31 protein-coding genes (1 of these 31 running past the window's edge) are annotated in these 57,671 nt (G+C 72.0%); 14 read left to right on the top strand and 17 right to left on the bottom strand.

Annotated elements, in window-relative coordinates:
• Together NMK44_RS36525 and NMK44_RS36520 are read left to right on the top strand one after the other, a co-directional pair.
• On the top strand, positions 1-16,389 hold the 3' portion of the coding sequence (locus NMK44_RS36525) for a scabin-related ADP-ribosyltransferase (RefSeq protein ID WP_254751416.1). 14,598 nt of this gene lie to the left of the window's left edge; 16,389 of the gene's 30,987 nt are visible here — the last part of the coding sequence; the start codon falls outside the window, past its left edge; it ends in the stop codon at positions 16,387-16,389.
• Entirely contained in the window at positions 16,386-17,099 is a 714-nt protein-coding gene (locus NMK44_RS36520) for a type VII secretion system-associated protein (protein ID WP_254751414.1), read from the top strand. Before NMK44_RS36525 ends, NMK44_RS36520 begins: the two co-directional genes overlap by 4 nt.
• A gap of 54 nt (positions 17,100-17,153) precedes the next feature.
• Here NMK44_RS36520 and NMK44_RS36515 read toward each other — a convergent pair whose 3' ends face one another.
• From NMK44_RS36515 to NMK44_RS36505, 3 genes are all read right to left on the bottom strand, one after another.
• Positions 17,154-18,614 (bottom strand): RICIN domain-containing protein, encoded by a 1,461-nt coding sequence (locus tag NMK44_RS36515; protein ID WP_254751412.1) that lies wholly within the window; start codon positions 18,612-18,614, stop codon positions 17,154-17,156.
• A gap of 71 nt (positions 18,615-18,685) precedes the next feature.
• Positions 18,686-20,662, bottom strand: coding sequence for an ATP-binding protein (locus NMK44_RS36510; protein WP_254751410.1), 1,977 nt, complete (start codon positions 20,660-20,662; stop codon positions 18,686-18,688).
• A 328-nt stretch (positions 20,663-20,990) separates the two neighbouring features.
• The gene (locus NMK44_RS36505; RefSeq protein ID WP_254751408.1) at positions 20,991-21,434 is read right to left on the bottom strand and encodes a MarR family winged helix-turn-helix transcriptional regulator; all 444 of its coding nucleotides are present in this window, start codon (positions 21,432-21,434) and stop codon (positions 20,991-20,993) included.
• A gap of 95 nt (positions 21,435-21,529) precedes the next feature.
• Between NMK44_RS36505 and NMK44_RS36500 the strand changes: the two genes are divergently transcribed.
• Positions 21,530-21,922: a nuclear transport factor 2 family protein gene (locus NMK44_RS36500; protein ID WP_254751405.1), complete on the top strand. Its 393-nt coding sequence runs from the start codon at positions 21,530-21,532 to the stop codon at positions 21,920-21,922.
• Position 21,923: 1 nt separating this feature from the next.
• On the opposite strand, the gene NMK44_RS36495 is transcribed toward NMK44_RS36500, so the two are convergent.
• Positions 21,924-22,661 (bottom strand): SDR family oxidoreductase, encoded by a 738-nt coding sequence (locus NMK44_RS36495; protein WP_254751399.1) that lies wholly within the window; start codon positions 22,659-22,661, stop codon positions 21,924-21,926.
• A gap of 236 nt (positions 22,662-22,897) precedes the next feature.
• Between NMK44_RS36495 and NMK44_RS36490 the strand changes: the two genes are divergently transcribed.
• Entirely contained in the window at positions 22,898-23,344 is a 447-nt protein-coding gene (locus tag NMK44_RS36490; RefSeq protein WP_254751394.1) for a cupin domain-containing protein, read from the top strand.
• A 173-nt stretch (positions 23,345-23,517) separates the two neighbouring features.
• Positions 23,518-25,041 carry a catalase gene (locus NMK44_RS36485; RefSeq protein WP_254751391.1) on the top strand — a complete coding sequence of 508 codons (1,524 nt, stop codon included), beginning with the start codon at positions 23,518-23,520 and terminating at the stop codon, positions 25,039-25,041.
• A gap of 23 nt (positions 25,042-25,064) precedes the next feature.
• On the opposite strand, the gene NMK44_RS36480 is transcribed toward NMK44_RS36485, so the two are convergent.
• Positions 25,065-25,994 (bottom strand): DMT family transporter, encoded by a 930-nt coding sequence (locus NMK44_RS36480; RefSeq protein ID WP_254751389.1) that lies wholly within the window; start codon positions 25,992-25,994, stop codon positions 25,065-25,067.
• Positions 25,995-26,034: 40 nt separating this feature from the next.
• Here NMK44_RS36480 and NMK44_RS36475 point away from each other — a divergent pair, with 40 nt between their 5' ends.
• The gene (locus NMK44_RS36475) at positions 26,035-26,559 is read left to right on the top strand and encodes a MarR family winged helix-turn-helix transcriptional regulator (protein ID WP_254751387.1); all 525 of its coding nucleotides are present in this window, start codon (positions 26,035-26,037) and stop codon (positions 26,557-26,559) included.
• Positions 26,560-26,577: 18 nt separating this feature from the next.
• Here NMK44_RS36475 and NMK44_RS36470 read toward each other — a convergent pair whose 3' ends face one another.
• The 4 genes from NMK44_RS36470 to NMK44_RS36455 all read right to left on the bottom strand — a co-directional run bounded on the left by NMK44_RS36470 (position 26,578) and on the right by NMK44_RS36455 (position 29,897).
• Positions 26,578-27,576: a S41 family peptidase gene (locus NMK44_RS36470; RefSeq protein WP_254751385.1), complete on the bottom strand. Its 999-nt coding sequence runs from the start codon at positions 27,574-27,576 to the stop codon at positions 26,578-26,580.
• A 185-nt stretch (positions 27,577-27,761) separates the two neighbouring features.
• Positions 27,762-28,298, bottom strand: coding sequence for a hypothetical protein (locus tag NMK44_RS36465; protein WP_254751383.1), 537 nt, complete (start codon positions 28,296-28,298; stop codon positions 27,762-27,764).
• Positions 28,299-28,382: 84 nt separating this feature from the next.
• Positions 28,383-28,628: an SCO4225 family membrane protein gene (locus tag NMK44_RS36460; RefSeq protein WP_254751381.1), complete on the bottom strand. Its 246-nt coding sequence runs from the start codon at positions 28,626-28,628 to the stop codon at positions 28,383-28,385.
• A 177-nt stretch (positions 28,629-28,805) separates the two neighbouring features.
• On the bottom strand, positions 28,806-29,897 hold the full coding sequence (locus NMK44_RS36455) for a carotenoid 1,2-hydratase family protein (RefSeq protein WP_254751379.1): 1,092 nt from the start codon (positions 29,895-29,897) through the stop codon (positions 28,806-28,808).
• 94 nt (positions 29,898-29,991) lie between these two features.
• Here NMK44_RS36455 and NMK44_RS36450 point away from each other — a divergent pair, with 94 nt between their 5' ends.
• The 3 genes from NMK44_RS36450 to NMK44_RS36440 all read left to right on the top strand — a co-directional run bounded on the left by NMK44_RS36450 (position 29,992) and on the right by NMK44_RS36440 (position 32,671).
• A complete protein-coding gene (locus tag NMK44_RS36450; RefSeq protein ID WP_254751376.1) occupies positions 29,992-30,954 on the top strand; it encodes a GlxA family transcriptional regulator in 963 nt (320 codons plus the stop codon).
• 120 nt (positions 30,955-31,074) lie between these two features.
• Positions 31,075-31,530: a MarR family winged helix-turn-helix transcriptional regulator gene (locus tag NMK44_RS36445; protein WP_254751372.1), complete on the top strand. Its 456-nt coding sequence runs from the start codon at positions 31,075-31,077 to the stop codon at positions 31,528-31,530.
• Between the two features lie 10 nt (positions 31,531-31,540).
• Positions 31,541-32,671 carry a methyltransferase domain-containing protein gene (locus NMK44_RS36440; RefSeq protein ID WP_254751370.1) on the top strand — a complete coding sequence of 377 codons (1,131 nt, stop codon included), beginning with the start codon at positions 31,541-31,543 and terminating at the stop codon, positions 32,669-32,671.
• 79 nt (positions 32,672-32,750) lie between these two features.
• Here NMK44_RS36440 and NMK44_RS36435 read toward each other — a convergent pair whose 3' ends face one another.
• Genes NMK44_RS36435 through NMK44_RS36410 form a run of 6 tightly spaced genes read right to left on the bottom strand, consistent with a single transcriptional unit; the run spans position 32,751 to position 48,147 of the window.
• Positions 32,751-33,854, bottom strand: coding sequence for a class I SAM-dependent methyltransferase (locus NMK44_RS36435; RefSeq protein ID WP_254751368.1), 1,104 nt, complete (start codon positions 33,852-33,854; stop codon positions 32,751-32,753).
• A complete protein-coding gene (locus tag NMK44_RS36430; RefSeq protein ID WP_254751365.1) occupies positions 33,851-35,065 on the bottom strand; it encodes a glycosyltransferase in 1,215 nt (404 codons plus the stop codon). The genes NMK44_RS36435 and NMK44_RS36430 overlap by 4 nt, the downstream gene beginning before the upstream one ends.
• The gene (locus NMK44_RS36425) at positions 35,062-35,937 is read right to left on the bottom strand and encodes an alpha/beta fold hydrolase (RefSeq protein ID WP_254751362.1); all 876 of its coding nucleotides are present in this window, start codon (positions 35,935-35,937) and stop codon (positions 35,062-35,064) included. Before NMK44_RS36425 ends, NMK44_RS36430 begins: the two co-directional genes overlap by 4 nt.
• Positions 35,938-35,939: 2 nt before the next feature.
• Positions 35,940-36,266 carry an acyl carrier protein gene (locus tag NMK44_RS36420; RefSeq protein ID WP_374215393.1) on the bottom strand — a complete coding sequence of 109 codons (327 nt, stop codon included), beginning with the start codon at positions 36,264-36,266 and terminating at the stop codon, positions 35,940-35,942.
• On the bottom strand, positions 36,263-40,999 hold the full coding sequence (locus NMK44_RS36415) for a polyketide synthase (protein WP_308358732.1): 4,737 nt from the start codon (positions 40,997-40,999) through the stop codon (positions 36,263-36,265). The genes NMK44_RS36420 and NMK44_RS36415 overlap by 4 nt, the downstream gene beginning before the upstream one ends.
• Positions 40,996-48,147, bottom strand: a complete 7,152-nt coding sequence (locus NMK44_RS36410; RefSeq protein ID WP_254751359.1) for a type I polyketide synthase — start codon at positions 48,145-48,147, stop codon at positions 40,996-40,998. Before NMK44_RS36410 ends, NMK44_RS36415 begins: the two co-directional genes overlap by 4 nt.
• Before the next feature lie 196 nt (positions 48,148-48,343).
• Between NMK44_RS36410 and NMK44_RS36405 the strand changes: the two genes are divergently transcribed.
• Entirely contained in the window at positions 48,344-49,285 is a 942-nt protein-coding gene (locus tag NMK44_RS36405; RefSeq protein ID WP_254751356.1) for an NAD-dependent epimerase/dehydratase family protein, read from the top strand.
• Positions 49,286-49,419: 134 nt separating this feature from the next.
• On the opposite strand, the gene NMK44_RS36400 is transcribed toward NMK44_RS36405, so the two are convergent.
• Positions 49,420-50,997 carry an alpha/beta hydrolase gene (locus NMK44_RS36400; RefSeq protein ID WP_254751354.1) on the bottom strand — a complete coding sequence of 526 codons (1,578 nt, stop codon included), beginning with the start codon at positions 50,995-50,997 and terminating at the stop codon, positions 49,420-49,422.
• Between the two features lie 310 nt (positions 50,998-51,307).
• Between NMK44_RS36400 and NMK44_RS36395 the strand changes: the two genes are divergently transcribed.
• Positions 51,308-51,829 carry a nuclear transport factor 2 family protein gene (locus NMK44_RS36395; protein ID WP_308358731.1) on the top strand — a complete coding sequence of 174 codons (522 nt, stop codon included), beginning with the start codon at positions 51,308-51,310 and terminating at the stop codon, positions 51,827-51,829.
• Positions 51,830-51,847: 18 nt separating this feature from the next.
• Here NMK44_RS36395 and NMK44_RS36390 read toward each other — a convergent pair whose 3' ends face one another.
• Positions 51,848-52,483 (bottom strand): hypothetical protein, encoded by a 636-nt coding sequence (locus NMK44_RS36390; protein WP_254751352.1) that lies wholly within the window; start codon positions 52,481-52,483, stop codon positions 51,848-51,850.
• 148 nt (positions 52,484-52,631) lie between these two features.
• Between NMK44_RS36390 and NMK44_RS36385 the strand changes: the two genes are divergently transcribed.
• The 3 genes from NMK44_RS36385 to NMK44_RS36375 form a co-directional block, all read left to right on the top strand.
• Positions 52,632-54,119: an MFS transporter gene (locus NMK44_RS36385; protein WP_254751350.1), complete on the top strand. Its 1,488-nt coding sequence runs from the start codon at positions 52,632-52,634 to the stop codon at positions 54,117-54,119.
• Positions 54,120-54,169: 50 nt separating this feature from the next.
• Positions 54,170-54,931 carry a thioesterase II family protein gene (locus NMK44_RS36380; RefSeq protein WP_254751348.1) on the top strand — a complete coding sequence of 254 codons (762 nt, stop codon included), beginning with the start codon at positions 54,170-54,172 and terminating at the stop codon, positions 54,929-54,931.
• Between the two features lie 241 nt (positions 54,932-55,172).
• Positions 55,173-57,671, top strand: a 2,499-nt coding sequence (locus NMK44_RS36375; protein WP_254751345.1) for a type I polyketide synthase, incomplete at its 3' end; no start/stop codon positions are given.

Genomic DNA, 57,671 nt, shown 5'->3' with positions numbered 1-57,671 from the left:
CGCCAGAGCCTGATGGAGGCGTACCGCGAAGTCCTCGACGGCGGCGGCCGCACCGGCCGCGACTGGTCCCGCATCGACGCGGACGCGTACGAGGAACTGCACGACATGGCCACCCGGTACCTCGTCACCGGCTCCGGGCAGAACACCGCCACCACCTGGTCGGGCCATGAGCAGGGGCGGACCACGATGCGCCCGATCGGCAGCGACGGGGTCGCCGACGACCTCAAGGAAGAGGTGCTGCTGGGGCGTCCGCTGCTGGTCTCCATCACCGACCGCTACCCGGCGGGGAGCCCCAAGCCGCTCGTCGTCTTCCACCACGGACTCCACGGCGGCCAGGTGTCCATCGACTACTCCCCCCGGGAGGCGCGCGGGATCGTCCAGGCCGCACTGGACCGCTACTACGCCGAGGTGGAGGCCGCGGCGAGTCCCGACGACAAACTGCGGGCGATCGCCCGGGTGACCCGGACGCTCCAGATCCTCCAGCCGTTCACCGACGCCAACAGCCGGGTCAATGTGCACATCCTGATGCACAAATTCCTGCTGGAGCAGGGGTTCCGGCCCTCGGTGCTGATGGACTCCCGCTCGCTGTTCCTCGGCGGATTCACCGTCGGTGAGATCGCCGAGCGGCTGAAGGAGGGCATGGTCCGTTTCGACCGCCACCGGCGGTGGGCGCGCTGGGACCGGCTCGCCGGGTCCCCGCAGGCCCCGGACTCCGGCACGGTGGACCAACTGGCCGACGCCATGGGTATGGCGGACCTCACCGGCACCCCGGACGAGCGGCTGCGGCGGATGAAGGAGACGGCGCGCACCGCCCAGGCCCTCCTCGGCCCCGATGTGCACGGTACGGACGCGGCGGACCGGGAGCGGCTGGCCGCTGTCCACGCGCTGACCGCCCCGGCCCTGGCACGCTTCCCGGGTCAGAGTGCCCCCGAGGCCATCGTCGGCCTCACCCAGGAGGTGTTCTCCCTCGAGACCACGGACGATGTGACCGAGGACCACCTCGTCTCGCTCCTCGCCGCCGTCACCGAGGCCCAGGCCCAGGACCGGCCCGTGGACCTCGACACCCTGAGCTCCCTGGCCGTACCGCCGCAGGGCGACGAGGAGTCCGAGGACGGCTCGGAGGACGCGTCGGTCGACGGGGCGCGGTCCGCGTCCCCCGCCGGGGAAACCCACTGGAACGCGCTCGCGTATGTAACGCCCGACGACGGTCTCAAGCCCCTGGTGTTCGAGGCCTCGGAGCTGACCGGCGGCGCCCCGGCGAGCTCCCCCGACGATCTCGTCGAGGCACTGATGCCGCGACTGGCCCAGGAGGCGCCCGGCGGCTTCCGTCTGGTGCTGCGGGCCGGAGTCCGTTCACTGGGCGGCGATCCGACGCGGTTGGTCTCGGATCTGGTGAACGAGCTGGACGCGCCCGTGGACCTGCTCCTTGCCGGCCGCGACGGCACCGTGCGACTGCTGCGGTTCGATGATCACGGCGACCACGAGGACCTGGGCCCGGTGGGGACGGACACCACGGAGTCCACCGCCTACCCGCACAGCGGTCAGATCAACGCCACCCCCGACCTCGCCGACGACTTGAGCGGTCTGGACCTCGACTCGGGCAGCCGTACCGCGCCCTGGTCGGTGTCGTCGTGGCGGACGGCCGGGTCGCCGGGTGCGGTGCGGTTCGCGAGTATGTACCGCGACCGTGAGTGGCGTCAGCTCAGTGCGGAGTACGAGTTCGTCGTGGCCCAGCAGTTGGGCGAAGACCCGGCGACCATGGACGCCGCCCGGCGTGCGGTGGTCCGGCTGTACGAAGACCTCACCGCCCGGATGGGCGAGGCCGAGGCGCTGCGCGCGTTCTTCCCGCCCGGCGAGGCTCCGGTGGACGGCCGGGCCGCGCTGGAGCGGTTGCGGACCCTCCCGGCGGGTCCGGAGAGCCTGGCGCAGCTGATGGCGACGTTCACGCGTGCGGTGTACGCGGGCCAGGAGTTGCCGTCCGCTGTGCAAGAGGCGCTGTCGCGGCCCGATGGCGAAGGACGGTTCCTGCCCGGGAGCGCCTACCGGGAGGTGCACGACGAGCGTGGTCGGCGCCGTGTGGGCGGTGTGTGGGGTCCGGCGTCGCGGCTGTTGCAGGTGTACCGGGACCTGGGTGCGTCGGCGGAGGAGTTGCGGGAGTTCCGTGGCGCTCTGGTGGCGTGGATGGTTCCGGCGGATCTGCAGTCGTTGTCGGAGATCATGCGTACGTCGCACCGTATGGGTGTGGGGGATGCGGCTGAACGTGCCGCGGTCGGTGACGACGGGGCACGGCTCCACGTCTGGGCGCACACCGCCTTCGGGCTCGCGGACGTGTCGGACGACCTGTTGCCGCCGCATCAGATCCTGTACGGCGAGCGCATGAGGTACTCCGCCGAACTCACGGGCGGGATCGACGTCCCCGACACGATGGCCGCGGCGGTCGATGCCGCGCTCAAGGGCGCCTCTCAGAAGGGAAACAACCGCCGCCAGGCCCTGAAGGGCGACAACCCTCGCGGCCCTGCCCTGCGAGGGTGGCTCCGTCGCCACGGAGCCCGCGGCACCGAAGCGCTGAAGCGGCTGAGCCCCGCGCATCTCACGGCGCTCCACCTCTACAGCGAGCCCGACTACCGGCTGATGAAGGCGGTGATGAACGGCCAGCGGCTCGGTACGGCGATGAGCCGTCATGTCGTGCGTCTCGCCACGCGGGCGCTTGTGCGGCAGGCCGTGGACGAGGGCTGGATCTTCATGGTGCCGATCACCCTTCGGAACCAGCCCGATTTCCAGGAGCTGTACGACGAGTTGGACGAGCTGGGCGACCTGGTGACCGCGAGCGACGAGCTGTCGTCGCTGCTGCGGCGGCTGGACGAGATGGCGGATGCGGTCCACGACGAGTTGTCGTTGCATGTGGACATGGCGATCGAGGCGCTGGAGTTGCTGCCGCCGGTCGTCGGTACGGTGTGGTGGGGCGACCGTGGTGTGCCCGGACAGCTCGACGAAGAGCCGGTGGACGGGCCGGTCTACGGCGTCGACACCATCACGGTTCCGTTCTTCCGCAGCACCTCGCTCGACCAGGAAACGGCGCTGCGCAAGTTCGCACTGGCGGACAAGCCCCTGCCGCACGGTACGCATCGCGCCCTGGTGGAGATCGCGAGCTCCACGGGGCGGGACATCGCCCCCTTCTCCGAGCACTCCGATGAGGACGAGGCCCTCTACCCGCCGGGCACGGTGTTCCGCGTCACCGGCAGGAGCGTCCTGCAGGACGCGAAGGACGGTCTCTCCTACGAGCTGATCTCGGCCGAAGAGGCCCCACCGGCCTCCGCACCCCAGGTGAACGACGCGGCTGAGGCTCAGCCTGTGGTGCGTGAGGTGCGTGGTGGGGATGGCCGGTTGGTGGGCGCGGTGTCGTTCGACGAGGGTGACTGGGCGTCCCGGCGTGGGGATTACGGGCGGCTGGACGGGGCTTCGGGGTTTGTTGCGTGGGAGCGTGACGGGGCGGGACGGAAGGTTGCCGGTTCGGGTGTGTTGCCGGGCGGCGGGAGTGCGGAGGGGACGTTCTTCTTCGCATCGCATGGTGGTGCTGATGGGTTCGGGCTGGCGACGGATGGCGGTGGGGTGCGTCGTGATGATGGGGCGTATGTGGGGCGGTTGTTGGAGGGGGTGCGGGAGCGTGGTTTCCGCAGTGTGACGGTGCTGTCGTGTGGTCCGGGTGATGTGCCGGGGAGTGTGGCGGAGGCGCGGGCGCGGGCTCGGCGGATTGCCGAGGTGTCGGGTCTGACGGTGCATATGGCGACGGGTCGGGTCGCGGTGACGTCGTCGTCGGAGGGCGGTCCGGCCCGTATTCATCTGCTGGAGGATGCGCAGGGCCGGCGTACGGAGTGGGTGACGGAACATCCGCCGAGGTCGGCCGGATCGGGGACGGCTCCCGCGGCCGGGACCTCTGCGGACATCACACCGGCCGACCCGGACATCGCCTACCCGGACGCCGGTCATGTCAACGTCGACGCATCCGACTCCGACGGTGGATCGGAGGCCATGGACCTCGACTCCGACGCCGAGATCACTCCCGACGAGGGCCATGCTGCCGAGGACATGGATCTCGATTCCGACCTCGACGACTACTTCGGTTCCGACACGGACGAGGAGGGCTCCCCGGCCTGGTCGGTGTCGTCGTGGCGGACGGCCGGGTCACCGGGTGCGGTGCGGTTCGCGAGTATGTACCGCGACCGTGAGTGGCGCCGGCGCAGTGCGGAGTACGAGTTCGCCGTGGCCGGGCGGGTGGCCGCGGATCCCGCGACCACAGAGGCGGCCCGCCGGGCCGTGCGCCGCATGTTCGAGTCGCTGGCCGGGCGTGTGGGTGTCCCCGGGGCACTGCGCACGCTCTTCCCGGCGGATCCTGCGCCCGGTGCCGCACTGGAGCGTCTGCGTACTCTTCCGGCGGGGCCGGACACCGTGCGCGAATTGCTGGGCGCGTTCGCGCGTGCGGTGTACGCGAGTGGTGACATGCCCGCCGGTGTGCGGGAGGCATCCTCCGGATCCGGTACGGGCCGTGGGCGGTTCGTGGCGGGGAGCGCTTACCGGGAGGTGCACGACGAGCGTGGTCGGCGCCGTGTGGATGGTGTGTGGGGTCCGGCGTCGCGGCTGTTGGAGGTGTACCGGGATCTGGGTGCGTCGGCGGAGGAGTTGCGGGAGTTCCGTGGCGCTGTGATGGCGTGGATGGTTCCGGCGGATCTGCAGTCGTTGTCGGAGATCCTGCGTGCGTCGCACCGTATGGGTGTGGGGGATGCGGCTGAACGTGCCGCGGTCGGTGACGACGGGGCACGGCTCCACATCTGGGCGCACACCGCCTTCGGGCTCGCGGATGTGCCGGACGCTCCATTGCCGCCGCATCAGGCCCTGTACGGCGAGCGGATGACCTACTCCCACAGGATCACCCGTGGTGCCGATCTGCCGTCCGACCTCGTCGGCATGGTCGACAAGGCGATCGAGGGCTCGCTGTCCGCCAAGCCCGGGAGCAGGGCCGAGCGACTCGGCTCATGGCTCCAGAAGTACGGGCCGCAGGGCATGGAGACGTTGAAGCGGCTGACCCCCGCGCATCTCACCGCCCTCTACCTCTACAGTTCGCCCGACTACCGGCTGATGAAGGCGCTGCTCAACGGGGAACGGCTCGGAGCCGCGATGGGGCGGTATCTGCTGCGGCACAGCGTCTGGTCGATGGTCGCCAAGTCGGTGCGGAGCGATGAGATCACCACCCTTCCGACCACGCTGCGCAATCAGCCCCATTTCCGCGACCTCTTCGCGGAGCTGCGGACCCTGGACAGCTTGAGCACTCCCAGTCCCGCACTGTCGAGGCGTCGACAGCGGCTGGAGCGGATGGCGGACCGGCTGTACGCCGAGTTGCCGTTGCACATCGACATGGCGATCGAGGCGCTGGAGTTGCTGCCTCCGGTCGACCGCACGGTGTGGTGGGGCGACCGCGGTGCGCCCGGCGGCCTGTACGACGAGCCGGTGAACGGTCCGCTCTACGGTGTCGGGACCATCTCCGTCCCGTTCTTCCGCAGCACTTCGCAGGCCAGGCACGCGGCGCTGCGGTTCGCGCTGAGCAGCAGGCGCGCGCCGGAGGACTCGCACCGGGTGCTGGTCGAGGTCCGGGACTCCACGGGCCGCGACATGGGGCCGTTCTCCGCCTATCCCGTCGAGGACGAGGCGCTGTATCCGCCCGGGAAGGTCTTCCGGGTCACCGGCAGGTCACTGATGCACGACAAGGAGAGCGATCTCCGCTACGAGTCCATCACGGTCGAGGAGGCTGTCGAGGACCGCGTCGTCCAGGAGCTCGATGCCGCTCCCGGTGTTCCGGCTGAACCCGACTCCGCCGAGCCGGTGCCGGTGGTGCGTGAGGTGCGCGGCACGGACGGCCGTGTGGTGGGTTCGGTGTCGTTCGACGAGGGTGACTGGGCGGCGCGGCGTGAGGGCTATGGCCGGTTGGACCAGGCTTCGGACTTCGTCGCATGGGAGCGGGACGGGTCGGGCGCGCTGGTTGCGCGGACCGGTCGGCTGCCCGGTGGCGGCTCGGCAGGGGGGACGTTCTTCTTCGCCTCGCACGGTGGGGCGAACGGCTTCGCTCTGACCACCGCCGACGGTGGGGTGCGTCGCGATGACGGCTCGTACGTCGGCCGGTTGTCGGCGGGTGCGCGGGGTCGTGGTTTCCGCAGCGTGACGGTGCTGGCGTGTGGTCCCGGAGGGGCTGCCGGCGCGCGGGCGCGGGCTCGGCGGATCGCTGAGGTGTCAGGTCTGACGGTGCATATGGCCACGGGCCGGGTCGCGGTGACGGCGCCGTCGGAGGGTGGTCCGGCACGTATTCATCTGCTGGAGGATGCGCAGGGCCGACGTACGGAGTGGGTGACGGAACATCCGCCGGGGAGCGCGGGATCAGGGACGGTTCCCGCGGCCGTGACCTCTGCGGACACCACACCGGCCGACCCGGACATCGCCTACCCGGAGCCCTGGCAGTTCAATGACCCGGACTCCGTGGACCGTTCATGGCAGATCGCGTCCTGGAAGATCACCGGTTCCCCGGACACCCCCCGGTTCACCGGCTATTACCGTGACCTGAAGTGGCGGCGCCTCAGCCTGGAATTCGAATTCGCGGTGGCGCAGGCGCTCGCCGAGGATCCGAAGGTGGTCACCGCCGCACGGCAGGCTGTCGGGCGCCTCCGCGACTTCTTCTCCACGTATTACGGCCCACTGGTGGCGGATCAGGCGTTCCTCGCACCGCACGATCCGAAGCGGGGCAGTGTCAGGCGGCTTGTGGGGTCCGGCTCCACAGCCTCGTTGGACGAGCTGATGCGCGCGTTCATGGACGCCGCCTTCACCAACACCGCCGCGCCGATGACCCTCGGCCGGGCTCTGCCCGGTCAGATCGGCTTTGCGGGACACCCCATACGCCTGGGCGCCACCGGTGTGAACCGGAACCGCTACGACGAGCGGGGCTTCCGCCAGGTGGGGGGCCTGAACGGGCCGGCGCTGTGGCTGTTGCAGAGCTTCGCGCTGACCGGGGCGTCCAGGCAGGAGCTGAACGACTTCCGCAACGCGGTGATCGCCTGGACCGTGACGAAGGAACTGCACTCGCTGCACGAGGCCCTGCGTGCGTCGCACTTCGTCGGCTTGGGTGAGTCCGAGGAACGCATCGCGACGGGACGGGACGCGGTGCGGACACAACAGTGGGTCAGGAACCACCTCGTCCCCTGGGCGGTCGTCGACCAGAGTATTCACCAGCCTGATCTCCTGGATAAGCTGGATCTTCCTCACCTGGACCTGTACGACGCGACGATGTCGTTCACCCGGGACGAGACCGGGACTCTCGCCATCCCTGACCATCTGATGGCGATGCTCGATGACGCCATGTCGGACAACCCCGGGGATGTTCTCGCCGGCACCGGCAACCGGACGGCGCTGGACGAGTGGCTGCAGCAGTACGGGGAACAGGGCCGCGAGGCGCTGCTGAATGTGCAACGCCCCCACATCACGGCTCTCTACCTCTACAGCTCGTCCGACTACCAGCTCATGAAGACCTTGCTGAACGGGGAGAGGTTCGGTGAGGGCGTAACCCGCTGGATGGTGCGGGCAGCCGCCTGGAAGCTCGTCAAGAAGGGGTGGGCGGACTCGAGGCGTCTGAAGAGCATCGTGCCGGTGACACTGCGCACCCAGCCAGGCTTCTCCGAGCTGTGGGCCCGACTCGAGGCCCTGCCCGACCTGGCTCCCGGCCCCGAGCTGGCGCGGTTGCGGCGCACGCTCGACGGGATCTCCGACCGGCTCCTTCCCCAGCTGAAGCTGCACATCGAAATGGCCGCGGAGGCACTGGAGATACTGCCGCCGGTCAACCGCACCACCTGGTGGGGCGACCGTGGTGTCCCCGGCCCGCTGGAGGGGCCGGTGCCCCCGTCACCGCTGTACGGCGCCGATCTGCTGACGATGCCCTTCTTCCGCAGCACGTCCCTGACCCGGCACGGGGCGATGAGGTTCGTGCTGAGGAACAGGCCGTTGCCGTCGGGATCCCACCGGGCGATGGTCGAAGTCGGCAAGTCGACGGGCAGGGAGATCACCATGTTCTCCCGTTACCCTCACGAGAAGGAGGTCCTCTCCCCGCCCGGCGCGACCTTCCGCGTCCTCACCCGTGCCGTCAAGAGCACCGAGGAGGGCGTCGAGTACGAACTGATCAGGGTCGAGGAGCACCACGCCGCGCCGTTGCCCGCCGCGCCCCCGGCCGCCCCCGCGACCGGGAACCGGTCCGGGTTCGGATCCTTCTACGCGGACCCGCGCTGGTGGCGGACGAGCGAGGAGTACGAGAAGGCCCTGGGCCGGGCACTGGCCGCCGATCCCGCCGTGCTGACGGCGGCACGCGCGGCCGTCCGCACCCTGCACGCCTATCTGGCGCGCCACCTCGGCGCCCGCGCGGCCACGCTCGCCTTCACACCGGGCCTCACCACGGACGGCGGGATCGAGGACGGCACGGCGTTCCTCCTCGACGACGGGTCGGCGGCCACCGTGCCGGAGCTGATGAGCGCCCTCGTCGTGGCCGCCTATGCGCACAGCGGCCGGGGCGAGGACCGTTCGCTCCGGGGACTGTGGCGGGACCGCCCGGACGTGAATCTCTTTCAGATGCCCACCACGGAACCTGTACCGGTCCCGCACCCCCGGAACGACCTCGGGTTCCGCGAACTGCACCGAGGTCTCGGTCACCGCGCCGCCGACGGCCGGGCAGCGGGTGTGGAGTGGCTGCTGTGGGCGTTCCGCGGGCTGCCCTACACCGAGCCGGGCCTGCTGCTGGGGCTGCGGAACGCCTTGTTCGCACTCCATCTGCACCACGGGAACCATTCGCTGGCCGAACTGGTCGAGGCCGCTCACCAGGTCGAGGTGCGTGGTGAGGCAGAGCCGCGCCCGGCGGACGTCGACGCGGTCCAGCTCTACACCTGGGCCGACACCGCCTTCCGGCCCCGGCACCGCATCACCCCCGGACCCACATCGGCTGCCGGGACCGGCGGCGACACCGCGCTGACCGGGCAGCCGCTGCTGCCTCACCACCGGATGTACCAGCGGAGCACCCAGTGGCTCACCCCCTGGCTCACGGGCAACGCCGCAGAGACCGCCGCGATCATCAAGCTCACCGGTGTGCCGGGCGGCCCCTGGACCGCTCAGGACCTGGAGACGCTGCCCTGGCCCACGGCGGCGGCGGGGCAGGAGCGGCGTGCCGCCCTGCGTATGTGGCTGCTGCGGCAGGACACCCGCACACAGCCCGACGGGCTCACCGCCGCGCACATTCCCGCGCTCTACCTGGCCGGCGGCCCCGACGTCCGGCTGTTCGAGCCGCAGTACATCGACGGCCCGGACGCACTGGGGCACCTCCGCAACGCCCTGGTGGCCCTGACCACGCAGGGCTTCCTCGCCGGCGGGGCCGAGAGCCACTTCCCGCTGCTGCTCCTGCGCGACCGGGAGTTCCGTTCGCTGGTGCGGCAGGCCAGGCAACTCCCCGCCACGGCCCACGACCGGGCGGCATGGCTGACCACCCTCCGGCAGCAGGCCTCGGTCGTCGCCGAGGCACTCGCCGTCGACATCCACGGGGAACTGGCCATCCACCGGCGCATGGCGCGGGAGGCGCTGGCCCTGCTGCCGCCCATGGGCGGCAGCGTGTACTGGGCGGGCCCGGAGTCAGTGGGCACCACCCTCCCCGGCCTCACCTTCGTACGCGCGTCCTTCAGGGCCAACTCGACCTCGGCTGAATCCGCCGTGACCACCTTGGTGGCGGCTGACGCGCAGCAGGGGCAGCAGCGCCACGCCCTGTACGAGGTACAGGCGTCCTCCGCGCGGTCCATCACGCCGTTCGCCCGGATCCCCGGGTGGCAGCAGGCGCTGTATCCCGTTGAGACCACCTTGCAGGTGGTGCGGCGGGAGATCCGCTGGGACCAGAAGCACAAGGTCCGGTACACGCATGTGACTTTGCGGGAGCTGCCTGCCGGAACCCCGGCCGGGACGTGGAACCGCGAAACCGTGACCCACGCCGTCATCGCACCCGACGGCACGTCGACCGGTGTCACCAGCCACACCGATCCCGAGCGCTCCTCACTCGCCCGGAACGCAGGCGAGTCGACGAGTACCCGGTCCTCCGCGGACGCAAGCTGGGCCCAGGGCGACACGACCGTGCCCCTGCCCCAGGGGTCGGCGACCTTCACCACCCCCGGCGTCGGGCAGTCGCCCCGGACCGCTCCCTCCGTCCCGGTGAGCCCCTCGCCCGACACCGCCGCTGCCCGGCCGCACGATCCGTGGCCGGACGCCGACAGCTTCAGCGGCCTGTACGACGACGCGCGCTGGTCCGAGCTGAGCCGTGGGTACGAACGCGCGCTCGGGCGGGCCCTGGCCTCGGACCCCCGGGTCATCGCGGCGGCCCGTGCCGCGGTCCGCGCCCTGCGCCGGCACCTCGCGACCGAACCGGGCGGTGACACCGCCGCGGTGAGGACCTTCTTCGCGCCCGGCGAGGACGGATCCTTCGACCACACCGCCGCGCTGGACCGGCTGCTGGACCCCGCGGGCGGGGCCTCACTGCCGGAGCTGATGGCCGCGTACGCCCGCGCGGCCGGACTCCACGACCACTTCCACGATCCGGCACCGCTCCGGCGGGAAGGCAACCTGTACCAGGACCTCCACATCGGCCGCGGCCTCCCCCTGGCGCACGGTCCCGCCGGCCTCGCCCGCGACGCGCTGGCGCGCTACCGGGAACTCCCCGGAACAGAGCCATCCGATGTGATGGCGTTCCGCGAGGCGGTCCTCGGCTGGCTGCTGCCCGTCGGCCGCCACTCCCTGATCGAGATCCTCCCCGCCACCCACACCCTCGGCCTCGGGGACGCCACCGAGCGGGCCGCGACCCTGGGGGACGCGGTGCACCTCTACCTGTGGGCCGACCGTGAACTCGCCCCCCGCCGCCGGACCGGCGACTCCACTGCCGCCGCCGACGCCCTGCGGCTGCCGCACCGGCGTCTCGCCGGCGCGCACACCGGTCAGGTTCCCGCGGGCACCGACGGCACGGTTGCGCGGGCGGACGGCGTCGCGGATGTCGTGCGGCGCATCGAGCGACTGCTGCTGACGGACACCGAATCCGGCACCTCCACCCTGCTGCCGCGGGAGAAGGCGCTGCTCGACTGGCACCGGCAGCACGGCGACGCCCTCACCGGGCTCGACACCGCCCACATCGCCGCACTGCGCCTCCTCGACGGTCCGGACGCCCCCCTCTTCTCCCGGGACTCCTCCCACGCCTCGGCGACGCTCATCATGAACGTCCTCGCGCGTGAGTTCCGCTCCGGCCTGCCCGCCCTCCCCACACTGCTGCTGCGCGACCGGACCATCCGTGATCTCGCCACCGCTGCCCGGGCCATCCCCGAGTCCGCCGGCGACCGGGCCGAACGGCTCGCCACGCTGCTCCAGGCCGCGTACCAGCGGGCCACCCAGATCCTGCCCGCACTCCAGGCCGAGCTGCGCCTGCACATCGGCCTCGCCTCCGAGGCACTCGCCGTACTGCCGCCCGCCGGGGCGACGGTGTGGTGGTCCGACTGGCTGCCCGGTGAACTCCCGCAGGGCGACGGGGACGCAGCACCCCCGGGAACGCTGGACGAGGTCAGTACCTCGCCGTTCCACCTGACGCGCCGGTCCAGGGAGACCGCGCTGGGAGAGCTGTGGGCCCTCGGCGCCGAGGTCCCCGGCCACCATCCGGTGGTCTTCGAGGTGGAGCGCTCCTCCGGACGGGACATCGCCACCTTCTCCGGGGACCCGGAGCGCACGCCGGTCGCGTATCCCCGTCACGCAGACTTCACGGTGCGCGAACGCTCGCTGCGCGTCGACCCCGTGTCCGGCCGCCGCTACGAACATGTCCTGCTCGCCGAGACCACCGCCACCCGTCAGGCACTCGCCGCCCCGCCGGCGCGCTCCGGGCCTCCCGCCTACCCGGCCTCCGGCTACTGGAACAGCCCGTGGGCGGAGCAGCCCACCGGGACCTCCGCGGACGCACTGACGGTCCAGGAGATCCGCGCGGGTGGACGTGTCGTGGGCAAGGCGTCGTTCTCCCCTGACGACTGGGCGCTGCGCGAGGGTGCCTACGCCCGTCTCCCCGAAGCCACCCACTACACCGAGTGGAGCAGGGGACCGGGCGGCGAACGGACCGCCCGGAAGGTCCCGCTCCCCACCACTGCCGCCGGTACGTTCTTCTTCGCCTCCCACGGCAGCGAGAGCGGCTACGCGCTGGCGCACGAGAACGGCGGAGCCACCGATGGGGACGGCGAGGCCGTGGCCCGGCTGCTCGGCGGCGCCGACCTGGCCGCCGCCGGCTTCACCAGCGTCACGATCCTGTCGTGCGCCACCGGAACCGTGCCCGACGGCGACAGCGCAGAACAGGCCATCCGCCGCGCCCAGGCCGTCGCCGATGTCACCGGTCTCGACGTGTACATCAACACCGGCACGGTCGCGGTGACCCCTTCCGAAGAGGATGGCGCCGCCGTCATCCACCTCCTGGAGGACGCGGACGGCCACCCCACGACCTGGCAGCGCGTCCGCCCGAGTCGGCCGGCCGCGCTGGGCGGCACGGCGTTGGACCCCGTGGTCCCCGCCACCGTTCCCACGGCCACCGGGACCGGCACGAACGCCTGGAGTGTGCCCGGGTGGCGGGTGGCGGGCTCGGCCGAAGCGGTGCGGTTCGCCTCGTACTACGGGCAGCGGGAATGGCGCCTGCTCAGTGTCGAGTACGAGGCCGAACTCGCCGAGACGTTGCTCGCCGACCCGGCGATCACGGAGGCCGTCGTCCATGCCATCCGCCAGCTCCACGACTTCCTGGCCCGGCGGCACGGACCAGCGGCGGCGGACCGTGCGTTCTTCCAGGAACCGGCGGCCGGGCGCTGGCTCCGGCAGCCGGGCGCGGTCCGTCGCTTCCTCCAGTCGCGGCCGTCCCTGTCCGATCTGCTGAACGCATTCGCCACCGCCGCGTACGGCGATGGACCCGCCTCCCTGAGCAACACCCTTCCCGGCAGCATCGCCCTGCCGTGGCCGGAGCGGCCGCAGCAACACGGTGGGGGGACCTACCGGGAGGCACACGATCTGCGCGGCTTCCGGCACGTCGGCGGGCTGTCGGCACCCGTCGGGGGGATGCTCCAGGCGTACCGGGCGATCGGGACCGACCACGCGGAGCTGCTGGAGTTCCGCAAGGCGCTGATGACCTGGGCCATCCTGACGGGGAGCAATTCGCTCCAGGAGGTGCTGCGCACCTCGCACCTCGTCGGCGTGGGCGACGCCGCGGAGCGCACCGCGCTCGCCCAGGAGGGCGCGCGTCTCCACCAGTGGGCCGAGCGCACGCTGGCCTTCGGCCCGCAGCTGCCTCATCGCACGCTGTACGAGCGCGAAGTGAACCTCACCACCGAGGACGGCACCCCGGTCGCCGAGTCGATCAGCCAGGAGTTCGAGGCCGCGGCGGAGACACGTGGCGCCGTGAGCGACTTCGACCGGTACGCAGCCGCTCGGCAGTGGCTCGGGGAGTACGGGGAAGAGGGTATGGAGGCGCTGGCCCGGCTGACACCAGGGCATCTGACGGCGCTGTACCTCTACACGGCCGCGGACCACAAACTGCTCAAGACCTATGTCACCGGTGGTCGCTTCGGCGATGCCGTCGGCCGTTGGATGGTCCGGCGGCGGGCCTGGCAGATGGCGCTGGACCTGCGGCGGAGCGACGAGGCGGAGGTGCCGCTGACGCTGGCCGCCGATCCGTTGTTCAGCCAAGCGGTCGATGGGCTGAAGCCGTTGACGGAGTCCGGGGATCCCGATCCGCTGGACCCGCGCCTCGTGGCGCTCCGGCGCCAGGTGTTCGCGGCTGCGGACCGTCTGTACCAACAGCTTCCCCACCATGTCGAGATGGCCGTGGAAGCCCTGGAACTGCTGCCGCCCGTCAACGGGCCGGTGTGGTGGGGAGGCTGGAGTGCCGGAGCGGTGGCCGAGGTACCCGCGGACTCGCCGCTGCTGACCGCCGACACGCTGTTCATGCCCCGGTTCCGCAGCACCAGCCGCGACGAGGACACGGCCATGGACTTCATGCGGAGCGAAGAGGACACGGAGGGCCGCACCCACCCGGTGCTGGCACACGTCCCCCATTCGTCCGGGCGGAACATCGCACCCTTCTCCAAATGGCCGCATGAGGAAGAGGTGCTGTATCCGCCGGGCACCCCGTTCCTGATCACCGACCGGACGGCGGAGAAAGACCCGGACACGGGACTGGATTACGGCAGGTACGACCTGGAGGAGATGCCGTCCTACCCGGACGTGGCGTTCCACAACACCGCCGCCCCGGCCGGCGGCGAGCCCGACGACGAGCCCGGATCCGGGTCTCCCGCCGACGCGCAGGACACCACCGCGAGCGTGGCCGGGTACCGGCGCACCGGACCGTACGCCGCCCAGCTCGACGGTGTCCCCTACGCGCTGCACGCGTCACCGGAAGACGGCGACCGGCCCGTCGACGCCCTGCTGTTCACCCTCCGGTACGCGGCTCCCGCGGCGCTCGAGGCCGCCGGGGTCGACTCGGCCGACTCCTTCCGCGACTGGCTGGCGCGGCACATCACCGACGTGGACCTGTCCGATGTCGCCCTGCCCCCGCTGGACCGTGACAGGCAGCTCCCGCTGAGTCTGCTCGAATCCGCCGGTGTGCAACTGACCGCCGCACAGCGTATGCAGGGAGCCCTCCTCGGCGATGTGATTCCCGCCGCGGACGTCACCCTGAGCCCCATCCAGAGGTTCCGTCTCGCCCTGGCCGACCCCTCGTACGGAGTGGCCGAACAGGAGCCGACGGCCCGGGCGTTCGCGGCGACGGCCGCCCGCGAGCTGGGCGTCGGCGTGGCCGTGGTGGGCGAGGACGGTTCCGTGGACACCTACGGCGGGGGAGGGACGGACGACAGCGCCCTCCTCGTCCTCGACGGCGACCGTTCCCTCGCGGGACTTCCGCACGGTCCCGAGGAGAGCCCCGACCAGCAGGTGCTGCGCCGGGTCACCGATGCCCTCACCGCCGCGCCCGACTCCGTACGGCGCTGGCTCGGGGGGCGCACCGCGGACGACCGCCGCAACGCCGGGGAGCGCGCGCCCGAGTGGATCCAGGCGCGTATCCGGTACCTGGAGGAGGGCGAGCGCTTCGAGGAACGGCTCGGCTGGTACCTCGGCGACCACGAGGCCGCCAACGACCAGCTCGAGGTCATGGTGCGCGCCGTATGGGACCGGGCCGTGGCGGCCGATGTCTGGCAGGGGCTCGGCTCGGCCGACTTCACCGTCGACGGCACGGTGGGCACCGGACGGGACCAGTTGCTGGCGGTGGTCGAGTCGGGCAACCTGCGGGAGCGCATGGGGCTGCTGTGGGTCGGCGCCCGGACCATCTCCGGTCTGCTCGGCAGTCCGGACCCCGATCCGCCGCTCATCCACGCCGAGCGCGGCGACCGGCTGCCCTCCAGCACCATGGCGGCCTACGAGCAACTGCGGGAACAGGCCCGCGGACTGCCGCCCGCCGACCAGGCGCGGCTGCTCGCCGACGCGGAGCGCATGCTGCGGGTGCCGGTGGCCCAGGAGGACGTCCGGCCGGAGCTGAGCGACGCGGAGCGGGCACTGATGCCGGATGACGGTGTCCCGTGGATCCCGGGCCGGAACCGCTGGAACCTGGCCATGGGCAGCCGTCTGCAGTCGGATGCCGAAGCCACCGGTGGCCTCGTACGGGCCGGGACCTCGGGTTCGTCCTACCGGCTGATGATGCAGGCCGTGAAGATGCGCGACGCATGGGGGCTGGACATCGACCTCGGCCTGGTGCGGGTCGCCCTGATGGCGGAGATGCTGTCGGTGGGCCACCACTCGCTGCACGAGATCATGGCGGCCTCCCAGCTCATCCTCGATCACCTGCGTGAGCGCGGTACCCCCGAGTCGCCGGAGCTCGACTACATCGACAACTGGAGCCGCTACTGGCACATCGCCCCGCTGACCGAGGCAGAGCTGCGCGCGAACGTGGCCACCGACGGCCGGTTCCCCGACGAACACGTCCTGGACACCGCCGGCTGGCCGACCGGAGTCCGGGACGACGGACAGGCCGACGGGCCCGGTGACCCGGAGGCGGCGGCCTGGTTCGCGGACCACCGTGGCACGCTGGGCGATGTGCTGGACCTCCTGGCGGCGCTGGGATCCGGCACCGTACTCGACACCTCGGAGGAATTGACCCCGGAACTGCTGCGACGCCTGATCGACGACTGGTTCCGCACACGCGGCCTGGAGCCGTCCGGCTCCCTGGCCGAGGACCTGCGCCGCATACTGGACGACCCTACGTACACCCCACAGAGGAGCTCATGAACGACAACACCGCCTCCGACACCGCGCCGCCGGTCCCCAAGCAGATCGAGGAGGCCGCGCGGCTGGCCCCCGACCACTGGCTGGGTATGGTCGACCCGGCGTGGGCCGGACCGGGTGAGCCTCCGAACTGGGCTGTGGTCGGCCAGTGGAGGTCCGGCCTGGACGGGGAGATCGAGGAGTGGCGCGAGAACGAGGAGTACCGCCCTTCGCCCCAGGCCATGGGCTGGCCCGAGGCGACCGACGAGGTGGACGAAGCGGTGCAGCTCGCCGCCACCGGATACGGACCGGGGGAAGCGGTACCGAGGACCCTCGCCGCGGCGGAGGTCGCCGTGCTGACCGACCCCGCCGGTGACCCGCTGTCCGCCACGGCCCCTGACGGCACGCCGGTGGTCCCCGTCTTCACCTCACCGGTCCATCTGCACACGGCCGGGCGGTTCGGGTTCGAACTGGTCCCCGTGGCACAGCTCGTCGACCGGATACCGCAGGAGCATGTGCTCTACATCAACCCCTCGGGCCCGGTGTCCATGACCGTGGACACCGACGCCCTGCGCGAGGCGCTCGCGGCCGCGGCACAGCAGACGGCCGCGGGGGACGGGACGCCCGAGCCCCCGGTGACCGAGGTCTCGTTGCCCGAGGTTCCGGTGTCCAGGGAACCGATGTCCACGAATGCCGCGTCGGGAGACGAGGGCACCGAGGGACAGCGGAGCTGAAACGCGAACTGCCGCGCCCCCGACGGGGGCGCGGCAGCGGTCGGGCGACCGGGATCAGTGGGCCGTGAAGTACCACTCGTGGTTGTTCTGGCTCTCCTCGTTGCACGGCCAGATGATGAGGTTGCGGGTTTCGGAATCCGCCTCGTACGAGTCCAGGCACTGGTTGTTGCTGGCGAAGTTGCGGATCCAGTAGCGGCCGTCGCTCTGCTTGTCCAGCCACCACAGCTGGTTGTCGTCCGTCGTGCCGTTGCACGGGTACTCCGTGACGTACGAGGCGCCCGAGGCCCCTCCGTAACCCGGCAGGTCCATGCACAGGTTGTCCACCACGTTGCGGATCTGGTACAGCGGGGCTCCGCCCGGACCGGCCTTGCCGTACTTCTTCTCCACGTCCCAGAGCTGGTTGTCCTGCATGGTGCTGTTGCAGGCCGACTGGTGGACCGGCCCGTCCTGGTAGCCGGTACCGGGGATGTCGGCACACGTCTGGTTCGTGTTGTTCTTGATCAGCACATTGTTCAGGAGGGGCAGGTTGCTCGCCTTCTTCTTGGCGGGGGAGCGCGGCTTGGCCTTGGGCTTCGCCGTCGGGCTGCTGGGGGCGGCCGGCGGCGGCTGCTTCGCGGCGGCGGGAGCCTTCTCCTTCTTCTCCTTCTTCGGCTTCTCCTTCTTCGGGGAGGGCGACTCGGGCACGAACGCCCCCGCCCGCGATCCGTCGTCGTCCAGCACGGTGTCGGAGGAGCCGGCCGTGGCCACCTTCTCGCTCTTCTCGTCCTTGTCCGAGACGGCCATGACGAGCAGCGGTACGGCGACGAGCACGGCCCCGGCCATCGCTGCCCCGGCGAGCAGCGGCTTCTTGGGACGGCCGGGGAAGCCGGCGGCCGCGTCGGGACCGGACCCGCCGGGCGCCGCGGCACTGGCGGTGGCCGCGGCGGCGGGCCCCTCGGCCCGTGCCTCCCCGGACACGGTGGCGATGGCACCCCTGCCACGGCCGGACCTGCCCGCCCGGGTCTTGCCCCCGGAGCGCGTACCGGTGGCCGACGCGCCCTCGGAGGCGGCGGTCTCCGGTGTGCCGCTCCCCTCCTCCGTCTCGCTGGCCGTCTCCGCCGCGCCGGTGGACTCACCGTCCGCGCCCTCAGGTTCGGACGCCTCGCCGCCCTCGCCCGCCTCGGCCTCGGGTGAGCCCTTCGCTGCGGGGGCCTTCTTCGTCGCCTCGGACGAGCCTTCCCCGGTGGACGGACCCTCCTCGCCGGACGCGCCCTTCGAACCCTTCGCCCCTGCGGGCGACGACGTGGACGACGTGGACGTCGTACCCGAGCCACCGGTGGCGGACGGCACTCTGCCGGTGAGGTGTGCCTCGACGCTCGCCGCGTCGGGCGTGGCCGCGGACCCCGGGCCGGACACGGACGCCTCGGGCGACGAGGAACCGCGCGCCGGTGCCGCTTCCGGGTCGGGGGACGCGGCTCCGGCGGCCTGGCTGCCGCTCGGCGTCTCCGCGCCACCGGCCTGGTGCTGATCGGACATGGACTTCTCCTCCTGGCCGCTGGACCTCGTGTTCAGCGGCGATGGGGGTGTTGACGGGGGTGAGGGACAGGTCAGCGACCTTGTTCGGGGACGGGCGGGACCACCCGCTCGACGGACGTCTCCGGCGCCATCGGGCCCGCCGCGCGCACATGTCCGGCGACACGTTGCGGATCGGTGGCCGGACGGCCGTCGAGCACACGGGCGAGGCCCGCATGCAGCAACTGTCTCGACGAGGGGGTGAGTGTACGCAGCACCACTTGGCGCGGCAGTTCGGGGAAGCGGTAACGCCCTGTGGAGCGTTCACCGGGGTCCGCGTCCCAGACCAGCACCCGGGCGGTGACGGCGGCGTCGACCAGGGGCAGCAGCCGGTCCCGGGGCATGTCCAGGACCTCGGCGAGCAGTCCGATGTCCAGGTCCGCGCCGTCGGCCGCGGCGTAGGTGAGCATCCGGCGTGCCGGTGGGGCCAGTTCGGCGAGCCGCGCGTGGACCACGCTGCTCACCGCCGCGGGCACCCGCGCCGCCGGGCCGACACGCTGCTCCGGCGGCATCTTCATCAACTCGCCCAGGGTGAAGGGGTTTCCCTCGCCCTGCCGGTGGAGTGCCTCCGCCGCCTGGGGTGAGGCGTTCTCGCCCGCGGCGGCGAGCAGCCCGGCCACATCGGTGGCCGACAGCGGATCCAGGTGCAGCCGGGTGGCGCCGTGCCGGGCCAGTTCTGCCAGCAGCGCGCTCGCGGCGGGCTCTTCGGTGTCGCGCAGGGCGCAGACCAGGACGACCGGAGCGTCCCGCAGGACGGCGGCGAGCCGGCGCAGCAGACCGTGGAACTCCGGGGTGGCCCAGTCGAGGTCGTCGATGACGCACAGGGCCGGCTTGCGGGTGAGCTCCCGTACCAGCGTGGCCAGTTGACCGCCGTCGGCGTCGGGACCGGACCGGTCCGCGGGCCCCGCGGCTCCCAGCCCTTCCAGGATCTGGGTGGCGGGGCACAGGAGCGAGATGCCGTGGCTCTCGCTGAGCGCCTGACCGCCGCTGGCCCGGGCGACGGTGAAACCCGTGCCCTCGGCCACCATGGACAGCTCGTCCAGCAACCGGGTCTTGCCGGACCCGGGCTCCCCGGAGAGTACGGCCCACTGGGTGCGGCCCGCCGACGCCGAGCGCAGCAGCGCGGCGAGGTGCGTGATCTCCTCGTCCCGGCCCACCAGCGGAACCGCGGCCGGAGCCGGTCCGCCCTGCGGTGGCACCGGGGGGTGCGCGGTGGCGGTGGCGGATTCCCCGAGCACCTCGATGTCGTGCCGCAGGATCGCCATGTGCAGCTCGCGCATCCCCGGCCCGGGGTCGAGACCGAGCTCCGAGGCCAGCATGGCGCGGAACCGCTCGTACTGGCGCAGCGCCTCCACCGACCGGCCCGCGGCGTACAGCGCACGCATCAGCAGGGCCCAGGACGTCTCGCGGAGCGGGGCCCCGAGGGTCAGTGCCTCGGCGGCGGCGATCGCGCGCTCCACATCGCCCTGTTTGATGAGGACGGTCGCCCGCAACTCCTCGGCGTCCTGGCGGGCGGTGGCGAGCCGGGCCGCCTCGCGGACCGCGAAGTCGTGTCCGGCGGCGTCGCCGAGGGCCTCGCCGCGCCACAGGCTCAGCGAGCCGTCGATCTCCTCGCGGGCGGTGTCCAGTTGACCGTGCCGCATGGCCTCGCGGGCCCGTGCCACCGACTCCTCGAAGCCGGTGGTGTCCAGCGCCTCACGCGGGACCTTCAGGGAGTATCCGGCAGGACCGTTGACCAGGACGGTGGACCGGCCGGTGCGCACGGGGTCGAGCACCGAGCGCAGTCGGCTGATGTGCGCACGCACCGAGGACACGGCGCCCGTCGGCGGAGGGCCCTGCCACAGGTCCCGGCAGAGCTGTTCCACCGAGACGGGCCGGCCGTCCTCGATGAGCAGCCGGATCAGCAGCAGTCGGCGTTGCCGTGGCCCCAGGTCCAACGCGGTCCCGTCGCGCAGCACCTCGACGGGGCCCAGCAGGCAGTATCGCGTGGCATGCGCGTGTTGTGAGTTCACTGTGTGCGTCCACCTCCTGGCGACGCTGCCCAAGTCGCGGAGGTACCCCAGACGTTCGGGATCGCGCGGAGGGCACAGGTGTCCGCTCCCGCGTCGTGACATGAAGCGTACGTCATCGGAACATGGTCCGGTCTAAGCATGGAAGCCCAGGTCAGAAAGGGCTCGTACACGCCGTATCGCTGGGGGAACACCTAGAGTCTGCGCCGGATCGACCCCCGTATCGGAACCGACGCGCGCCCGGGGCCGTCCACGGTGGCTTTTCCGGCCGGGCCGCGCCCGGCAACCGGACACCGACGGGACGCCGGTGTCCGGTACGGGTATGGCGGCGTCAGGCGAACGGGCCTTCGGCCGTGAAGCGGCGCAACTGGCGGGCGAAGGACTCGGCTTCCCCGGGCGGCCAGGAGGACAGGCTCCTCATGATGTGGGCGGCCAGACGCGCGCGCAGCTCCGTCACCGCGGCTTCGCCCTCCTCGGTGAGGACGAGCAGATGTGCGCGCCGGTCCGTGGGGTCCGCCTCCCGGCGGATGAGCCCGGCGGCCTCCAGCCGGGAGGCGCGGCGGGTGACACCGGAGCGGTCGACCCCGGCATCGGGAGCCAGCTCCGCGGCACTGCGGGGTCCGGTCCGGGCCAGTGCGCTGAGCACCGGGTAGGTCACCTCGTCCACCGCCTCTCCCATGCCTTCGGTGAGCCGCTTGTGCAGCTGTGCGCGAGTGGTGCGCCTGAGCAGGATGCCCAGCGCTTCCGCGATCTCATGTCCCACTTCGTTTTCCACACCACAAGAATAGCGTGCGCGCCGCACGCGTTTCCTGCTACAGTGAAGGAGATGCGTGCGCGGCGCACGCACTACCTTTCTTGAAGGGGATTCCCATGACTCGCACCGGCATCGAGGCCGCCCTGAACGACCTGCTCTTCAACAGCGACATCACCCTGGAGGAGGCGGCCGACCGCCACTTCTCCCCGGAGTACCGCCAGCGCACGGACGGCGAGTGGGCCGACCGCACCGAGTTCCTGGAGCACATCACCCATGTGCGCTCCCTCGTCGCCGATGGCCGTGTCGAGGTGCACGAGGAGCTGTACGACGGCAGCAACTACGCCGACCGGCACACCGCCCACATCACCAAGAAGGACGGTTCGACCGTGAGCATGGAGGTCTATGTGTTCGCCGACTTCGCGCCCGACGGCCGGTTCAACCGCATCGAGGAGACCACCTTGATGCTCAAGGGATCCGATGCCGACCGGAACATCGGCAGCGCCCGCTGACTCAGCGGTGCTCGAGCCATTCCCGGTAGTACGTGGGCGCCAGGGGCGTGCCCTCCGGCGCGGTGAGGACATCTCCCGCGATGGCCGCGAACATGCCCGCCTGCTCGTCGGTGACCACCCGGCGGCCGTCGGGCCTGGCCCCCAGGGTGATCCGGCCCAGCTCGTCGAGCGGGAACACCTCGGGGCCGCCGACGTTGCGCACGCCCCGCAGCGGGGCGCCGGTGGCGGTGGCCACGACCGCCGCGGAGACGTCCGCGGCCGCCATCGGCTGCACCGGGGTGGTGGGCAGCCGGACGGTCTCACCCTCGGTCGTCCAGTCCATGATGGCCTCGACGAACTCGAAGAACTGGGTGGCCCGCACGATCGAGTACGGGACCGGGCCGCTCGCGAGGATCTCCTCCTGAGCGGCCTTGGCCCGGTAGTAGTCCAGTTGGGGCACCCGGTCCACGCCGACGATCGAGAGAATCACCTCGTGGCGCACACCGGCCCGCTCCGCGGCCGTGCCGATGGTGTTCATCGACGTCTCGAAGAAGTCGATGGAGGAGGCGTCGAACGCGGGGGAGTTGGTCAGATTGATCAGCACTTCGCTGCCCGGCAGGACATCGTCCAGACCCTTGCCGCTGACCACGTCGACCCCGGTCGACAGCGACGCCGGGACGACCTCGTGGCCGCCCGCTCCCAGCCGCTCGACCACCTGGGTTCCGATCAGCCCGCTCGCGCCCAGGACCGTGAACCTCATGACGCACCCTTCGTCGAGTGTGCGGGGCCCGTCGGCTCCGGACCGGGACCCGACGCCTCCGACCACGGTAAGCCCGACCCCGTGACCGGCGCAGCGCGACCGGCCGAGGGGTGGCCGGTGCGCGGGCGCAGTACGGTGGCGAAGGATGCCCCGTCCGCTCCGGCGCCCGGTGCCGGGGCCGCGGACGGCGGCCGCCCGGTCCACGTCCCGGTCCACGTCCGGACGGAGGTGGCGCGATGGCGCACGACGAGGCGACGGCCCACTCCCCAGCGGGCCAGGGGCGTCGGTCCGAGGCATGGAAGACCGCGGTCACCGTCATCCAGGAGGCGGAGTCACCCGTCGTGCCGGACGGCGCGCACGCCATGACGCTGGTGGTCGAGTTCCCTCCCGGTGACCCCGGCACACCGCCCCACCGGCACTTCGGACCGGCCTTCGGCTATGTGCTGGAGGGGGAGATGGTATTCGAGCTCGAAGGAGAGCCCGAACGGGTGATCAGGGCGGGAGAGGCGTTCTGGGAACCGGGCGGCGACGTGATCCACTACCAGGACGGCAACCACCGGACGGACGTACCGGTCCGGTTCCTCGTCACCATGATGTGTCTGCCCGACAAGCCCATGCTCGTCCTCGTCGACGACGAGGAACTGGAGCAGCGCGGGCACCGGCGCGCGCTCCGGCCGTCCTGACCGGCCGTCCCGATGGGCACGGGGAGCCTGCCCGTGATGTTTGACGGGTTCCGGTAGGGGCCACTCGTGCCGGGACATGGCTTCAGCGCGGACGGTGAGCGGTGGCGGCCGGGTTGACTGCGGTCGTACCGACCGCTGTGAGAGGTGCCCGCGAGACGAAGGAGAGACCAGCGATGGCGAACGCGGACCGCAACCCGACGACGACGGATGCCGGCATCCCCGTCGAGAGTGATGAACACTCCCTGACCGTCGGACCCGGTGGGCCGGTCCTGCTCCAGGACGCCTATCTGATCGAGCAGATGGCCCAGTTCAACCGGGAACGCATTCCCGAACGGCAGCCCCACGCGAAGGGCAGTGGCGCGTTCGGACACTTCCAGGTGACCGGCGATGTGAGCGGCTACACCAAGGCCGCGCTGTTCCAGCCCGGCACCAGGACCGAACTGGTGACTCGGTTCTCCACCGTGGCCGGTGAGCGCGGCAGCCCGGACACCTGGCGCGACCCGCGCGGCTTCGCGGTGAAGTTCTACACCACCGAGGGCAACTACGACATGGTCGGCAACAACACGCCGATCTTCTTCGTCAAGGATCCGATGAAGTTCCAGCACTTCATCCGGTCCCAGAAGCGCCGCGCCGACAACAACCTGCGCGACCACGACATGCAGTGGGACTTCTGGACCCTCTCACCCGAGTCCGCCCACCAGGTCACCTGGCTGATGGGCGACCGCGGCATCCCGCGGAGCTGGCGCCATATGAACGGCTACACCTCGCACACCTACATGTGGATCAATGCCGCCGGTGAGCGCTTCTGGGTCAAGTACCACTTCAAGACCGACCAGGGCATCGAGTTCTTCACCCAGCACGAGGCCGACCAGATGGCCGCAGCCGACACCGACTACCACACCCGCGATCTGTTCGAACACATCCGGGACGGGAAGTGTCCGAGCTGGACCCTGTACGTGCAGGTGATGCCGTACGCGGACGCGCCGGGCTACCGGTTCAACCCGTTCGACCTGACCAAGGTCTGGCCGCACGCCGACTACCCGCTCATCGAGGTCGGCAGGATGACCCTGGACCGCAACCCCACCGACAACCACGCCGAGATCGAGCAGGCCGCGTTCCAGCCGAACAACCTCGTACCGGGTATCGGGCCGAGCCCCGACCGTATGCTCCTGGCCCGGCTCTTCTCGTACGCCGATGCCCACCGCCACCGTATCGGCGCCAACTACCAGCAGCTTCCCGTCAACTCTCCGCTCGCCCCCGTGCACACCTACTCCAAGGACGGGGCGATGGCCTACCGCAACACCACGGATCCGGTGTACGCGCCCAACTCCAAGGGCGGACCGGCGGCCGACACCGAGCGCTACGGCAACCCGCCGAGCTGGTACGCGGACGGCGAGATCACCCGGGCGGCCTATGTCTCGCACCCGGAGGACGACGACTGGGGCCAGGCCGGGACGATGGTGCGCGAGGTGCTGGACGACGGAGCGCGTGAACGGCTGGTGGACAACGTCGTGGGGCATCTGCTCGACGGTGTCACCGAGCCGGTACTGCAACGGGCGTTCGAGTACTGGCGCAATATCGACCCGACCGTCGGCGCCCGGATCGAGCGGGATGTGCGCGCCAAGGCGGAGGAGAAGGATCCGAAGGCAGCGCAGCAGGGCAACTCCGCGCGGGAGAGCATGCAGCGCAAAGCCTGAGCCGACGACGCCACCACCTCACCTCACCGGAGGCGTTCCCGGGGCCGCGCCCGATCCGAGGGCGCGGCCCCGTGTGGTGTCGCGGGCCCGGTGGCGGGGGTTCCACGTGTCCGCGTGGGACGGCCGAGGGCGACCCCGGCGAGGACGAGCACCAGTCCGCACAGCTGTTGGACGGTCAGCACCTCCGCGGCGACCACCGTGCCGAGCAGCACACCGGTGACCGGGTTGAGCAGTCCGACCAGTCCCACGGTGGCCGCGGGCAGATGGCGCAGCCCGGTGAACCAGGCGGCGAAGGCCAGTGCGGTGGCGATCAGTGAGACATAACCGAAGGCGAGGAGCGCCGGACCGGAGAGCGCGGGGGGAGGGCCCTCCACGGCCGCGGCGACCGGGAGGAGGAACAGACCTCCGGCGGTGAGCTGCCAGGCGGTCGAGGCGACCACATCGATGTCCGCGCTCCACCGTTTGGTCAGGACGTGGCCGAAGGACGACACCAGCACGGCGGCGGCCGAGGCGAGCACCCCCGGGCCGCTCACCCCGTCCGCCCCGGTGAGCAGCATCAGGCACACCCCCGCAAGCCCGGTCCCGGCCCCGGCGAGGTGCGTGGCCCGGGGCCGCTCGGACACCAGGGGCCAGGCGATCAGCATCATCGTCAGCGGGGACACCGCCATGACGGTCGAGGCCACGCTCGTCGGCAGCAGCTGGGAAGCGACGTAGACGAGGACGAAGAACACGCTCACATTGAGCAGGCCCAGCACCGCGGATCGCCACCACCACGCGCCATGCGACCGCCGTCGGCACAGGGCGAGCAGCACCAGCCCCGCGGGGAGCGCCCGCAGCGCGGCCCCGTACAGCGGATGGTCCGCCGGGAGGAACGCGTGGGTGACGAAGTAGTTGGTGCCCCATGCCACCGGAGCGACCGCCGTCAGTGCCACCCATCGCGCATTAGCTTCCATGGAAGCTAATATAACTTCCCCGGAAGCTACTATGGGAGGCATGGCAGACAGGCAACCGCTGGACCGCGTGGCCCGCATCCAGGCCGACTGGCGTCGTGAACGGCCCGACGTCGACGTCTCCCCGCAAGGCGTGATCGGCCGGCTCCACCGGCTGGCCGGGCAGCTCACCGAAGAGCTCTGCCGGGTGTACGGCCGCTACGGTCTCGGTGAGGGGGAGTTCGATGTGCTGTGCGCGCTGCGCCGCGCCGGTGAGCCCTTCGAGCGGGCCCCCGGCGAACTCGCCGCGCACACCATGGTCACCACCGGTGCGATGACGAAGCGGATCGACCGCCTGGAGCGGGCCGGACTCGTCACCCGCCGCCGCTCCGCCGACGACCAGCGCGGCCGGATCGTCGCCCTCACCACCCCGGGCCGCGAACTGATCGACCAGGCGTTCACCGACCATATGCGCAATGAGCGACATCTGCTGGGGCTCCTCACGGCCGAGGAGGCCGAGACCCTCGAAACACTGCTCACCACCTGGCTCTCCCGGATGGAGCGCCCGGGCCCGCCCGGTGACGGGTGACCGGTGGGAGCATGCCGCTCACCGGCAGGCGGGTCGCTTCAGCAGCCAGTTCTTCGCCGTGGTCAGCGCCCGGTCCTCATGGGCTTCCCCGCGGATCAGGGGGACGAGGACGTCCTGGTCGGGTGGGATGGCCGCGTCGTACGTCCGGCCGGTGCGGTCCGCGTCCCGGGCCGTCGTGACACCCAGGAGGGCTCCGTCGGGGAGGCGGTGCAACGTGTTCCCGGTGGGGACCCCGGAGGTGGGTTCACCGAAGGACCGTGTCTCCGGCCGGCCGCGGAAGGCCACCAGGACGGCCTCGCCCGAGCTCCCCGTGTCCGGGCCGGTGAGGACCGCGACCGGGGCGTCATCGTGGGCGACGGGCTCGCTGGCGCCCCAGTCGTACCCCTCATTGGCGGGGTTGCCGTTCTCGATGGTCCACGCGGTCTTCTCCCCTTTCGCGTCCACGAACATCCCGACGCGGCCGTCGCCCAGGATCCGGCCGACGACGGCGAGCATCGGCCACATGATTCCGCCCCTGTTGTCGCGCAGATCCACGACCCAGCCGCAGGCCCGCCCCCGGTCCGCCTTCGCCACGGCCCGGCGCCCCTGTCGTACGTACCGCCGGAGCGTCTTCTCGGTTCCGGTGACACCGGGGATGGACACATAGCCGATGTGATCCCCCATCGACCGGCCTTCCAGGCCCTCGATCACCTTCGGCGAGGGTCCGTACGCCGCTTCGGTCTTCTTCGGATCCCATAGGAAGCTGTGCCCGTCGCCCAGCGAGTTGAGGGCCGAATAGATCGCGCTGTAGGTGTCCGCGGGCTTCCGCGCTTCCCGGGCCTGCGTGTACGCGGTGCGGCGCAGCCGTTTCCAATCGATCGTGCGACGGTGGAGCGCGTTCTTCTCCATGAAGGTCAGTGCCGATGACAGATAGGCGCGGGCCTCCGGCGACATGGCCGGATCCGCCTTCTTGTCTTCATCCGCCGTGCATCCGGCCCCTGCGACGAGGGTGCCTGCCACCACGGCACAGGCGGTCACGCGCAGCGATTGTCCCCGACCCATCGTTCCCCCTCTGCGGCTCGCGGATCACCGACGGCCGACGGGCGGCCCCGGCGCGGGATCCATCCAAGCAAGGGGAGCACCTCGCCGCTGTGAGGGAGGCCATGATTCCGCCTCAGATATGGCTCAGAATTGCGCGATGGCCACAGAGGGTGATCAACGCGTCAGCCGGTGACGGCTTCCGTCAGGCAGCCGATCGTTCCGACGGCCGCCCCGTATCCGGGGATGGCCAGGAGTGGCCAGGGCACCGGGCGTGGGAGGAGTACCCGGACGTGGAAGCCGTAGTCCCGGTATTCGGGCATGCCCTGCGTGCCGGGGAGGACCATGAAGCGGGGCTGGACCGTGCAGAACAGCCACCAGTCCAGGACCAGCAGGTCGAAGAGGGTGATGGCCAGGAAACAGATCGTGCCCAGCGTGAACGGGGGCCAGAAGCCGAGGGTCCCGTCCGTGTCGCGGTGCAGTGCGTGAACTCCCGCCACCGGTACGGCGATGAACGCCAGCAGGTTCACCCCGCCGGCAACGGCCGCCGCCCGCTTGCCCCGTGCGCTCTGCGTTCCGTACCGCTCCCGGATCGCCCGCGGATAGTCCGGCGCGAGCGCGTCCGGGGCGATCAACAGCGAGCCGATGATACTTCCGCTGAACAGCGCGACGAGAGCCGCGGCGCAGACAAGGCTGATCCTCAGCAGCTCCGAGAGGGGCATGGACCCGAGGGTACCGCTGGGTTAGGGTCGCCTAACCTCGTGACGCGCCCGGCGTCGGGGCGAATCGCCTCGGTCGCGGTGGGTTCAGGCTGCCGGGTCCGTGCGGTCGCCGTGGCGCAGGGCGCGGGAGCACCAGCCGATGACCGTGGCGTTGACCAGCGCCCCGAGGGCGACGGCGGCGATGAACATCGTCTCGTGCTCCGGCAGTACGGCCACCGCGAAGCTGACGGGGGTCGTCGCCAGCAGCGGGATGACACCCGCCATGGACTCGCCCGAGCTGTCGCGGTAGGTGTCCACGAGCGCCCACACCAGCAGGGCGGCGCAGACCACGAGATGGACACGGCAACGGCGTCAACGCCGTCGCCCGCACGGTCGGCGGTGCCGTCGGCGCGGTGACCGTACGGGGGAACGGTGCCGCGGGGCGTTCGGCGGGGGCGGAGGGAGTCAACCGACCGTCGTCCGCCGCCCCTTCCGGAGCCCCGGGCCACGGGCCACGGGCGCCGGTGGTCACGCCTGGTGGCCGATCACCGGGATACCCGCCCCGCCCCCTCCGTCCGTTCCCGCCGCCTTTCCCGCGAAGTGCAGCAGCTCCCAGAGGGTCCGGCCCCGTACGGTCGCGCTCGGGCCATCGCCGTCGGACAGCTCATGGCGCAGGGTCACCTCACCGATGAAGCGGTGGTAGGCACCGGCGGTGCCGAAGTCGAGGAGGAACGCGTCCTTGTCGCGGTCGAAGGTGATCGTGTACGTCGAACTCCCCTCACCGACCCGGTAGGTGAGCCGCCCCGCCACCTCGACGCCGCTGTCGGGGTGGACGAACACCTCGTCCTCCGCGAAGCCGACCGCGTCGGCGCCGACCGCCGAGGTGATGACCCGCCCCGACTCCGCCACCAGGACGGCGGGCAGGACCGCCTTGCCGTAGCGCTCGTGGCTGACGAACATCAGGGTGACGACGGTGTGGTCGCCCAGCCGGGCCCGCCCCCAGTACCAGTGGTCGAGCACCTTGCGGGGAGCGATGTTGCCCCAGTTGTGGTCGTGGTAGCCGCTGCCGGTCAGCCGGCTGGTCACACCGTCGATGGTCACGGTGGCTTCGACATGACCCCGGGTGACGACGGGGAGCCAGGCGATGTAGTGCTCCTCGTCCTCACCGAAGAAGACGTGGCCGGTCTCCGGCCGCCACGGCGGAACCTCGGCTGTCAGGGCCAGATCGACGACGGTGTCCTCGATCTCGACGTGAACGGTGTAGCCGTCGGGACCGCCGCGGAACACCTGGGGGCCGATGGCCACGTCACAGCCCTCGGCCGACGCGGTGAAGTCCGAGGGCTCCCCGAGGTAGGTCCGGTCGGTCCGCGATCCGTCGGGGTGGGTCAGCGTCAGCAGTACGAACGGGGTGAGGGGCGCCTTGGGGGAGACGTAGGGCGGTTTGGTGTGGAATTCGATGGTCAGGGTGGAACCGTCCTCGAGGTGCGCGTCGCAGTACCACCACTCGAAGGTGCCGTCCGCGGCGGCCGTACGCAGCCCGTCCTCCCACGGCTGCACGACGCCGGGGGTGAGGTTCAGCCGCCGGTAGTGGTGCGGCAGGGTGCCGATCACAGCGTGCACGGTGGTGTCCTTTCAAGGGCCGGAACGGTGGGGTGGCACTTACCGTAGGAACACCGTCGGCGGTGAATGCGACATCGAACGGAGCGTCTGCGACATGAACATCGGAGTGGTGGTGCTGCGGGGGTGCTGGGACTCGGGTGTCACGACCGTCCTGGACGTGTTGCGGACGGCGAACGCCGCCCGCCGTCAGACCGACCCCGAGATCCCCGCCGTGACCGCCGTGACCGTCTCGCCCACCCGCGACCCGGTCCCGACCGCGGGCGGACTGCTGGTGCCGGTGGACCTCACCCTGGAGGAGTGCGCGGCGGACGGATCGGTGGACATGCTGCTGGTCCCCGCGCTGTCCGCCGAAGGTCCCGCCACCCTCGTGGACGCCCTGATGCGCGAGGACGTACGGGCGCTGCGCGCCGCGCTGCGGGACTGGTCCGCGGACGGCCGGGAACTGGCCGCGGCATGCACGGGCACCTTCGTCCTCGCCGAGGCCGGGCTGCTCGACGGCCTTCAGGCCACCACCAGTTGGTGGCTGTACGACGTCTTCCGGCGGCGCTACCCCGGGGTGGGTCTTGAGGTGTCCCGCATGGTGGTCCGCGACGGAGCCGTCACCACCGCCGGAGCGGCGTTCGCCCATATCGACCTGGCCATGAGCCTGGTGGCGCGGGTCAGCCCGCAGCTCGCGCGGGCCACCGCGGCCGCCCTGCTCATCGATGAACGCCCCACCGACACCATGCGGGCCGTCACCGGTTACCTCGCCGATGAGGACCCGCTGGTCACCGACTTCGAAGGCTGGATCCGCGCCAATCTGGCGCGCGAGATCACCGTCGCGGACGCCGCCCACGCCCTGGGCGCCACCCGGCGGACCCTGGAGCGCCGGGTGCGGGAGCGGCTGCACACCACCCCCTACGCGGTGGTGCGCAGACTCCGTGCCGAGCGGGCGGACCATCTGCGCCGCACCACGTCCCTCAGCGAAACCGACATCGCCCACCAGGTCGGCTACCGTGACGCCGCGTCGCTCAGAGCGCTGCGGAGGAACGCGGACGGCGACGCGGCCAACGAGTGACACCGCGTCAGGATCGTTTGGTGTGAAGGAATCGGGGCAGGCGCGGTGTGTCCGTGGTGTGTTCCTCCGCATGATCGTAGGTGTGCACCAACCATAGGTGCGACCCATATCATGGACTGCATGGAATCTGCCCCACCGAGCCTGCTGAAGCGTGACGGATATCTGCTCTCGAAGGTCGGCAAGGCCGCCCGGGCGCGGGTCGGGGAGCGATTGGCGACGCGCCGGCTGCGGCTGTGGCACATGGCCGTACTGGCCGCGCTCGATGACTACGGCGCGCAGTCACAGCGGCAGTTGGCCGCCCGGCTCACCATCCACCCGAGCGATATGACCAAAGTGGTGGACGACCTCGTCGAACGGGGCTGGGTCGGGCGCACCCGTGACGCGGTGGACCGCCGCCGGGTCTCGGTGCGGCTCACCCCGGCGGGCGAGGGGGAGTTGCGGCGTCTGGACGCGGAGGCGAAGACCGTCGAGGACGAGCTTCTCTCACCGCTGACGGCCGATGCGCGGGCGGAGTTGTCCCGGGCCCTGCGACTCGTCTTCGACCATCTGAACGAGGAACCCCACGAGCGCACATAGGGTGCTGAACGTGGACAACGACATACCCGACGAGCGGTTGCTCGCCCTGGACAGCACCGCGGGATACGGCGAGGCCGCCGAATCCCTCGCCGAGCAGTACGAGAGCGTGACCTTCGACGAGGTGCACCGCGAGGTGCTGCACCTCTTCCCGGCCGAGCCCGGCACGGTGCTGGACATCGGGGCGGGCAGCGGGCGGGACGCGGCGGCGCTGGCCGCGCGGGGGCACCGGGTCGTCGCGGTGGAACCCACCGCCGGACTCCGCGACCTGGGCCGCCGGATCCACGCCGGTCAGGAGATCGAGTGGATCGACGACGCCCTTCCCGGGCTGTCCGCTCCCGGCGTCCGGGACCGGCGGTTCGACCTGATCCTGCTCACCGCGGTCTGGATGCACCTGGACGAAGGACAGCGGGCGGCGGGCGTGGCCGCTCTGGCCGGACTGCTCGGGGCCGGGGGACGGGTGATCCTCTCGCTGCGCCACGGCCCTGTCCCGGCCGGGCGCCGGATGTTCCCCGTCTCCGCCGAGGAGACCGTCGCACTCGCCGGGGCACACGGTCTGGAGGTGCTGCACCTCGCCCACCGCGAGGACCCGCACGGCCGTGAGGGAGTGTCCTGGACGTATCTGGGGCTGTGCCACGCCCCGTTGAGCTACCGCCTGGCGGACGAGCGCGATCTGCCGGTACTGGTCCGGTTGCGGGACGACGCGGCCCGCTGGCAGAGCGCCCGTGGCATCGACCAGTGGAAGCCCGGGGAGCTCGGCACCGAGCACTTCCGCGCGCGGCTGCGCGACGGCGAGGTGTGGATCGCCACCCTCGGCCCGGACGGCCCCGTCGCCGGGGCCTGGGAGCTGTGGTGGGACGATCCGGCCGCCTGGGGACCCCAGAGCCCGGACGCGGGCTACGTCCACCGGCTGATGACGGACCGCCGTGTGGCGCCCCCGGGCACCGGAGCGCGGATGCTCGTCCGGGCCGAGGAACGGATCGCCGCCACCGGCCGCGCGTTCTGCCGCCTCGACGCCCTCACGAGCAACCCCCGGCTCCGGGAGTACTACGAGAACGCGGGCTACAAGGTGGTCGGCGAGCGGTCCAAGGACGGCGGCCTCGGCAGTATCTACGGGGTCACCCTGCTGGAGAAGTCCCTCTGAGGGGCGGTGGGTGGCGGTCGGACCGCCGGTCCGCCACCCACCTCCGCACCGGACCCTGCTCTGTCCGGACCCCTCGCGATCAGTCGCGGCGGGCGATCACCCGGTAGGCGTTGGCCAGCCGGAAGCGGCCCGCCATCGGTTTGATCACCAGCCGGTCCAGCACGGTCCCGACGATCAGGGCGGGAACACCGGCGAGCAGCACCGCGCACCGCGCCAGCCAGCGCACCCGGCCCGGCCGCCGCTTCAGCCATGGAGCGTCCTCGGGCGGTGCCACCGCGTTGAGGAGCAGCCACACCGCGCCCAGCAGGTCCACCGTGTCATGGGGTTCGCGGTGCTGTTCGACCACGACGGTGAAGCCCAGCCGTGACAGCTCGGCGCGGAGATTGGCCACCGGTACGAAGTGCAGGTGCTGGGGCTGCAGCCAGGGCAGCCACCAGCGGCCGAAGAGGCGGGCGAACAGACACTCGGCGTCGGGCACTTCGATGAGGAGGTGGCCGCCGGGGCGCAGCGCCCGCCGGGCCGCCCTCAGCTCGGCGCGCGGATCCGTGCTGTGCTCCAGGTAGTGGTACATGCTCACCGCGTCATAGCTCTCGGCCAGTTCCTCCGACAGTTCGGTGAAGGCGCCGCGGATCGCCCGGTCCACCCGCCCCGCCCGCTTCGCCAGCTCCACACCGTCGGTGAAGTCCAGCCCGTCGAAGGACGTGGTGGGGAAGACCGCGCGGGCCGCCTCGCAGAAGTGGCCGTGCCCGGTGCCCACGTCCAGCCAGTTGCGCGGGGACGGGGCGAAGCGTCTGAGGGGTTCGGCGCGCTGCCGGTAGGTCTTCTCCCGCCCGGCGAAGATGTTGCCGAGGTCGCGTTCCCCGAGCCCGTCGTAGAAGTCCCGGTAGTAATACTCCAGACCCGCGCCGCTGAGCCGGGGGTTCTGGAAGACATGGCGGCATTCCAGACAGCGGTCCAGGGTGAACCGGCCCGGTTTGCGCTGGAAGCGGTCGATGGTGCGCAGCCGTCGTCGCAGCCGGTGCGAGCCGCACCAGGGGCAGTCGGTGCGGCGCGCTTCGAAGAACCGTTCCGTGCCCTCGGCCACATCGGCCAGATAGCGCGGACGCAGCGCGGTGACGAGCGCCGCGCGGTCGGCGCGGGCGGACCGCTTGCCGTGCTCGGCATCCTCGATGGTGTCGCTCATCGTGCCTCCTCGGTGGTCTCGGTGGATACGGCCGCCGTGCCCGCCAGGTGTTCCAGCCGGGTGGCGGCGGCCGGGGCGCCGCCCGCGGCGCGGAACGACGCGCCGATGCGTTCGGCCGCGCTCCGGTGGCCCGGGTGGTCGAGCACGGTGTCCAGCGCCGTACCGAGCTGGGCGGCCGTCGCCCGGCCGAACCGCACCCGCACCCCGGCCCCGGCGTCGACCACCTGCGCGGCCACCACCGGCTGGTCGTCCCGGATCGGGGCCACCACCAGCGGGACCCCGTGCCAGAGCGCCTCGCACACCGTGTTGTGTCCCGCGTGGCAGACCACCGCACCGGCCCGCGCCAGCAGCGGGAGTTGCGGTACGTACGGCAGCGCCAGCACATCGCGGTCCGCCGCGGGGTCCGGATCCGGCGGGGCCGCCGGATCGGCCAGCACCATCTGCAGCCGGTCCGCGCGCAGGCGCCCCGCCGCACGGCACTGCGCGAGGAACCGGTCCCCGGCCCCGGCGTTGGCGGTGCCCAGCGAGACCAGGACGGTGCGGCGCGCGGGATCCAGCCAGTCCCAGGGGAAGTCCGGTTCGGCCGGGCGGGCGGCGATCGACGGACCCACGAACCGGATCCGGTCACCGCCCCGGCCGGTGGCCCGGCCCGCGAGCTCCTCGGTGGTGAACGCGAGGACGAGATGGGGCGAGAAACGGGGGTCGGCGGTGCCTTTCAGATCGCCGATACGCCCGCGCAGCTCCCCGAGCAGACCCGTCAGCCACGCGTCCACCTTGGGCATCCCGTCCAGCGCGCCGCTGAACTCCGCCGAGGTGGTGGCCGAGGTGGCCCACCGCACGCCCATGCGCTCGGCCACCAGGCCACCGGCGACGGCCTGCTGGTCGGCCACCACCACATCCGGACGGAACCGGGCCACCGCCCGTTCCGTGCCCGGGGCCATCTCCTCCGCGAGCGGTACCAGGAACCGTTCCCAGAGGAACTTCAGCGCACCGGGGCCCCGGACGTCCGGTGGCCGGACGGCGCCGCCCGCGCCGAGCCGGAGCCCCGCGCAGGGGAAGACCGTCGCCCGGCCCCCCGTCATCGGCTCCAGCACCTCCGGCAGCCCGGCCCACGCCACCTCATGGCCGCGCGCGGCCAGTTCGGCGCCCACCCCGAGGGTGGGATTGATATGTCCGACCAGCGGCGGCACCACGAACAGGAACCGGCTCACCGGGCCTCCGCCCCCGCCGCCACCGGGCCATGGGCGAGCCCCGCCCCCGGAACGGCGGACGGTGGTGTGCCACCGGGGTCGAGCAGCCACCACAGCAGCAGGTCCAGCAGCGGACCCGGCGCCTCGGCCAGAACGGAGTGGCCCTGGCCGGGCAGCACCACCGAACGGGCGCCGGGCAGTACGGACTCCAGCCACTCCCCGGCCCCGGCGAGCTCGGACTCCGCCCCGTACACGGCGAGCACCGGACACCGCACCGCACGGACCTGCTCCTCACGGCGCGTCCGGCTCCCCGGTACGTCCCGGGCGATGGAGGTGGTCCGCACCAGCCGGGCCGCCACGCGGGCCAGACGCGCGGTGTGCGCCCCGCGGTGCGCGGTGATCCAGGCCATCGACTCGGCCTCGTGCTCGATCAGTTCGCCCACCATCCGCCGGAAGATCCCCTCGATCTCCACGGCCCAGGACGCGGTGGCGGGCTTCGCCTCGATCGCCACCAGCCCCGCGACCCGCTCCGGGTGGCGGATGGCGTACTCGAACGCCACGGTGCCACCGAAGCAGTTGCCGACCAGGTGGACCGGTCCGGTGAGCTCCAGCCGGTCCAGCAGGCGCTCCAGATCGGTGACGAACGACTCCAGCCGGTAGCCGGTGGCGGGACGGCGGCTGCGCCCGTGGCCCCGGTGGTCGTACATCACCACATCGACCCCGGCGGCGGCGAGGGCGGGTGCCACGGTGAAGTAGTAGCTGGCCAGGCTGTCGGTGAGCAGTCCGTGCAGCAGGACGGCGGTGGCCGCGGGCGGGCGGCCACCGGGCGGGGGCAGCCGCTGCACATGGAGTTCGATGCCGTCGCGCGCGCCGCCGATGTGGACCATCGCCATGGTCAACTGCCCCCTTCGACGGTCCGCAGCTTCCGGACCACATGGTCGACCAGGCGACCCACGCTCAGGTCGATGATCTCGTCGAGTTCCAGATCCGCCACGAACTCGGCGAAGTTGACGTGTTGTCCGTACCGCGCCTCCAGGCTGCCCGCCAGGGCCACCAGGTCGATGCTCTCCAGCTCCAGGTCCTCGGTGAAGCGGGTCTGCATGGTGATCTCGATGTCGTCGACGCCGTATTCGTCGAGCATGGTCCGGAGCATCCCCGCGATGTCCGCGAGGACGGACCGCTCGTCCGCCACGGGTGGGGCCGTCTGCTCACCGATGGTCACAGTGCGTTCTCCTCGTTGTCGTCCACCGTGCCGGTGGTCCAGGCCACGGCGTAGTACCTGACCGGCAACCCGGGCGGGTTGGCCGTCTCCGCGCACCGCATCCGGTAGCGGCGCGGCGGGCCGGTGGACGGGGACACCTCGGCCAGCAGCCATCCGGGCCCGGCCGCGAGCACGGCCGTCTCCGGTGGACGGCCCGGTCCTGGAGTCCCCTCCGCCGCGGTCACGGCCCGGTGCGCGGCGCGGAAGGCCGCCGCCCACCGGTCCTCGGACCCACCGGTCGCGTCGCACACCGCGACCAGCGCCTCCCGTTCCCGGTCCGCCCCCGGTGTCCCGCCCCCGGTGTCCGTGACCTCCTCGATGCCGATGCCCAGTACCCCGCGGCCGCCCGGTGGCCTGGGGCGCACCAGGGCCACCCCGGTCTCGGCCCGGTGGGCGAGGGACACATCCAGCTCCGGCACCGTCCGGCCGTGCGCCCCGGTGGCGTACGGCCGCCCCCGTTCGTCCTCCTGGATCGTGATCTCGGCGGGGAAGACCGGACCCTCCCCGTGCTCCCACAGCCACCGCCGCACCGCGTCCTTGGCCGCGATCCGGCCGAGCAGCCACTGTCTGCGGCCACGCGGCGCATGGCGCTCGTACGCGGTGCGCTCGGCCGCGCCGAGGTGGTTCCGCATGATCAGGTCGCGTGACGCCAGATCGGGCCACCGTTCATGGACCGCCACCCAGCCGCCGGGCCGCGCATCCGAGAGCGTGTGGTGCTGCGGAAAGCGCTGGGCCGCCACCGTACGGGGGTGGTTGTCGAACCGGCGGTCCTGCCAGCCCGTCAGCTCCGCCCACACCGTGCCGCCGACGTGGAGCTGCATATCGGCCTCGAGCACGGTGTCGCTCAGCGACACGATCCGCACCACGCACTCCACCGCGGTGCCCGGGGCCGGAGGCGGTCCGAACAGCCGCAACCGGCGCAGGGCGACGGGGAAGACGACCGTGCGCTCGGTGCCGGTCGCCATGATCCAGTAGCCCAGCAACTGCCCCACGTTGTCCAGCAGGGCGCCGGGCGCGGACGGCGCCGTGATGGTGCCGCGCACCTGCGACGCGCCGATGGCGGTGAGCCGGGTGAGCCCCTGGAACGCGGGGCCGTGGAACATCCACCGCTCCCGGTACAGCTCCGCCGCGGTGTGGTCGGGTGTGCGTTCGTCGGCCGGGTCGGCGGGCCACGGCGCCGGACGGTCGGCCGGATGGGCGGCGGCCGTCTCCACCGTGGCACGCGCGCCGTCCCCGAACGCGACCTCCAACCGGTCCGGACGGCCGGGGGAGGGCGTGACGGTGAGGGGCACCTCGACCGGGGGCGCGGCTGCCACCCACTGGTCGAACCGAGCTCCGTGCACGGCGACCGCCCGCCGCCCGGGCGCGGCCCGCTCGGCCGCGTCCATGCAGTGCTGGAGGATCGTGGTGGCGGGGACGACCGGTCTGCGGTCCGTCTCGTCGGGCCAGCCGGGACGCTGCGGGAAGAAACAGTGATCGAGCAGATAGGGCATGGTCCGGGTGGACACGCGCAGCACGGTGCGCGTGGTGGCGGGTGCCCCGCCGGGCACCGCGGTGTGCCCGGTGGGGTGTGACGGCGCGGTGTCGTGTGGCGGTGCGGTGGTGGCCGGGGGTGTGCGCACGGGGGCCGGGCGTGCGGCGGCCGCGGTGATGACCTCCGCCGCCGTGTCCGCCGTCTCGCGGAGCAGCGCATCGAGTTCGGCGGCCATGGGGTGGTGTGCGGCGAGGGCCCCGAGGGCGCGGTGGCCGCCGTCCGGCGCCGTCCGGCCCTCGCCCCGCGCGGAGTCGTGGGCGGCCCGGTCGTGGTCCGGGACGGGGGACGGCAGGGCGGCGGACAGCTCCGCCCGCAGCGCCGCCGCGTCCTCACCGGCCAGGGAGACCAGGGCGCCGCCGAGGTCCAGCCGCACCGGTGGCAGCGACGCGGTGGCCCGCAGCCTCCCGTGGCCGACCGCGGCGGGCCTCGGCAACGCCGGGTCCACCCGCGCGCCTTCGGTCCACAGCGCGGTGGCCACCCGGCGGAGCTGGGCGACACCGCCACGACGCGCCGAACCCGCCGCCGCCACCAGATGGTCCCTGCCGCTCAGGGTGTCCCCGATGAGCGAGGCCAACTGCCCCGTGCCGACCTGGACGAAGGCTCGCACACCCGCCGCGTACAGGGCCTCGGTCAGCGCACGGAAGCGCACCGGCTCCAGCAGATGGCGTACGAACAGCTCCCGCACCGCCGCCTCGGCGCGCGGATATGGCGCGGCCGTGGTTGCCGACCACACCGGGGTGGCCGGAGCCAGCAGGTCGAACCGCCCCACCGTCTCCTTGATCGGTTCGAGGTAGGGCGCGAGCATCGGGGTGTGGAAGCCGGACTGGAACGGCAGCACCTGCGCGATGACGCCCTCCGCCCGCATCACGGTGACGAACTCCTCGACAGCGGCGCGCGGTCCGCACACCATCGACTGGTTCGGGGCGTTGTCGTGCGAGAGCACCGTTCCCGCGTCCGGCCGTGCGGCGAGGGCGGCGCCCACGCGCTCGGCGGACGCGCCCAGAGCGGCGAAGGCCAGCCCCGGCACCCGGAGCGCGTCGGGGTCGAAGGAGTCGAGAAAGGAGTCGACGGCTTCACCGGAACAGAGCCCGGCCGCCGCCATTGCCGTCCACTCGCCGACGCTGTGACCCGCCAGCGCGTCCGGCACCAGACCCATCCGCCGCAGCGCCCGGTCGAGCAGCCGCCCCACGGCGAACACCCCGACGCCATGACGGCCGACGTCACCGACCTCGGCCGGTCCCGCGGAGTGGCGGGCGACCGCGCCGGGGAGCCCGAAGTACGCGGCGACACCGTCCAGCCGGGGTGCGAACTCCGCCTCGAGGCCGGGGAAGACGAAGGCCAGACGGCCCGTCCCGGCACCGCCCCCGGGGTCCCGTTCGCCGCCCTCGCCGAGGAGTGGGTCCGGGGTGAACCAGAGGTCGCCGCGTCCGCGCCACGCCCGGCCGCCCGACACCACCCGCCTGGCCAGGGCCAGCCGTTTGGCGGTGGGCGCGACGAGGCCGAGCCGGGCGCGGCCAGCCCTATGACGGCCGTCGGTTGTGGTGGTGGCGGTGGCGCGCAGCGTGGCGTCGTCAGCGGTGAGGAGTTCCCCCAGGGCCTCCGGGGTGGCGGCGGCCAGGGCGAGCACCGGTTCGGGCTCCGTCACCGCGGCCGTGGGGTGCGGCGGGGAAGCGGGGGTGCCTGAGGAGCGCCGTGGCGCCGACGGCGCTTCCTCCAGCACCACATGCGCGTTGATCCCGCCGAAGCCGAAGGCGTTCACCGCGGCCCGGCGCCTCCCCGCATCCGGCCCGGTCTCCCAGGGCTCGGCCTTGTCGAGGGTGCGGAAACGGGTGGCCGCCAGCGCCGGATGCGGATCGTCACAGTGCAACGTCGGCAGCAGCCGTCCGTGGTGGAGCGCCAGCGCGGCCTTGACCAGCCCGGCCACACCCGCCGCCGGCATGGTATGGCCGATCATGGACTTCACCGAACCGATGACCGCCGCACCGGCCTCGTCGCCGCCGGGCCCGAACACCTCGGCCACGGTGGTGAGTTCGGCGGTGTCCCCGGCAGGTGTCCCGGTGCCGTGGGCCTCCAGCAGACCGATGGCGCCGGGCTCCCGCGGATCCAGTCCGGCCGAGCGCCACGCCTGCCGCACGGCCCGCGTCTGGCCGTCCGGGTCGGGAGTGGTCAGCCCCGCGGCCCGGCCGTCGCCCGCCACTCCGGTACCGCGTACGACGGCGTAGACACGGTCCCCGTCGCGCTGGGCGTCGGCCAGCCGTTTGAGCACCACCACGCCGGTGCCCTCGCCGATCAGCACACCGTCGGCCGCACGGTGGAAGGGGCGGATGCGCTGACTCGGCGACAGCGCGCGCAACTGGGCGAACACGCTCCACAGCGTGATGTCGTGGCAGTGGTGCACACCGCCCGCGAGCACCATGTCGCACCGGCCCGAGGCCAGTTCCCCCACCGCCTGGTCGACGGCCACGAGCGAGGACGCGCACGCGGCGTCCACCGTGTACACCGGGCCGCGCAGATCGAGCCGGTTGGCCACCCGGGAGGCCGCCAGGTTGGGCACCAGCCCGATGGCCGCCTCGGGGCGGTCCGGCCCCAGCCGTTCCGTGAACGCCGACCGCACCCGGTCAAGGACCTCGTCCCCCAGCCCGGGCAGCAGCTCCGCGAGCGTATGCGTCAATTGGTGTGCGGTGCGCACCCGTTGGTCCAGCCGGGCCAGCCCCGGGGTGAGATAGCCACCGCGTCCCAGGACCACCCCCACCCGTTCCGGCGCGGGCAGCCGGTCCCGGCCGCCCGCGTCGTCCAGGGCCTCCGCGGCCACCTTCAGCGCGATGAGCTGGTCGGGTTCGGTACCGGACACCGAGGACGGGGTGATCCCGAACCGTACCGCCTCCACCTCGGCGAGCTCGTCGACGAACCCGCCCCTTCGGCAGTACACCCGGTCGGGGCCCGTCGCACCGCCCCCCGCGCTCCCCGGTGCGTAGTACGCCGAGTCCCACCGGCCGTCCGGGACATCGGTGATGGCATCCACGCCGTCCAGCAGGTTCCGCCAGTAGGCGGCGAGCCCGGGGGCGCCGGGGAACAGCACGGACATCCCGACGATCGCCACCGGCGGGACCCGGCCGTCCCCGGCGGTCCCGTCCGTCGCACGGCCGGTGGCCGCGCTCACCAGCGCGAGGCGGTGCGGACGACGGCACGTACGGACTCCTCGCCCCAGGCCAGCTCGCGCAACAGGGCCAGCGCGCCCTCCTCGGGGTCTATGAGCGCGATGCCACGACGCGCGTAGGCGCGCGCCAGCTCCGGGGTCACCATCCCGTGGTGCGCGCCCGTCGGCGCCCAGGGACCCCAGTGCACGGTGAGCGCCCGGCGCCCGGTGCGGACCGCCCACCGGGTCCCGATGGCCTCCAGCGCGTCGTTGGCCGCCGCGTAGTCGGCCTGCCCGCGGTTGCCGGACACCGCCGACACACTGCCGAAGAGCACGGCGAACGAGGGCTCGGCCGACACCTTGTCCAGTGCGTCCAGCAGGGTGCTCGCACCCTCGGTCTTCGTGCCGAACACCCGCTGGAAGGACTCCGCCGACTTCTCCTCGATGAGCTGGTCCTCGATCACCCCGGCGGCGTACACGACGCCGTCCAGCCGTCCGTGGTCGGTGTGGATCTCCTTGACGGCCTGGAGCACCGAGGCGGCGTCACGCACATCCACCGACCGGTACCGCACCCGGCTGCCGAGGCCCCGCAACTCCGCCACCGTGGCCGCCACTTCGCGGGAGGCCAGGATCCGGGCCGCCTCCCGCTGGATCTCCGCCGGTGTTCCGCCGTCCCGGGCGGCGAGCGCGGCGCGCAGCGCGGGCTCGTCCCGCGCCCCCGCGGTGGCCGGGTCCTCCGGACCCACGGGCTCGGGGGTGCGGCCCAGCAGTTCGATCCGGCAACGCGAGGCCGACGCGAGGGTGGCGGCGAACCGCGCGGTGATGCCTCTCCCGCCGCCGGCCAGCACGACCACCGTGTCCTGGTCCAGCCCCAGGGCCATGGCCTCCGCCGCGCCCTCGCCCGCGGGGCCCGCGCCCGAGGTGGCGAGCGCACCCGGCGCGTCCTCCACCGCCTCGAGCCCCTGCCGTCCGGTGCCGGTGCGCAGCACCACGGGTGCGCGGACCTCGGCGGCCACCTCGTCCAGCAGCGCGTCGGCGACTGCCTCCGCGGTGGCCGACCCGTCCGCGGGGAAGTCCACGACGGCCGCCGCGGTCCGCGGGTACTCCTTGGCCACCGTACGGAACAGGCCGTGCAGCCCGGCCGTACGGAGGTCGAGCGGATCGGCCCGGCGGGCGGCCAGCAGCCAGCGCGGATGGCGCCGCAGCGCCGCCTGGACGACGGGGAACGCGGCGGGCAGTACGGGTGCCCCGGAACCGGTGAGCGGGTCGAGCAGGACGATGCCGTCCCACGGGCCGTCGTCCTCGTCCAGGAGGTGTTCCGGGCCGAACACCATGGCCTCGGCACCGTGGCCGGTCAGCCGTGCGACGAGTGCCTCGGCCGTGTCGTCGGCGGCCCCGAGCAGGGCGAACCGGGTACCGGAGAGGAGGGCGGGCGCGGTGGTGGCGGTGTCGGGAACGGCCAGCGGCACCGGGCGCATCACGAAGCGGCGGGGCGCCGTTCCCTCGGTGGCGTCGGTGGCGTCGGTGGCGTCGGTGGCGTCCGTCGGGGCGGTCGGGGCGGTGGCCTCGACGGGGCCGACGGGTGCGGTGGCCACGACGGGCGGCGCGGACGCCGCGGGTTCCCCGGCGTCGGGGGTGAGCCGCGCCGCCAGCCAGGTGGCGACGGCCATGGCCGTACGGGCCTTGGCCAGCTCCTCCAGTTCCTCGTCACCGAGGGCACCCGAACCGGCCACGCCCAGACGCCGGGCCAGCTCACCCGCGATCTCGGCCCGTTTGATCGAATCGATGCTGAGGTCGGCCTCCAGATCGAGATCCGGCTCGATCATGTCGAGGGGGTAGCCGGTGCGTTCACCGATGATGTCCGAGACGGCCCGGAGCACCTCCTCCACGGTGTGCCCCCGGGCGGGCGCCGCGGTGTCATCGGCGGTGGGCGCGGGCGTCTCCACGGGGACGGCCGTGTGCGCGGGGGCGGCCGCGGCCAGTGGCGCCGGGGCCGGCGCGGGAATCGTCTCCGGTGCGGCCGGCCGGGCATCCGGCGCGGCGCCGAGGTACGTCAGGAGCACATCGCGCTGTGCCGCGACCATCTCCCGGCTCGTCCTGAGGAATTCGGCGATCAGGGCGTCCCGGTCCCCCCGCGCCCCCTCCGTGTGCTCCGCCTGGCTCACCGTTGCCTCCACGACACGTCGGGCCGGTGCGAGCGCACCGGGGAGAAGTTCACCGGCCGCGGTGCGGACCAGCTGGCCGTCGACCGTCCAGCCCGCCCGGCGCGGTGGATCGCCGCGTCCGGCGTCCACGGCGTCCCGGCCGCGGAGGAGCCAGCCGGTGCGCACCGGCAGCCCGGCCACCGCCAGTTGGGCGAGCGCGTCGAGGAAACCGCGCAGCGCGCCCGTACCACCGCCGTCCCGTGCGCCGTCGCAGGCGACGGCGCGGTGCGGACGGTCGCCGAGGATCGCCCCGACGAGCCGGGTGAGCACCGTGCCGGGACCCGCCTCGACGAACACCCGGGCGCCCGCCGCGTACATGGCCTCGATCTGCTCCACGAAACGCACCGGTGCACCGATCTGGGCCGCCAGTTCGGCGCGTATCGCATCCGGCTCCGCGCCGTGCGGCGCTGCCGTGCGGTTCGCCCAGACCGGGAACTCCGGTGCCGTCACCTCGTACCGTTCCAGGACCTCGGCGAAGCGGGCCGAGGCGGCCGCCACCAGCGGGCTGTGGAAGGCACAGGCCACCGGGATGGTCTTGGCGGAGTGCCCGGCGTCCCGCAGTGCGCGCACCGCCTCGGCCACCGCCTCCTCCGGTCCGGAGACCACGGCCTGGCGCGGGGCGTTGTGGTTGGCCAGGACGACCCGCTCATCGAGTCCGGTGTCCCGCAGCACCCGGGAGACGTCCTCGGCCGGTGCCGTCACCGCCGCCATGGCGCCCGGGGTGTTCCCCGCGGCCGCCACGATGGCGGCCGCGCGTTCGGCGCTCAGCTCCAGCAGCGCGCGCGGGGTGAGGGCGCCGGCCGCACACAGCGCCACCAGTTCCCCGTAGCTGTGCCCGCCCGCCATGGCGGGCACCACACCGGCGGAGGTGAGCAGGTCGTACGCGGCCAGCCCGGTCATGCCCAGGGCGGGCTGTGCCACCCGGGTGTCGGTCAGCGCCGCGCGCTGCGCGGCCCTCCCCGTGGCGTCGAACGCCGCCGGTGGATAGAGCACGTCGGCGTGTGCGCGACCGAGTTCCAGATGGCGCTGGAGCTCGGGGAAGGCGATGAAGTGTCCGGCGAACATCCCGGGGCGCTGGCTGCCCTGGCCGGGGAAGAGGAACGCCACCTCGCCGGGGCCGCTTCCGGGAACCTCCCCCTCGGCCGCCGGGGGATCCGCCACGTGGATCCCGGCCGCCGGGTCGTGTTCGCCCGCCAGCACCCGGCGCAGCCGTACCGTCAGCCCCGCCACGTCCTCGGCCACCACCGCCACCCGCACCGGGCCGCGGTCCGCGTCCGACCGCCGGGACGCGGCCAGTGCCAGATCGCGCAGCCGCCACGGCCGCGTGGCGCCGGTGTCCGCGGCCGTCGCCAGGCGGAGGAGGTCCTCCACGGCGCGCAGCGCCGCGGCGTGGTCCGTGCCGCGGAAGGTGAACAGCTCCGCGGGCCAGCCGCGGAGCCCCTGCGCGGGGGGAGCGCCGCTGTCATGGGCCGCCACGACCACGTGGAAGTTGGTGCCGCCGAAGCCGAAACCACTGACCCCGGCGAGGCGTTCGGCGGCGGGCGCCACCCACGGACGTGCCTCGGCGGGGAAGGCGAAGGGGCTGCTGTCCCCGTCCCAGGCCGAGTTCGGGCTCTCCAGATGCAGGGTGGGCGGTTTGACGCCGGTGTGCAGCCCCAGCACGGTCTTGATCAGACCGGCCAGGCCCGCGGCACACTTGGTGTGTCCGATCTGGGACTTCACCGAACCGAGCGCACAGCCGCCCGGCCGGGCGCCCGCCTCCCCGAACACCTCGGTGAGGACGGCCAGTTCGGTGCGGTCGCCGACCACCGTCCCGGTGCCGTGCGCCTCCAGGAGACCGACGTCCGCGGGTGAGACACGGGCGTTGCGGTACGCGCGCTCCAGTGCCGCCCGCTGCCCCTCGGGACGCGGCGCGGTCAGCCCCAGCGACCGTCCGTCGCTCGAACTTCCCACACCCTTGATCACACCGTAGACGCGGTCGCCGTCGCGTTCGGCGTCGGCGAGCCGTTTGAGCACCAGACATGCCACGCCCTCGCCGAGGACGATGCCGTCGGCGGAGCCGTCGAAGGTGCGGGAACGCCCGGTCGGGGAGAGCGCGTGGACCGACGAGAACAGCATGTAGTCGGTGATGCTGTTGTGCAGGTCGGCGCCGCCGCACAGCACGGTGTCACTGGTGCCGCCGACCAGTTCCTTGCATGCCACGTCCACGGCGGCGAGCGACGACGCGCAGGCCGCGTCCACCGTGTAGTTGGCCCCGCCCAGGTCCAGCCGGTTGGCGATCCGCCCGGCGATCACATTGGCGAGCATCCCCGGGAAGCCGTCCTCGGTGAGCGCGGGGAGCTGTTCCGCCACCCCGGGCGGCACCTCGCCGAAGTACGAGGGGAGGACGGCGCGCAGCGTCTGCGCGTGGGACAGGTCGCTGCCCGACTCGGCCCCGAAGACCACCGAGGTGCGGGAGCGGTCGAACGGGCGGGCATCCTCCCCGTCGCCGTACCCGGCGTCCTCCAGCGCCTGGCGCGCCGCCTCCAGCGCGAGCAGCTGGACGGGCTCGATACTGCCGAGCGAGGCCGGGGGGATGCCGTAGCGCAACGGGTCGAAGGGGATCCGCGGCAGGAAGCCGCCCCAGCGGGAGGTGGTGCCACCCTCGCTCGCGTCCCCCTCCGCCCGGTAGTGCACGGCCGGGTCCCACCGCTCGGCGGGCACCTCCGTCACGGAGTCCAGGCCGCCCACCACATGGGACCAGAACGTGGCCAGGTCGGGGGCCTGCGGGAACATACACGCCATGCCGATCACGGCGACGTCCAGGGGCGGTGGCGGCTGCGGCTCTGCGCGCCGCGCGTCCGGGTGCGTCCCCAGCCGTTCGCCGAGGGCGGCGGCGCGGTCGTCGAGGAAGTCCGCGGCCGCCGAGGTGACGGAGTGGTGGAGCGCGTCGACGGTGGTCGTGGCGGAGCGCAGCACGGCCACGTCCCCGGCCATGAACATGCCCTCGGTGAGCTGACGCTCCTCGTCGACGGCCACCAGCTCGCCGCCGGGGGCGCGTTCGACGCCCTTGCTGGCGATCCGCAGCCGTCCGACGTTGAGGCGCTCCAGCTCCTCCCACATCCGCCGGTCCGGTGTGCCGCCCGCGCGCAGTCCGTCCCGGAGGTGGTGGAAGCTGTCCGCGTAGGGGCTGGCCACGCACCGGGTGGCGTGCCCCGGTGCGGTCTCCAGCAGCGCGGTGCGGCGCGCGGCGACCACCTGCCGCTGGAACAGCGGCTGGACGGCGCCCTGCGCCACGGCTTCCTCGGTGAACAGGTAGGCGGTTCCCATCAGCAGGCCCACGGCGCCACCGCGCCGGGTGAGCGGGGCGGCGAGTGCGGCCACCATCGCGGCGGACCGCTCGTCGTGGATGCCACCGGCGAAGAACACCTCGATGCGATGCTCCTGGCCCGTACCGTCCGCGTCCGCGCCGTCGAGGAAGTCCTCGAGTACCCCCAACTGCGCCTCCCACAGGGGGAAGCTGTTCCTGGGGCCCACGTGGCCACCGCACTCCGAACCCTCGAAGACGAACCGGCGGGCCCCGGCCCGCAGGAACTGCGCGAGCAGCCCCGGCGAGGGGACGTGCAGAAAGGTGGTGATGCCCGCCCGCTCCAGCGCCATGGCCTGGGAGGGCCGTCCGCCCGCGATGACGGCATGGCTGGGGCGGACCTCGAGAACGGCTTCGAGCTGGGCCTCACGGATGTTCTCGGGTGCGAAGCCGAGCACTCCGACGCCCCAGGACCGCCCCGCGAGGGCGGCTGCGGCCTCCTCCAGCAGGGTGCGGGCCTGATCGCGTCCGGCGAGGGCGAGCGCGATGAACGGCAGTGCTCCGCCGTCCGCCACGGAGGTCGCGAAACCGGCCTGATCGCTGACCCGGGTCATCGGCCCCTGGGCGAGCGGCAGCCGGGTGCCGGTGGTCGACGTCATCGGCGCGCCGGGTCGCAGCACCGCACCGGGCCGTAAGGCGGCCTCGGGCTGTAACGCGATCTCGGGCTGTAACGCGGCCTCGGGCCGTAACGCGGCATTCGGCACCCGCGCGACGGGCCCGCGATCGGCCTCCTCGTCCGGTGCCACCGCCGCGTGGCGGATCGCGTCGGTCAGGGCCCGGACCGCCCGCCCGGTGTCCCGCCAGCGTTCGGCGAACCGTGCCGCGAGGAAGCCGTCCTGGCCGACGGGGAGCGGTCGCTCACCGGGCGCGGACACCCGCCGCCGCAGGACGCGGTGGCCGTCCGTCACCACGGTCTCCGAGCCGTCCATGGAACGGATCGCGGCCACGCGTTCCTCGGGGAGCCCGCACTCGGCGAGCAGCGCAAGCTGGCTGTCCAGGACGACCCCGGCCGCACCCGCCACGACGGCGGCGGCCGCCGTGTGCGGTCCGATCCCACCGCACGCCCACACCGGCAAGCTCACCTCGGGGTCGGCGAGGAGCCGTTGGAGCAGCACGAAGGTGCTCAGCTCACCCACCCGGCCGCCGCTCTCGTTCCCCCGTGCGACCAGACCGTGGGCCCCGGCCGTGATCGCGGCCAGGGCCTCCTCCGCGGAGGTGACCTCGACGAGCACCCGGTGGTGCCCGGCGACATCCCCTACGGCCCACGGGGCGTCCCCGCCGAGCACGACGGTGTGCGGTCCGTCAACAGCGGCGGCCCGTGGATCCGCGTCCACGGGCCGCGTGTCGTCCGCGCCGTCCGCCCCCCGACAGGTACCGGTCGGCGGTGCGATCAGATCGCCGGGCGCCAGACGGCAGCCCGCCGCCACCCTGACCCCGAACCGGGCGTCACCCGCCCAACTCCGGGTGCGTTCCAGGGCGTCCCGCGCCTGACGGCCACCGGCCCCCAGATCGAGTACACCGAGCCCGCCTGCGCGGCTGAACGCCGCCGCGAGTCTGGCGTCCGGTTCCCCGAACGGGGTGACACCGATGACAAGATCCCCCGTATGCGCAACGGACGCCATGTCTTCTCCCGGAAGGTCGGATAACGCTGGGAAAAGGGACAATTCGAGCACGTTTCAACGAAGCACCGATCCGGGCGGCGAGGATGTCACTTTCATGTTCAAGCGGGAAGAGGCATGAACGATCCATAAGCGATTCATGAGCAATCGGCCGCCATGCACCACGAGCCGCACCACACCCTCGCGTTAGTGTGCGGCTGTGAGTCTTCATGTCGTCATAGGATCCGGCCCCGCGGGTGCGGCCACCGCCCGGCTGCTGGCCGAACAGGGCCATTCGGTAAGGGTCGTCACCAGGTCGGGCCGCGCCCCGGAACCCGGTGTCGAGCACCTCGCCCTGGACGCCGCCGACAGCGGGCGGCTGACCGAGGCCGTCAAGGGAGCAACCGCCCTCTACGGCTGTGCCGGACCGCCCTACCACCGCTGGACGCGCGAATGGCCACCACTGGCCTCCGCGATGTGCGCGGCTGCCGAGGCGACCGGGGCCGTCCTCGTCATGCTGGGCAACCTCTACGGCTACGGACCGGTGGACGTGCCGCTGACCGAGGAACTGCCGCTCGCGGCGACCGGCCCCAAGGGGCGGGTGCGCGCCGCCGTCTGGGAGCGGGCGCGGACCCTGCACGAGCAGGGGCGCATCCGGGCGGTCGAGGTGCGGGCCTCGGACTTCTTCGGCCCCGGGGTGACCGACGGCGGCCACCTCGCCGCGCGGGTCGTGCCGCGCGTGCTGCGCGGCAAACCGGTCTCCGCGCTGGGGGATCCCGACGCCCCGCACAGCTGGAGCTATCTGCCCGACGTGGCGGGGGCCCTGGTCGAGGTGGCGGGTGAGGAGCGCGCCTGGGGCCGGGCCTGGCACGTTCCGACGCTGCCCGCGCTGTCCGTCCGGCAGATGGTCGACCGCCTCGCCGCCGAGGCGGACACCGGGCCGGTCGCGGTGCGCGGGCTGTCACCGGCAGTGCTGCGCCTGCTGGGCGTGTTCTCACCGCAGATCCGCGAACTGGGGGAGATCCGCTACCAGTTCGACCGTCCGTTCGTGGCTGATTCAGGTGCCTACGAAGCCGCGTTCACGCTACGCGCCACACCCCTCTACGAACAGGTCCGCGCGACGGTGGACTGGTGGCGGAAGCGCAGGACCACCACCGGGTGACCCCCGGGTCGCGCGCCACACACGCGCGCGACGTGCCGTACCTACGCGACGTGGGGCTCCGGTCCGGAGCCCCACGTCGTTCCTCCTGCCGCTCCGACCGGTTCAGCGGCGGTCACAGCGGTTCAGCGGGCCGCTCAGAAGCGGTCCGTCAGGCCCGGGAGCCCCGGAGGCGTGGGAAGCGGCAGCTTGTTGAAGCCCCGCTCACGCTGCGCCGCGGAGGTCCGGCAGGTCAGGTCCTGCTCCGGGAGACGGCCGGTGGTCAGATAGCTGGTGGCCGTTTTGTCCGCACATGACTTGGAACCGTAGATGCCGTGGCCCTCGCCCCCGGCGACGGTGACCATCCGCGAGCCCTTCATGGCCCGGTGCATACCGCGGCCACTGGCGAGGGGCGTCTGGGAGTCCCACTCGTTCTGCAGGACCAGTGCCCCGACCTCGTTGTCGATCGTGGTGGCGGGCTCGCTCCCCTCCTTCTTCCAGAACGCGCACGGCTTGATGGTGGAGCCGAAGTCGCCGTACAGCGGGTACTCCTTCTTCGCCCGCACCGCGTCGGCGCGGTACCCCTCGGGGTCCCGCGGCCACGCACCGGTGTCCGCACACACGACGGACCAGAAGGCGGCGGTGCCGTTGTCGTCGGGCGTGGCCCGTCCGAAGGACGGCTGACCGGTACGGCTCGGCGCCTTGGGCTCGGCGGTCCGGGACGGGCCCCGGTCGGCCGCCTTCTTGAGCTTGGCGATGCCCTCCGCGCCCTCCCGCACGCTGAAGAACGCGGCACGGCTGCCGGAGCGGATGTCATCCCCCGTCAGCTTCTGGCCGTCGAGCTCGATCGGCTTGCGGTCGGCCCGTGCGACCAGGTCCCAGAACGTCTTGCGGACGGCCTTGGGCGTCTTGCCCAACTTGTATGTGGCGTGCCGCTGAGCCGTCCACTCGCTCCACCGGGTGAAGGCGGGTTCGGCGCCCTCGGCCCATATCTGGATCATGCCGCGCCATATCCGCGCCGGATCCACGGAGCTGTCCAGGATGAACCGGTCGGCGTGGCGCGGGAACATCTGCGTGTACACGGCGCCGAGGTAGGTGCCGTAGGAGTACCCCAGGTAGGAGATCTTCTTCTGGCCCAGCACGGCCCGCATCACGTCCATGTCGCGGGCCGTGTTCCGGGTGGTGATGTGGCGCAGCCGGTCCCCTTGCTTCGTGTCGCACTTCTCGGCGACGGTACGGGCCCACTTCACGTCCTTGGCGAACTTCTCCGCCCGGTAGGGGCGTTCCCAGTTCTGCTCCTTGGCACTGAGACCACAGCCCACCGGGGAGCTGCGGCCGACACCCCGCGGGTCGAAACCGATGAGGTCGTACTTCTTCTTCACCGACGAGGGCAGTTCACCGGCCAGCCCGAAGGGCATGGAGAGGCCCGAACCACCCGGTCCGCCGGGGTTGACGAGCAGCACCCCACGGCGCTCCGCGGGGGTGCTGGTCTTCAGCCGTGAGATGGCGAGGCCGATCTTCTTGCCGTCGGGACGGTCGTAGTCCAACGGCACCTTGATGGTGGCGCACTGGAAGGAGGCCGGGGAGTCACTGTCGCAGCGGTGCCACGACGGCCGCTGCTCGATGTACTGCTGCAGGGGGTTCTCGGCGGCCGATGCGCTGCCCGGGGCGAAGGCCGGTACCAACGCCGCGAGGGTGCTCGCCGCCAGGACATGAGTCAACGATCTGCTGCGCACGTGCGGTGTCCTTATGGGCAGGGTGTGTTGGGACGCATTCACCCTTCCGTACGGGACGGACGCAGGAGAACCACCGACGGGGTGGAATGGTGTCCGACCACGGGGGTACGCCCGGCACCGCGGGTGGTTCTGAGGTCGTACGGGACCGGCCGCGTCGGCCGTGGTCCCTCCGTCGGAGGGCGAGGGTGTGACTGGGTGCGCGCCGCCCAGTGACGGTGCGTCCTGGTCGGCCCTCCCACCGCCGGACAGACTCCGAAGCGGCGCGCGGCCCGTGCGCCGACCACAGTCCGTCCGGAAGGAACGAACCGCGATGCAGCACACCGGGACACAGCAGGCCGGGATGCACGGAGCCGAGGTGCCATCCGCCACCAGGGACGACGAGAGCCTGGTGCGAAGGATCCGCGTCCTGGAGGACAAGGAGGCGCTGCGCGGGCTGATGATGCGGGGGTGGCGGGCGCTCGACCTCAGGGACTGGGAGACCTGGACCGCGTGTTGGGCCGATGACGCGACGCTCGAATTCGGCCCGTGGGAGACGGTCCGGGGCAAGGAGGCGATCCGGACCACGGTGGAGCGTGCGGAGGCGCCCTACCCGAGCATGCAGCACCACATCCTGAACGCGCACTTCACCATCGAGGACGACGACCGCGCCACCGGTATCGGGTACATGTGGTTCGTCGCCGTGACCGAGCCCGGGCAGATTGCCTCGCCCTACTCCATGGGCGGGCCCTACGAGTGGGAGTTCCGCCGGGGCGCGGACGGCTGGCTGCTGACCCGCCTGCGCGTCGGCGTGTGGTGGACCCGCGGGGAGGACGCCCTCAAGGCGCTGGAGTGACACCGGGCGCCGGATGGCCTAGGCGTCGAACCAGACCACCAGGCGGACCTGGGCATCGCCGTGGACCCCCGCGAGAGCGCGCATCACGGTCCACACCGGCTGCCACGGGCCGTCCGCGGGCACCGCGTCCCGGCGCCGGGCGCGTTCGGCCCGGAAGACGGTGGTGCCGACGTCCCATTCGGTGCCCTCGGCCCACAACTCTCCGACCCGGTCCGGGTCGACGGACAAGGTGTCGATACCGCTGGCCCGGGCGAAGCCACGGCTCCAGTCCCCCCGGTGCGCCAACTCCAGGGTGCCGTCCGGGAGTCGCCGGTACCGGGCGATATCGGTGGCCCGGGGGATCGCCGGTTCGTCCCAGTCGATGGCAAGGACCTCGTCCCAGCCGATCCAGGTCGTGCCGAACACCGCCGCCCCGTGCGCCGCATGCTCCGCTCCGGTCACCTCCGAAACGTCCGCCGGCAGCCTGCGGCCGGCCGCCACCGGCCGCCAGTGGCCCTTGGGGCCCCTCACCCCGAAGAGACAGCCGAAGGCGGCGTAGTCCCGGTCCACGCCGAGCAGCGACAGATCGATGGCGGAGTACCAGGCCGTCGCCCCGATCTCGAGGCCGGGCCCCCAGGTGCGGCACTCCACGAACCCGTAGATGTCTGTTCCCACGGACCGATTGTCTTCGCCGGGACAGGGCGCTGGTGTGACCTCCGCCACATATATGGGGGAATTCCGTCGCGGATGTATCCGGAGTGGGCGGTGCCGGGATCTGTGATCCGGAGAAGGGACCAGTCAGCTTGAGGGTGGGAAGATAACCGTGACCGTTGAACGAAATCCGTGGCACGTTCTGGGCGCGCTGCTCGTCGGATTCTCCCTCATCTTGCTGGATATGAGCGTGGTGGCGGTCGCCAACCCCGCCATCATGGAGTCGCTCGAGGCGGATGTCTCCGAAGTGGTCTGGGTGACCAGCGCCTATCTGCTCACCTACGCCGCACCGCTGCTGTTCACCGGACGGCTCGGTGACCGCTTCGGCCCGAAGAACGTCTACCTGGTCGGCCTGGTGGTGTTCACGCTCTCCTCGCTGTGGTGCGGAGTGGCCGGGAGCATCGACATGCTGATCGCGGCCCGCGCCGTCCAGGGCCTCGGGGCCGCGCTGATGACACCCCAGACCATGGCGGTCGTCACCCGGATCTTCCCCGCGGACAAGCGGGGTGCCGCGATGGGCGCGTGGGGCGGTTCCGCGGGAGTCGCGCTGCTGGTGGGTCCGGTCGTCGGCGGTCTGCTGGTGGACTCCGCCGGCTGGGAGTGGATCTTCCTGATCAACGTCCCGATCGGCGTCCTGGCCTTCTTCCTCGCCTGGAAGATGGTGCCCTCGCTCCCGACCACGCCGCACAAGTTCGACGTGGTCGGCATCGTGCTCTCCTGCGGCGGTATGTTCCTGCTGGTCTTCGGCCTCCAGGAAGGCAACAACAAGGACTGGTCGGCGAGTATCTGGCTGATGATCGGCGCGGGTCTCGCCGTCCTGGCGATGTTCGTCGTGACACAGGCGGTCAACAAGGGCGAACCCCTGCTGATGCTGAGCCTGTTCCGTGACCGCAACTTCGCGCTGGCCAACGTGGGCATCGCGGCCATGGGCGCCGCGGTGACCGCGATGACCGTGCCCACCTACTTCTATCTGCAGGGCGTGCGCGGGCTCACCTCGATGGAGTCGGCGCTGATCTTCGCACCGCTGGCGATCCTCACCGGTGTCTGTGCGCCGTTCGTCGGCAAGCTGTCCGACACCATGCATCCGCGCACCTTCACCACCACGGGCTTCGTGCTGTTCGGCATCACCATCGTCGCGTACAGCGAGTTGATGAAGCCGGACTCGGAGCTGTGGATGTTCTTGGCCACGGCCGCAGTGACCGGTATCGGCAACGGCATGGTCTGGGGCCCGCTGGGCGCCATCGCCACCCGTAACCTCCCCATCGACCAGTCCGGCGCGGGCTCCGGTGTCTACAACACCAACCGCCAGGTGGGCGCCGTGCTCGGCAGCGCCGCGGTCGGCGCGCTGTTCGTGGACCGGCTGGAGGCGCATCTGCCGGGCGTCGGTGGCGGCGGGGGCCATGTCGAGGGCAGCGTCACCAAGATCCCCGAGATGTTCAAGGAGCCCTACAGTACGGCGCTGAGTGAGACAGGGCTCCTTCCCGTCGGATTCCTGCTGCTGGGGGCGATCGCCTGCACCCTGTTCATCCGCTTCCCGTCGCGGGAGACACCGAAGGAGGGCGGGGACGTCGCCATGCAGAAGGTGGAGGACGCCAGTTGACACCCTCACACCGGTCGACGTCATTCGGAAATGAACGGGGAGGGTCTCCCATGGGTACCACAGATGATTTCGGGCGCTGGATCCGCAAACTCAACTCCGCGGACACTCCCAAGGCCAGACTGATTCTCCTGCCGCACGCCGGAGGATCAGCGAACTCCTACTTCCAGTTCGCGCGGGGATTCGCTGAACTGGATGTCCACGCGGTGCAGTACCCCGGTCGGCAGGATCGCCGCCATGAGCCTTTCCGGGACACCATCGAGGAACTGGCCGACGAGATCGCCGAACTCATCGGTGACTGGAACGATCTGCCCGTCGTCCTGATGGGAAACAGTATGGGCGCGTTGGTCGCCTTCGAGGTGACCCACCGTCTGGAGGCCAAGGGAAAACCGCCGCTGGCCCTCTTCGCCTGCGGCCGGGTGGCGCCGACGCTGCGCAAGGACGAGGGCACCCATCTCAAAGGGAACGACGCCTTTCTCCAGGAGATGGCGCTGCTCGGCGGAATGGGGCACCAGCTCCTCCAGGACGAGGAGATCCTCGACATCATCCTGCCCCCCATGCGTGCGGACTACCGGCTGGCGGAGACGTACTGTGCCTCGTCGGCCACACAGGTCTCGGTGCCGGTCCATGTGCACATCGGCAGGGCGGACCCCAAGGTCAACGAGCCGGAGGCGGCCGAGTGGAAGCGCAGCACGACCGGGGAGTTCACCCTGGAGACGCATGAGGGCGGCCACTTCTTCTTCACCGACAACGGCGCCCGCCTGACCGCTGCCATCAACGGGGCACTGAACGACACGCTCGCCGTGAACCCGTGAGCTCCTGACCATCCGGCGGCCCGCCGCGCGGGGTTTCGGCAACCATCCCGGAACCCGGTGCGGCCGGGCCGCTTTGTCATGTCCCCAAGCGCCCGGGACCGGTCCGCCAACAGCATCGGCAGTCTCTCAAACCTTCCCCGGGAAAAAATTCTTGAATGGCTGTATCTGGGCGGGCCACCGCGGGATCTAAACAGTCGACCACATGGTTGCCGGCAAGAGCCCGAAGGTGGGGGAAACAAGCATGGCCCTCGAGAAGCCCGACATCGTCGGAGCCCTGCGTAAGTCGCTGAAGGAGACCGAGCGCCTGCGGCGGCAGAACCAGCAGCTGCTCGACCAGGCGGGCGAACCCCTGGCCATCGTGGGGATCAGTTGCCGCTTTCCCGGTGGGGTGACCTCACCGGAGGAATTGTGGTCGTTGGTCGCCGAGGGACGTATGGGGTTCTCGGAATTCCCCGAAGACCGCGGCTGGGATCTGGACAACCTCTACGACCCGGACCCGGACCACCCCGGCACCGCCTATACCCGCCACGGCGGATTCCTCGACGACATGGCCGAGTTCGACGCCGAGTTCTTCGGGATCAGCCCGCGCGAGGCGCTGGCCATGGACCCGCAGCAGCGGCTGCTGCTGGAGGGCGCCTGGGAGGCGTTCGAGGACGCGGGCATCGACCCCCTGACGCTCAAGGAGAGCGACACCGGGGTCTTCTGCGGGCTCATGTTCTCCGACTACCAATTCGTCGCGGGCCTCAGCGACCGGCGCCCGGAGATCGAGGGCTACCTCTCCATCGCGTCGTCCCCCAGCGTTGCCTCCGGCCGCATCAGCTACACCTTCGGCTTCGAGGGTCCCGCGGTCACCGTGGACACCGTCTGCTCCTCCTCCCTGGTGGCCATCGACCTGGCGGCCAAGTCCCTGCGTGCCAAGGAGTGCTCGCTCGCCGTGGTCGGCGGCGCCACCACGCTCGCCAGGCCCAGTGCCTTCATCGAGTTCAGCCGTCAGCGCGCGCTGTCGCCGGACGGACGCTGCAAGGCGTACGCGGAGGCCGCGGACGGTGTCGGCTGGGCGGAGGGCATGGGCCTGCTGGTCCTGGAGCGGCTCTCCGACGCCAAGCGCAACGGACGCCGGATCCTGGCCCTCGTACGCGGCAGCGCCGTCAACCAGGACGGCGCGAGCAACGGCCTCACCGCGCCCAACGGCCCGTCCCAGGAGCGGGTGATCCGCCAGGCGCTGTCCAGCGCCGGACTCACCCCCTCCGACGTCGACGCGGTCGAGGGCCACGGCACGGGCACCCCGCTGGGCGACCCGATCGAGGCGGAAGCGCTGCTGGCCACCTACGGCCAGAACCGGGAGAACGGGCCGCTGTGGCTCGGCTCGATCAAGTCGAACTTCGGCCACACCCAGGCCGCGGCCGGTGTGGCGGGCGTGATCAAGATGGTGATGGCGATGCGTCATGAGACGCTTCCGCCCACCCTGCACGTGGACGCGCCGTCCTCACACGTGGACTGGTCCTCGGGCGAGGTCGCGCTGCTGACCGAACCGCGGCCGTGGGCCGCGGGGGAGCGGGTGCGCCGCGCCGGTGTCTCCTCCTTCGGCGTGAGCGGCACCAACGCCCATGTGATCCTCGAGGAGGCCCCCGAAAAGGAGCCGGCCGCGAACGACGAGCCGACCGGGGACCACGGCACCGGTGCCCGACCGCCGGTGCTCGTCCCGCTCTCCGCCCGTGGTGAGGGCGCGCTGCGCGAGCAGGCCGACCGGCTGCGCGCGCATCTGATCGCCCGCCCCGAACTGGACCACCTGGACATCGCCTTCGCCCAGGCGACCACCCGCGCCCATCTGGAGCGCCGCGCCGTGGTCGTGGCCACCGACCGGGGTGCCCTGCTGACCGGTCTGAGCGAGCTGAGCTCGGCCGAACCCGCTGCGAACGTGGCGGAGGGCCAGACGGCCGGTTCGAGTGTGAAGCCGGTGTTCGTGTTCCCGGGTCAGGGTGCGCAGTGGGAGGGGATGGCGGTTGGTCTGCTGGACTCCTCGCCGGTGTTCGCGGCGGAGGTCGCGGCGTGTGGTGAGGCGTTGTCGGAGTTCGTGGACTGGCGTCTTGAGGATGTGCTGCGTGGGGTTGAGGGTGCGCCGTCGCTGGAGCGGGTGGATGTGGTCCAGCCCGCGTTGTTCGCGGTGATGGTGGGGCTTGCGGCGCTGTGGCGTTCCTATGGGGTTGAGCCGTCTGCGGTGGTGGGTCATTCGCAGGGTGAGATCGCCGCGGCGTATGTGGCCGGTGGCCTGTCGCTGCCGGATGCGGCGCGGATCGTGGCGGTGCGCAGTCAGTTGGTGCGTGACCGGTTGGCGGGGCTCGGCGGGATGATGTCGGTCGCGTTGCCGGTGGAGCGTGCCGAGGAGCTGATCGCTCCGTATGAGGGCCGGATTTCGGTGGCGGCGGTCAATGGTCCGGCGGCGGTGATCGTGGCGGGTGAGCCCGGGGCGTTGGATGAGGTGCTGGCGCTGTGTGAGCGTGATGGGGTGCGGGCGCGCCGGGTCAAGGTGGACTATGCCTCGCATTCGGCGCAGGTGGAGGCCATCGAGGCGGAGCTGCTGGCTGCGCTGGCTCCTGTGGCTCCGATGGCGGGGAGTGTGCCGTTCTACTCGACCGTCACGGGTGGTTTCCTGGACACCGCCACCATGGACGCCGGGTACTGGTACCGGAATCTGCGCGGTCAGGTCGGCTTCGAACCCGCCGTCCGCGCGCTCATCGAC

The organism is Streptomyces cucumeris (genome assembly GCF_024295805.1).
In the GTDB taxonomy this organism is placed as follows: domain Bacteria; phylum Actinomycetota; class Actinomycetes; order Streptomycetales; family Streptomycetaceae; genus Streptomyces; species Streptomyces cucumeris.
Note: the sequence above shows the minus strand (reverse complement) of the source record. Positions and strands in the feature narration are given on the sequence as shown.

Excerpts from the sequence above, each read along its gene's own strand:
- NMK44_RS36445 (WP_254751372.1), top strand. The coding sequence starts at position 31,075 with ATGGAATCTGCCCCACCGAGCCTGCTGAAGCGTGACGGATATCTGCTC.
- NMK44_RS36475 (WP_254751387.1), top strand. The coding sequence starts at position 26,035 with ATGGCAGACAGGCAACCGCTGGACCGCGTGGCCCGCATCCAGGCCGAC.
- NMK44_RS36480 (WP_254751389.1), bottom strand. The coding sequence starts at position 25,994 with ATGGAAGCTAATGCGCGATGGGTGGCACTGACGGCGGTCGCTCCGGTG.
- NMK44_RS36395 (WP_308358731.1), top strand. The coding sequence starts at position 51,308 with ATGCAGCACACCGGGACACAGCAGGCCGGGATGCACGGAGCCGAGGTG.
- NMK44_RS36515 (WP_254751412.1), bottom strand. The coding sequence starts at position 18,614 with ATGTCCGATCAGCACCAGGCCGGTGGCGCGGAGACGCCGAGCGGCAGC.
- NMK44_RS36435 (WP_254751368.1), bottom strand. The coding sequence starts at position 33,854 with ATGAGCGACACCATCGAGGATGCCGAGCACGGCAAGCGGTCCGCCCGC.
- NMK44_RS36520 (WP_254751414.1), top strand. The coding sequence starts at position 16,386 with ATGAACGACAACACCGCCTCCGACACCGCGCCGCCGGTCCCCAAGCAG.
- NMK44_RS36485 (WP_254751391.1), top strand. The coding sequence starts at position 23,518 with ATGGCGAACGCGGACCGCAACCCGACGACGACGGATGCCGGCATCCCC.
- NMK44_RS36500 (WP_254751405.1), top strand. The coding sequence starts at position 21,530 with ATGACTCGCACCGGCATCGAGGCCGCCCTGAACGACCTGCTCTTCAAC.
- NMK44_RS36410 (WP_254751359.1), bottom strand. The coding sequence starts at position 48,147 with ATGGCGTCCGTTGCGCATACGGGGGATCTTGTCATCGGTGTCACCCCG.
- NMK44_RS36425 (WP_254751362.1), bottom strand. The coding sequence starts at position 35,937 with ATGGCGATGGTCCACATCGGCGGCGCGCGCGACGGCATCGAACTCCAT.
- NMK44_RS36465 (WP_254751383.1), bottom strand. The coding sequence starts at position 28,298 with ATGCCCCTCTCGGAGCTGCTGAGGATCAGCCTTGTCTGCGCCGCGGCT.
- NMK44_RS36450 (WP_254751376.1), top strand. The coding sequence starts at position 29,992 with ATGAACATCGGAGTGGTGGTGCTGCGGGGGTGCTGGGACTCGGGTGTC.
- NMK44_RS36380 (WP_254751348.1), top strand. The coding sequence starts at position 54,170 with ATGGGTACCACAGATGATTTCGGGCGCTGGATCCGCAAACTCAACTCC.
- NMK44_RS36490 (WP_254751394.1), top strand. The coding sequence starts at position 22,898 with ATGGCGCACGACGAGGCGACGGCCCACTCCCCAGCGGGCCAGGGGCGT.
- NMK44_RS36495 (WP_254751399.1), bottom strand. The coding sequence starts at position 22,661 with ATGAGGTTCACGGTCCTGGGCGCGAGCGGGCTGATCGGAACCCAGGTG.